36 protein-coding genes and 8 pseudogenes are annotated in these 41621 nt (G+C 39.0%); 19 read left to right on the top strand and 25 right to left on the bottom strand.

The window, feature by feature from the left end:
* From WDC_RS03430 to WDC_RS03420, 3 genes are all read left to right on the top strand, one after another.
* Positions 1-433: DNA adenine methylase (locus tag WDC_RS03430; protein WP_044010404.1), on the top strand; the 433-nt coding region annotated here is incomplete at its 5' end.
* Positions 434-467: 34 nt separating this feature from the next.
* A complete protein-coding gene (locus tag WDC_RS03425) occupies positions 468-944 on the top strand; it encodes an HNH endonuclease (RefSeq protein WP_191978638.1) in 477 nt (158 codons plus the stop codon).
* 221 nt (positions 945-1165) lie between these two features.
* Complete coding sequence (locus WDC_RS03420; RefSeq protein WP_044010395.1) at positions 1166-1678, top strand: phage terminase small subunit P27 family; 513 nt, start codon at positions 1166-1168, stop codon at positions 1676-1678.
* A gap of 562 nt (positions 1679-2240) precedes the next feature.
* Here the strand turns inward: WDC_RS03420 and WDC_RS03415 are convergent.
* The 3 genes from WDC_RS03415 to WDC_RS03405 all read right to left on the bottom strand — a co-directional run bounded on the left by WDC_RS03415 (position 2241) and on the right by WDC_RS03405 (position 5540).
* The gene (locus WDC_RS03415; RefSeq protein ID WP_044010394.1) at positions 2241-2597 is read right to left on the bottom strand and encodes a hypothetical protein; all 357 of its coding nucleotides are present in this window, start codon (positions 2595-2597) and stop codon (positions 2241-2243) included.
* Positions 2590-3429, bottom strand: a complete 840-nt coding sequence (locus WDC_RS03410) for a ParA family protein (protein ID WP_044010393.1) — start codon at positions 3427-3429, stop codon at positions 2590-2592. Before WDC_RS03410 ends, WDC_RS03415 begins: the two co-directional genes overlap by 8 nt.
* Before the next feature lie 1145 nt (positions 3430-4574).
* Complete coding sequence (locus tag WDC_RS03405; RefSeq protein WP_044010392.1) at positions 4575-5540, bottom strand: IS30 family transposase; 966 nt, start codon at positions 5538-5540, stop codon at positions 4575-4577.
* 104 nt (positions 5541-5644) lie between these two features.
* Here WDC_RS03405 and WDC_RS09485 point away from each other — a divergent pair.
* The 3 genes and pseudogenes from WDC_RS09485 to WDC_RS09720 form a co-directional block, all read left to right on the top strand.
* Positions 5645-5856 (top strand): annotated as a pseudogene (locus tag WDC_RS09485) (replication initiator protein A); the annotation flags it as partial.
* Positions 5857-6112: 256 nt separating this feature from the next.
* Positions 6113-6394: a type II toxin-antitoxin system RelB/DinJ family antitoxin gene (locus tag WDC_RS03400; RefSeq protein WP_014564139.1), complete on the top strand. Its 282-nt coding sequence runs from the start codon at positions 6113-6115 to the stop codon at positions 6392-6394.
* A complete protein-coding gene (locus tag WDC_RS09720) occupies positions 6384-6890 on the top strand; it encodes an mRNA interferase PemK (RefSeq protein WP_044010391.1) in 507 nt (168 codons plus the stop codon). Before WDC_RS03400 ends, WDC_RS09720 begins: the two co-directional genes overlap by 11 nt.
* Here the strand turns inward: WDC_RS09720 and WDC_RS03390 are convergent.
* Together WDC_RS03390 and WDC_RS03385 are read right to left on the bottom strand one after the other, a co-directional pair.
* Positions 6880-7158: a hypothetical protein gene (locus WDC_RS03390; protein ID WP_044010390.1), complete on the bottom strand. Its 279-nt coding sequence runs from the start codon at positions 7156-7158 to the stop codon at positions 6880-6882. The genes WDC_RS09720 and WDC_RS03390 overlap by 11 nt on opposite strands.
* Before the next feature lie 22 nt (positions 7159-7180).
* The gene (locus WDC_RS03385; RefSeq protein ID WP_068377375.1) at positions 7181-7408 is read right to left on the bottom strand and encodes a hypothetical protein; all 228 of its coding nucleotides are present in this window, start codon (positions 7406-7408) and stop codon (positions 7181-7183) included.
* A 251-nt stretch (positions 7409-7659) separates the two neighbouring features.
* Between WDC_RS03385 and mobQ the strand changes: the two are divergent.
* Positions 7660-9189, top strand: a pseudogene (gene mobQ, locus WDC_RS03380) (MobQ family relaxase); the annotation flags it as partial.
* A gap of 35 nt (positions 9190-9224) precedes the next feature.
* On the opposite strand, the gene WDC_RS03375 reads toward mobQ, so the two are convergent.
* A complete protein-coding gene (locus WDC_RS03375) occupies positions 9225-10763 on the bottom strand; it encodes a primase C-terminal domain-containing protein (RefSeq protein WP_052497781.1) in 1539 nt (512 codons plus the stop codon).
* A gap of 613 nt (positions 10764-11376) precedes the next feature.
* Between WDC_RS03375 and WDC_RS03370 the strand changes: the two genes are divergently transcribed.
* The gene (locus WDC_RS03370; RefSeq protein WP_082040906.1) at positions 11377-12261 is read left to right on the top strand and encodes a ParA family protein; all 885 of its coding nucleotides are present in this window, start codon (positions 11377-11379) and stop codon (positions 12259-12261) included.
* Positions 12261-12665 carry a hypothetical protein gene (locus WDC_RS03365; RefSeq protein ID WP_044010388.1) on the top strand — a complete coding sequence of 135 codons (405 nt, stop codon included), beginning with the start codon at positions 12261-12263 and terminating at the stop codon, positions 12663-12665. The genes WDC_RS03370 and WDC_RS03365 overlap by 1 nt, the downstream gene beginning before the upstream one ends.
* A 403-nt stretch (positions 12666-13068) precedes the next feature.
* On the opposite strand, the gene WDC_RS03360 is transcribed toward WDC_RS03365, so the two are convergent.
* From WDC_RS03360 to WDC_RS09810, 12 genes and pseudogenes are all read right to left on the bottom strand, one after another.
* Positions 13069-13920 carry a Fic family protein gene (locus WDC_RS03360; protein WP_225349611.1) on the bottom strand — a complete coding sequence of 284 codons (852 nt, stop codon included), beginning with the start codon at positions 13918-13920 and terminating at the stop codon, positions 13069-13071.
* 102 nt (positions 13921-14022) lie between these two features.
* Positions 14023-14655: a recombinase family protein gene (locus tag WDC_RS03355; RefSeq protein ID WP_044010387.1), complete on the bottom strand. Its 633-nt coding sequence runs from the start codon at positions 14653-14655 to the stop codon at positions 14023-14025.
* Between the two features lie 251 nt (positions 14656-14906).
* The gene (locus WDC_RS03350) at positions 14907-15167 is read right to left on the bottom strand and encodes a hypothetical protein (RefSeq protein WP_044010386.1); all 261 of its coding nucleotides are present in this window, start codon (positions 15165-15167) and stop codon (positions 14907-14909) included.
* Between the two features lie 248 nt (positions 15168-15415).
* The gene (locus tag WDC_RS03345) at positions 15416-16702 is read right to left on the bottom strand and encodes an NRAMP family divalent metal transporter (RefSeq protein WP_191978637.1); all 1287 of its coding nucleotides are present in this window, start codon (positions 16700-16702) and stop codon (positions 15416-15418) included.
* A 434-nt stretch (positions 16703-17136) separates the two neighbouring features.
* Positions 17137-18480 carry a Fe-S cluster assembly protein SufB gene (gene sufB / locus WDC_RS03340; protein WP_404819441.1) on the bottom strand — a complete coding sequence of 448 codons (1344 nt, stop codon included), beginning with the start codon at positions 18478-18480 and terminating at the stop codon, positions 17137-17139.
* A gap of 37 nt (positions 18481-18517) precedes the next feature.
* Positions 18518-18976 carry a Fe-S cluster assembly sulfur transfer protein SufU gene (gene sufU / locus WDC_RS03335; RefSeq protein ID WP_020090229.1) on the bottom strand — a complete coding sequence of 153 codons (459 nt, stop codon included), beginning with the start codon at positions 18974-18976 and terminating at the stop codon, positions 18518-18520.
* Positions 18973-20148 carry an aminotransferase class V-fold PLP-dependent enzyme gene (locus tag WDC_RS03330; RefSeq protein ID WP_044010384.1) on the bottom strand — a complete coding sequence of 392 codons (1176 nt, stop codon included), beginning with the start codon at positions 20146-20148 and terminating at the stop codon, positions 18973-18975. Before WDC_RS03330 ends, sufU begins: the two co-directional genes overlap by 4 nt.
* A complete protein-coding gene (locus WDC_RS03325; protein WP_044010383.1) occupies positions 20135-21280 on the bottom strand; it encodes a SufD family Fe-S cluster assembly protein in 1146 nt (381 codons plus the stop codon). The genes WDC_RS03330 and WDC_RS03325 overlap by 14 nt, the downstream gene beginning before the upstream one ends.
* 20 nt (positions 21281-21300) lie before the next feature.
* Complete coding sequence (gene sufC, locus WDC_RS03320) at positions 21301-22035, bottom strand: Fe-S cluster assembly ATPase SufC (protein ID WP_020090226.1); 735 nt, start codon at positions 22033-22035, stop codon at positions 21301-21303.
* A 16-nt stretch (positions 22036-22051) separates the two neighbouring features.
* Positions 22052-22639: an anaerobic ribonucleoside-triphosphate reductase activating protein gene (nrdG, locus tag WDC_RS03315; protein ID WP_020090225.1), complete on the bottom strand. Its 588-nt coding sequence runs from the start codon at positions 22637-22639 to the stop codon at positions 22052-22054.
* Positions 22626-24803, bottom strand: a complete 2178-nt coding sequence (gene nrdD, locus WDC_RS03310) for an anaerobic ribonucleoside-triphosphate reductase (RefSeq protein ID WP_020090224.1) — start codon at positions 24801-24803, stop codon at positions 22626-22628. The genes nrdG and nrdD overlap by 14 nt, the downstream gene beginning before the upstream one ends.
* A gap of 597 nt (positions 24804-25400) precedes the next feature.
* Positions 25401-26092 (bottom strand): annotated as a pseudogene (locus WDC_RS09810) (IS3 family transposase); the annotation flags it as partial.
* Positions 26093-26150: 58 nt separating this feature from the next.
* Between WDC_RS09810 and WDC_RS09715 the strand changes: the two are divergent.
* The 3 genes and pseudogenes from WDC_RS09715 to WDC_RS03295 form a co-directional block, all read left to right on the top strand.
* Positions 26151-26294: pseudogene (locus WDC_RS09715) on the top strand (IS30 family transposase); the annotation flags it as partial.
* Between the two features lie 72 nt (positions 26295-26366).
* Complete coding sequence (locus WDC_RS03300; protein WP_225349612.1) at positions 26367-26651, top strand: winged helix-turn-helix domain-containing protein; 285 nt, start codon at positions 26367-26369, stop codon at positions 26649-26651.
* A 165-nt stretch (positions 26652-26816) separates the two neighbouring features.
* Complete coding sequence (locus tag WDC_RS03295; protein WP_044010381.1) at positions 26817-28853, top strand: KUP/HAK/KT family potassium transporter; 2037 nt, start codon at positions 26817-26819, stop codon at positions 28851-28853.
* A 276-nt stretch (positions 28854-29129) separates the two neighbouring features.
* Here WDC_RS03295 and WDC_RS03290 read toward each other — a convergent pair.
* Positions 29130-30354, bottom strand: a pseudogene (locus tag WDC_RS03290) (ISL3 family transposase).
* Positions 30355-30543: 189 nt separating this feature from the next.
* Here WDC_RS03290 and WDC_RS03285 point away from each other — a divergent pair.
* Both WDC_RS03285 and WDC_RS03280 read left to right on the top strand, forming a co-directional pair.
* Positions 30544-31713 (top strand): metallophosphoesterase family protein, encoded by a 1170-nt coding sequence (locus WDC_RS03285; RefSeq protein WP_041095629.1) that lies wholly within the window; start codon positions 30544-30546, stop codon positions 31711-31713.
* A gap of 11 nt (positions 31714-31724) precedes the next feature.
* A pseudogene (locus WDC_RS03280) lies at positions 31725-32081 on the top strand (asparagine synthase (glutamine-hydrolyzing)); the annotation flags it as partial.
* 150 nt (positions 32082-32231) lie between these two features.
* Here the strand turns inward: WDC_RS03280 and WDC_RS03275 are convergent.
* Both WDC_RS03275 and WDC_RS03270 read right to left on the bottom strand, forming a co-directional pair.
* Positions 32232-33092, bottom strand: a complete 861-nt coding sequence (locus tag WDC_RS03275) for a DegV family protein (RefSeq protein ID WP_003679174.1) — start codon at positions 33090-33092, stop codon at positions 32232-32234.
* Positions 33085-33627: a DUF1836 domain-containing protein gene (locus WDC_RS03270; RefSeq protein ID WP_041095635.1), complete on the bottom strand. Its 543-nt coding sequence runs from the start codon at positions 33625-33627 to the stop codon at positions 33085-33087. The genes WDC_RS03275 and WDC_RS03270 overlap by 8 nt, the downstream gene beginning before the upstream one ends.
* A gap of 217 nt (positions 33628-33844) precedes the next feature.
* On the opposite strand from WDC_RS03270, the gene WDC_RS03265 reads away from it, so the two are divergent.
* The 4 genes and pseudogenes from WDC_RS03265 to WDC_RS03250 form a co-directional block, all read left to right on the top strand.
* On the top strand, positions 33845-34900 hold the full coding sequence (locus tag WDC_RS03265) for an oxidoreductase (RefSeq protein WP_044010380.1): 1056 nt from the start codon (positions 33845-33847) through the stop codon (positions 34898-34900).
* 96 nt (positions 34901-34996) lie between these two features.
* Positions 34997-35311 (top strand): annotated as a pseudogene (locus WDC_RS03260) (helix-turn-helix domain-containing protein); the annotation flags it as partial.
* 211 nt (positions 35312-35522) lie between these two features.
* Complete coding sequence (locus WDC_RS03255) at positions 35523-36794, top strand: ISL3 family transposase (protein ID WP_162260337.1); 1272 nt, start codon at positions 35523-35525, stop codon at positions 36792-36794.
* A gap of 51 nt (positions 36795-36845) precedes the next feature.
* Positions 36846-37478: pseudogene (locus tag WDC_RS03250) on the top strand (IS30 family transposase); the annotation flags it as partial.
* A gap of 46 nt (positions 37479-37524) precedes the next feature.
* Here WDC_RS03250 and WDC_RS03245 read toward each other — a convergent pair.
* Both WDC_RS03245 and WDC_RS03240 read right to left on the bottom strand, forming a co-directional pair.
* Positions 37525-37869, bottom strand: a complete 345-nt coding sequence (locus WDC_RS03245) for a DUF5388 domain-containing protein (RefSeq protein ID WP_041095641.1) — start codon at positions 37867-37869, stop codon at positions 37525-37527.
* Complete coding sequence (locus WDC_RS03240) at positions 37862-38671, bottom strand: ParA family protein (protein ID WP_041095643.1); 810 nt, start codon at positions 38669-38671, stop codon at positions 37862-37864. Before WDC_RS03240 ends, WDC_RS03245 begins: the two co-directional genes overlap by 8 nt.
* Before the next feature lie 931 nt (positions 38672-39602).
* Here WDC_RS03240 and WDC_RS03235 point away from each other — a divergent pair.
* On the top strand, positions 39603-39806 hold the full coding sequence (locus WDC_RS03235; RefSeq protein ID WP_044010379.1) for a hypothetical protein: 204 nt from the start codon (positions 39603-39605) through the stop codon (positions 39804-39806).
* 718 nt (positions 39807-40524) lie between these two features.
* On the opposite strand, the gene WDC_RS03230 is transcribed toward WDC_RS03235, so the two are convergent.
* Positions 40525-40854, bottom strand: coding sequence for a hypothetical protein (locus WDC_RS03230; protein ID WP_044010378.1), 330 nt, complete (start codon positions 40852-40854; stop codon positions 40525-40527).
* 77 nt (positions 40855-40931) lie between these two features.
* On the bottom strand, positions 40932-41201 hold the full coding sequence (locus tag WDC_RS03225) for a hypothetical protein (protein ID WP_044010377.1): 270 nt from the start codon (positions 41199-41201) through the stop codon (positions 40932-40934).
* Between the last annotated feature and the right edge of the window lie 420 nt (positions 41202-41621).

Genomic DNA, 41621 nt, shown 5'->3' with positions numbered 1-41621 from the left:
ATTATTCCATAAATGGCGACGAGAACAAATGAATATTAATTCTCGTTATGATTTGCTGCAACGACTGGAACAACTGGAACAACTGCAACAACTGGAACAACTGGAACGACCGCAACAACTGGAACGACTGCAACAACTGGAATATTCCGCAAAGGACTATCGAGAACTAGTCATCGATACTGATGACGTTGTTTACTGCGATCCACCATACGCTGGTACTTCATATGATTATGATGGATTCGGCCATAAAGCATTTGAGAATTGGTATCTACATGAATGCCCAGCAAAAGAAATTTATATTAGCGAATACACAAAGCTACCTTATACCGAGGTGGCTTTTAATTTTGGCAAAAAACAAAGCTTTTCTTCAACAGGAAAGCGTAGAGATGAGCTGCTACTAAGAGTAGTCCATGAGGATGATGAAGATGCCTAGAGTACGCAGGTGTCGTCAGCCAGGATGCCATCAGATGGTGGAACTACCAGATCACTATTGCAGTGAACACTACGAGCATGAAGCAGAATACTTGGCAAGTCGTGAGAAGTGGTCACGCGGTAATCAACGTGATAAGCATAAGACACACATTTATAATACTGTCACACGTAATCGTAGTGAGGTTAAGCAGGAACAATATAGTTTCTATCGTACTAGACAGTGGTCCCATCTGCGCCAACAAGTGTTAGACCGAGATCATTACTTATGTTGTTACTGTCAAGCCATTGGAAAGCTCACACCAAACAGTAAGACGGTTGATCATATTGTACCAGTGGAAGTTCAGCCAGTAAGCAAAGCAGACATTGATAACCTTGCTGTGATCTGCCGCAAGTGTCATCACAAAAAGACTGAATGGGAGCGCCAATACTATGGCACAGGTGATGGCAATGTGCTTACTAATGCAAAACCCGTCAATGATATTACCCAAATAAGTATGTTAATGAATAGCTAATGCCATGAGAGCTAATATAAGCCGTTTTGAGCGTGTTTAAAAATTAATGGTCAATTGTACTAAAGACAAATAAAAATTAACCCCGCCCCCCTTATGAAAGACGAGAAGAGCACACGCACATCAATGTGCTCGCGAGGCGCAACCAATTTTAAAATTTTTTAGGTAGGGGGGGTATTCACTGTAAAAAACATGCGTAATTTTTATAGAAAGGAGGCAAAAGTATGCCCAAAAAGCCGTTTTATCAACAAAATGACGGTCATTTATCATATGATCCACCGAAACATTTAGAATCGCTTGCCAAGGAGTGTTGGCGTAAAGTTGTGCCTTTTTTAGAGGAAACGAAACGAGTTAAGCGGATCGATTCGATGTTAGTTGAATCCTATTGCACCCAATATCAAGAGTACCGCGATGCGTATAAAACGTTGATAGACGAGGGCGCACAGCGAAAAGTATACCGTTCTTTACAAAATAGCGAAGGAAAAATAATTGGTAAGGATTTTACCGGTTGGAAGCAAAATCCAGCAGTTGGTCGGCTAAAAGAAGCCACCAAAAACATGAGTACATTAGGGATCCAGCTCGGATTATCGCCAAAGTCGCGTGAAGAATTGTTTAAAACAGTCCAAAGCTCCGAAAGCAAGAAATCGGCCACAGATAAGATGAAAGATTTCTTTGGTGGTGATAAAATCGTTGATTTCGACCGGTTTAAAAACAGCTTATCTGATAAGTTGATATAAGCTGAAATAAGGTGCTATACTAGCATTAATCAAGACCGTGAGATGGGTTCCATCGGAACGTCAAGTAGTCGCTTGCTTGAGACACGGCAGATGCAGGTTGTGTTGTTGGCGCACCGTAAAACGTCCGTTAGCCTAGTTGAGGGCGGTATCTCAACTCACTGCATGAATTAAGCCTCAGTCCTTAATTGGATTGGGGCTTTTTTATTTGCTATTATGCTAAATACATGTTAAGCTTACGAAGTTCGATTGAAACAGATATTGAACAATTCAGTGACCGGAACATCATTGGGTCGCTATTTAAAGAATTAACAGTGATTAATCTAATAGCAAATTAACGGCCTTCATCTTAATTGATGAGGGCTTTTTATTGTTTACATTAATCTTAACTTTAGTTATACTGCGTGTGCCCGAGATAATTATTAGTCACAATTATCGTACTCTCCAGAAATGGGGAGTTTTTTATTACTCTCAAACGCATTCTGTGGTGATTTTAAATTAAAAGATGTACAAGTATACGCAAACAGGTCCCTCAGTTAATCGCTGGGAGGCCTGCTTTTTCGGCCTATTTGGATTTCTGCCGTTTAGTGAACGCTTTAAGATACATATCAAACATAATCTTTTGCTCTGATGACATTTTTTGTTCCGCTTCGTTTAACAATGCAGATATTAGGTCATCTTGAGTTTCATATCCTAGAGTATTTTGAATAGAATTAATCCTATTTACGTTTTCTTTTTGCAACCTAACCGTGCCATAAGTTTTGTTTTTTCTAGGTCTTCCCAGTTTACTTGGCTCTTTTTCTTTAGTAGTTTGTGTTGCCTTAGAAATATCAAACGTTTCCTTGGGTTTGGATATTTTTGTTTCTTCAATAGGCTTAGGAGTTTTACTTCTATCTTGCTTGTTGAATGTCATCTTAGCCATTAGTACCACCAGTTCTTTCAATTATCTCTTCGGTAAGCCTACCATATAATCCGTGAAGTTTTATATCATGAAAATCATTTTTTTCAGTAAAACCATTTTCCGATATTCCAAGTCTGTCGTACCGTTTTAGCCTCTCCATATGACGAACAATAATATTAAACAGCATATTAGATCCAAATACATCTTTGGCGTCTTTAATTATTTGGTTGTCTATTCCAGAGTTGTTTTTAAGAAGCACAGGTAAGACTCCCGCTATATCAAAATCGATTGACTCATGGTTATTATAAAATTCTTGAAGATATTCCCAAAAGGCTTCTGCACCATCTAACGACCTTTGCTGGGTTTGAAGGACAATAATAACGAAATCAGTATCATACAGAGCAGTGTCTGTAAAAATAGACAATGTAGGTGGAACATCAAAAATAATATATTCAAATTGATTTTCAACAGATTTCAGTAGTTCTCCAAAATATGCCATTCGTTTTTCTTTAAAGTTTTCGGCATTCGGCATAAACTTCATTTCCAAAAAGTCTGGGTAGTTCACAAAGTCTTTGTATGAAGGAAGCAAATACAAGTTATCCATTATATTAACAATTGAATCTCTTATATTTTCTTCCTGTATAGCTACCATCATCGTACGATTTATTTCTAATTCATCATTATGTTGTAGCCCATAGGTTCTTCTCAATAGCTGAGTTGAATTTGATTGAGGGTCTAAATCACAAACGAGAGTTTTATGCCCTTTTCTAGCTAATTCATATGCAGTCATAACAGAATTAGTAGTTTTTCCTACTCCGCCTTTAAAATTACCGAACAGTATTTTTTTTGCCACGATAATCACTCCTTACTACAAAAAAGAATACCATATTTTTAGGAAAAAAAGTAAAAATAAAAACATTACTATTTTACTATTTGTATATTTTACTACTAGACTATTTGCATACTAATAGTGCAAAAGATTGATAGGCTAGTCAGTTGATATTATTGACTTTCATTTTTGTATATTTTACTAGTAGTATATTCTACTATTTGTATATTAGACTACTGTACTATTTTACTATTTGAATATTATACTATTTGTATACAAAAATAAAAAAACACTTTCATAAGTTCTGAAAGTGGTATATAATTTCCCTTGTAAAAAAGAATATAAAAAAAGCCACCCCCGACTGGCATCGGGCGCAACTAAACAGTTTATACGAATTAACTGTATTGTAGCACGCGTGGCGAATTTTGACAATGTAGAAGCCAACCTGCATGGATAAAGTCCAAACTAAATAGACACGTTTGCCAGTGCGACCGCAATAACGACTGGCTATATCACATAAGCAACGACCTCGTGTTGTGGGTGATGAATGGTGATGACCACCAATAAGGGTCAGGGCGGTTTACTGGTGCTTACGAGCACGGTGGCTGTATTCAATGCTTGCAGGGCAGTAATTGTAAGGGAATACGGTTTGTCGAAGAGACAGCAGCTACGAGGTTAACTAGAATACGTGAGACGGCCGATCGGTCAAGTAGCAGTTAAGTTGTACTCTAGTGCGACGCTTATTTTTAAAATTTGCTCGTAACTAGGGTACAACTTTGCCATTCACCGCTCAACCAACCTCTCAATCAAGCATGGGGTGGACCACTAAGTCAACTAAATTGAATAAATAAATATGAAATTTCACTAACTTTTCTAAAATTAGAATCCTATTAAATCAAGGTTTCAGGGTGTTACTTGACCTATACCAATTTTACTTCACAAAGTTGTAAAATAAAAAGCCCACAACCACACGGATTGAGCACTTTACTTTATATAATGCCAATTATGTTAACTAGTCTTATTAGGGGATATAAACTAGTCAACATCTTAAGCAAGTTATTGCGTAATTCATGAAAATGTATGTTATTATGTATTCGGATATGAATCAAGTGTACCGAAATAGCAATGTGCCCGCTAACACATGTGCTATTTTTTTGTGCCTTGAATTGTCAAATTAAGTGCAATTTTTGATTATGATAGATCTCATATGGTGTTTTCCAGTTTAAACATTTTCGTGGCCTTTTATTCAGCCGATCAACGAATTCTAAAATGACGGTATCCGAAATTGGATCCATATCTTGATTTCTAGGCAGGTACTCGCGGATTAAGCCATTTGTATTTTCATTTGACCCACGTTGCCACGGAGCATGAGGATTTGGAAAGTAAAACTCAATACCAAATTCTTCAGTTAGTTGATGATGTTTAGCGAATTCCTTGCCACGGTCGGGCGTAATCGTACCTAAGTGTTCTGGTGGCAGATCTTTTAGTAGTCTTCGAATAGTAGTGGTCACACTGGCTGAGTTTTTCTTAGCTGCTTTGTGCATTATTAAGTATCTTGAACAACGGTCAACCATTGTGACCACACAAGATCTGCCAGTTTTACCAGCTACAGTATCCAGCTCCCAGTGGCCAATCTGAGTCCGCTTATTGGCAGACTCAGGTCGTTCTTGGAGTGTATGCGATATAGGAATCTTCCCGCGACGTTCCTCATAACCTTTTTTATGGCGCGATTTACCATGATGTCTAAGCTTTCTGATCACCCCTCTGGTACCTCGTGATGAAAGCTTCTGATCAAATAAACCGGAGTAGATGCCACGATAAATCGTGGTGTAGCTGATCTGAAATGATGAGGTCTCTAATTTTAAGCGTGCAGCAATTTCTTCTGGTGACCATTGTAGATCCAAGAATAAATGCCGGATTAATTGAAGCAATTGGTGATCAGAAAGTAGCGACCGGCGTCCACAATGAGATTTTTGAGTTTCGTAGCGCTCTTGAGCAACAGAAGGTGAATATGCCGATCTATTTCGCGATAACTCACGGCTAACTGTCGACGTTGCTCGACCAATTGTTTGGGCAATTGAAGTCAGTGAAGCCTGATTATTATGCATCAGGAATATCGTTTCGCGTTCACTCATGGTAAGATGTTTTTATTGGATGTAAGCTGATTCCTGAGACAACTTTTAAGAGAGGGTATAATGAATAAATCATCTCTCAAAAGGAAGGAATCAGCTTACATCCAGATGAGGAACTGAAACCTTTAATGACTAAAGCCTTGAGACGCTACTTTAACGCCCTGAGAAGCACATCAAGAATGTTGAGAACTACTTATACGGCACCATGCAAAACCTATTTGGCGTTTGGTGGAATAAACAAGCGGCTAGAGAATATTCGGCCAAACACCCCGAAGAAGAAAAATCGGCCGACAACGATAACAGTGGGTTGTACTACTAGTCCTAAAAGGCTACAAAATCTTTTCTAAGCGATTTTAAGACTTACTAACCTATTACTTAAGTTAGATTTAAATGGCTTAAACATAAGAATAGGGACTTTTAAATGAGTGTCAGAGCTAACCAGGCTAACCAGCTCAAAAGTTTAGCCTTTAGATCAACGCCAAGCTCAAGTGATTTGAGGCCAAGGCTTTATCTATTGATAAGGTACTCAAAAGGTAGTATAATGGTAGTAGTAAAATAAAGGAGATGAGACAATCATGGCAGTTAAGGAAAAGAAACGGGTCCAAGTCAAGATTGATAAAGATTTGGCCGATGATACCGAAGCAATTTTAAGCGAATTGGGTTTAAATCCAACCACGGCCATTAACATGTTTTACAAGCGGATTGTTGCTAATGGTGCTTTACCTTTTAATGCGTCTTTAAGCGAAGAAGAAAGAGCTAATTTACGCTTTTTAAAGGCGACCGAAGGGACACCAGTCACCGAGTTCAAAGACGCTAAAGAGGTCGCTGATTGGCTCAACGATCCAGATGAGGACTAATGACTTAGTCAGCCTATACGTTAGTTTTGTAGAAACTAACGGTGGCAAGTCTCGGCCAGTTTTAATTCGTCGGGTATCAGAACAGACGGTCGAGGCTTTTAAAATTACTAGTCAGTATGAAAAGAAGTCGGCTTATATCAAGCAACAATATTATCCGATTCAAGATTGGCAATCCGCTGGGTTGAAGAAACCTTCCTGGGTCGATCTTGGTAATATTTATCGCTTTCCCAAAGCCGGTTTAAACTTTAAAGAAATCGGTCATTTAAGTAAGCTAGATCAAAATAAAATTTTAGATTTTACGCTTGACCTAAAATCAAAAAGAAGAGGTAAGGGTCAAAATATAATTCAACAGCGATCAAGTAAAAGGAAGCACAAAGAAAGTAAAGCAGAGCTTACACAAAGAATTCAAAAACAGTTAAAAGACTTTGCTAAACACAATCCAGAAATTAAGCCAAAAAACAATCCTGAAAATAAAAACGATCGGCCTAGTTATTAGGTTGATCGTTTTTTAATTTATCCGGTTTATGGGCGTTAACATAGTCAGCAAATGTTTTTAAAAGTTCTTCGGTTTCTTCGACCGATAGGTTATCAGCTTGAAAGTATTTTTCGAGCAAAGCCCCTTTTTGAATTAATCGGCGAGAACGGGCTTTGCGGGCTTGCCGATTTTCATAGTATTTAGATTGTCGTAATTTAAAATCTTCCCGCTCAATTTTTTGTTTTAAACGCGCTTGCTGCTCGACTAGTTTTTCATATTGATTAGACATGGAATTTCCCCATCTCGTATGGCTAATGATCTACGGACTTTACCTTTAAAAATTCAGAAAATTGCTTGGCTAAAAGCTTAATCTGATCGTTAGACAAATTAGCATAATCTAAATTGGCTTGACTGATGATTTGTTTACCTAGCCGTTGTTCAATCTTATTTTTTTCGTCCTTAATTTTTTGATTAAGGGCTTTTAATTTAGCTTCTTGTTTTTCTAAGTTACTTTGAGCCATAACGATCCCTCCAATCATATTAGAAATAATCACCGAAACTATATCATATAAGAAACGTTAAGTCAAAGTATAAAATTTGAAATAGCGAAGCGGAAGTCATACACTAAGTTAAAGTTAAGAGAATCAGAAGGCCGAGTGAAACGAGGTCAATGCGCACTTACACGTCATCTTTGATGACGTTGTGCTAAAACCATTAAAACCTGTATTAGAAGTCGCCGATGGCGACAACAAAGTCAAACCCATAAACCCAAAGAAAGGTGGTGACCGACATGGCAATTTTTCACATGAGCTTTAGTAATATTAGTGCTGGTAAAGGACGAAGTGCGATTGCCAGTGCCGCTTATCGAAGTGGTGAAAAGCTATTTGATGATAAGGAAGGTCGCCACTATTTTTATGCCCGCTCGGTTATGCCAGAAAGCTTTATTTTAACCCCCAAAAATGCACCAGAATGGGCCAGTGATCGAGAGCAGTTGTGGAATGAAGTTGAAAAGAAAGATCGTAAATCAAACTCACGGTATGCAAAAGAGTTTAACGTGGCTTTACCGGTAGAATTAAGTGAATCCGAACAGAAAGAATTACTGACAAAATATGTGCAAGAAAATTTTGTTGATGAGGGCATGGTAGCCGACGTGGCAATTCATCGCGACCACCCAGATAATCCGCACGCTCATGTGATGTTAACCAATCGCCCATTTAACCCCGATGGTACTTGGGGACAGAAAACAAAAACCGAATACATTTTAGATAGTCATGGTAATAAAACTAAGACCCCTGCAGGGAATGTGAGAAACCGAAAAATTTGGTTGGTTGATTGGGATAAAAAAGAAAAAATCAATCAATGGCGGCACAATTGGGCGGTTAGTGTAAATCAAGTTTTAGAGCAAAAAAATATTCCCGATAGGATCAGCGAAAAATCATTTATCGAGGAGGGAATAGATGATACACCAACTCAACATGAGGGAATCAATAGTAAGCGGCATGAAAGAAAAGAATTTAACCAACAAGTTAAGAACTATCGTAAGTCCAAAGCTGGCTATAAAAACAACCAAGAAAAAGTAATTAATAGAGGTCATTTAGATAGCCTAAGTAAACACTTCTCGTTTAATGAAAAACGGGTAGTTAAAGAGTTAAGCCATGAACTGAAAACTTATATCAGTTTGGAGAACTTAGATGATAAACGGCGCATGCTATTTAATTGGAAAAACAGCACCTTAATTAAACATGCGGTTGGTGAAGATGTGACTAAACAATTATTGACAATTAACCAACAAGAAATCTCACTCAAAAAAGCAGATGAACTCTTAAATAAAGTAGTTGATCGCACTATGAAAAAACTTTATCCAGAGCTTAATTTTGAACAGACCACGCAAGCTGAAAGACGAGAATTAATTAAGGAAACCGATAGCGAACAAACAGTTTTCAAGGGTAGTGAATTAAACGAACGTTTAATGAACATTCGTGATGATTTGTTGACCCAACAATTATTGACCTTTACTAAGCGGCCATACGTTGGGTTTAAGTTATTAATGCAACAAGAAAAGGAAGTCAAAATCGAGCTTAAATATACGCTGATGATTCATGATGATAGCTTAGAAAGTCTAGAACACGTTGATCAAGGTCTACTAGAAAAGTATTCACCAACCGAGCAGCAAAAGATTACTCGCGCAGTCAAAGATTTGCGAACAATCATGGCTGTTAAGCAAGTCATTAAAACGCAATACCATGAAGTATTGAAAAGGGCCTTTCCCAAAGGCGATTTAGATGAATTACCAATGACTAAACAGGAACAAGCCTATTCTAGATATATACCTATGGCAATTGATAGCAGCACTTTTCACCCCGTTCTTCTTCTCGTCTCCATTCCCCACGGTGGCTCTGAATCACCACTCACCGCTTGTATCTCAGTTAAAGTACCAACTGTTGGCTCATAAACATTTTTGCTTACAGTTGGCATTAGTGTCGTTAAATACCCTGTCCACGCTTGACTTTGAGCCTGACGGCTCACCATAGCCGACTTAAATAACATGGTCACCGTCGTCAATAAAGTTGGCTGGTTACCACGCTGCACCCGCTTCAATTGCGAAGTTGCTTGTAGTTGCTTCATAACCCGATTCAAACTCGCCGGAGAAATCCCTAATTCAGCTTGAATTTGACGCGTTGACATGGCAACCGAAGCGGCAGAACCACCCATTCGATTAATCAATGCAAGCACATCGTTACGCCATTCGTGGGCATGACTGTATTGTCGTTCGGCACGCGGCTTAGCAAATTTATGCCAGCCAATCCCAGCAACAACTTTACCTGAAAAATTAGGCACCCATTGATCCAATAGTCCTTGAACATAACTCAGTGCTGCCCCCCGATAGTTACCTGAATAGGCGTCTCTCACGCACTGTACAACTTCGCGATCAGCCAACGGATCATGTAGATTTGAATTGAAGACGTCAAGCACGTCTCTCGCACGTTGTTGCGAGATTTTTGACTGATACATCGCTAAAGCTAACGTCAAAACCGTGTTGTGACGGGCTAAACCTTGACCTGATTTGACTGTTGTCACTTTCAATAAGGCTTTAAACCAAGCTTGGTCAACCTGCCGACCTTCATCTGGGGCTAGAGAAATCACCTGTCGTTTATCCGGCTTCGTAACCGGAACTTGGGCAGCATAATATTGTGACCACTTCATCAGAGCGCTCACCTGGACCAACATATGTGCATCAAAAAAGACTAGATTGTCTTGCCGGGGAATTCGAAAAATTCCAAAGTTATTGCAGCCAACATCGACCCTGGCCACCCGTTTCTGAATCCACTGACGCACAAAACTCGACATTTTTTGCGCCGCTTTTAATACGGGAAACTGTCCCCGCTTTTTTCGTAGAAACATAGGGTGATCAAAAACGTAGTACACGTGATAACCCTTGGCTGTTCGCAAGATCATCGTAGGAATGAATAAGTCGGCAACAGTGACCGCACCCAAGACTTCCTGCTCTCGGGCATCTCGCTCTCGGGCATCTCGTTCTTGCGCATCAGCAAAATCAATGTCAACGACCAGGGTATTAATTTGCGCGAGGTTATCTTCCCGGTGTCCACGAACGTTCGCTCGATTTTGCGTATATCCAAGCCAGTTGAACGTATTGGGTGTCCAGTGAGTCATATGATCAGCAATAGCGCTAAGTGCTTCAAATGAGGTGACCACAACACCATGTGCTTTTTGCATCGAATCCTTACTGCTGAAGAGCGCAATGGCCCCCTTCTTTGTCGGGGTTTCCATCACTTGTCCGGCAATAGTAGAACCACTATTTTTAACTTTATATGTATGTAATGAATCGTGTAATATCAGCCTTTGTGCAGCCTGAACCGTCTTTAAATCGTACATGGTGAGCTCACCTCCTTTCAAAATAAACACCTAAGTTAGCTTAATAGAAATGACATAGAAACCGAAAAAGCGCAGACAAAAAAGCAACTCAGCGTTTAGCTAAGTTGCTTAAGGTGGAAGTAGTCCGACTACCCCCGAATAAACTTTTAAATTTTTTAAAATTACTGCCTACGGATCTAATTAAATAGATCCAGTGAATTTTCGTAGAAGTCGCTCACCACACGTGTCCCCTTATTTTTTACCCGGCAGCTTGTCCCCTACCGTTTTGAAATAACACCATTCTCGACATCTTACCATTTTGCTGGTATAATCTTCTTAGTTGAAAAAGATGTTGTCGAGTGCTGACCAATTCCCGTTGGTTGGCGCTTTTCTTATTTATAAGAGAAGTGTACCTCATTATTGCTTCAAGATAAAGGGTTTTCTTTTCTTACGTTTATAAATTCATACATTTATGAATAAAATAATGTATGAATTTATGTATGTATGATTAAATAGATTGCCTTTGTAAAGCAGTTACTGTCAATGACAATAGGAATCTTGACACAAACGAAAAACCAAGTTATACTTGTCTTGTTATAAATTCATACATTTATGAAAGCGTGGTGCTTATAAATTGACAAAAATAAATTTAAAAAGGCCTCTCACAATTACAGTTGCAAATCAAAAGGGAGGCGCCGGCAAGAGCACAATCACTCGTTACTTAGCCTACAGTCTATCTCTCCACGGTTATCATGTACTAGTTGTAGATGAAGATCCACAGTCCAATACCACAAAATCATTTGTAGTAACAAAAGAACATAACGAACCAGATTCAGTTTTTGTCTTAGACAAAACAATGATGGCTGGAATTCGAGACCATGATCTAACCAATTTGGTCGTCAACATACTCCCAAATTTAGATCTTATTCCGGCCCATTACGATTTAAAGAATCTGACAAATTACCTTAGCAAGCAGTATGGTGTCGCCGAAGAAGGGGACGCCAATTACCACGAAGTTAAATCGAAAAAGCTCTTCTTTTTAAGAAAATTACTTGAACCCCTAAAAAGTCGTGGAACCTATGACTTCATTTTTATTGACACACCACCAACCTCTTCCGATTATACTGACTCTGCTGTAGGAGCGAGCGATTACGTCCTTGTCGCTTTTCAAACCCAATCAGACTCTCTGGACGGGGCCCACAACTTCATATTCAATCCAGATGAGTTGCCAGAGAAGGTAAATGAGTTCGGCGTGCCAACTGACGTACTCGGTATTCTACCGAATCAAATGCAACGATCCGGAAGTATTGACGAAACTGTAATGCAAGACGCCGTTAATTTCTTTGGAAAAGAGAATATGTTTCAGACAATTGTTCCCTATAAACGTCGACTACAATCTGCACCACGAAACGGGCTACGAAATGATAGCTATTGGGACAAGGATATTTTTACTTCCTTCCTAGACGATCTGACGAATGAATTCATTGAACGCGTGAACTTAATGGAGAGTGACAAATAATGACCGAACAAAAAAGACCTGGCTTCTTCACAAAAGAAAGTTCTGATAAAACTACATCTAAGAATGGATCGGGATTACTCGATACATCATACAAACCCGATCCGCAACCAAAGACCCTTTACCGACCTGAACCAACTACCAAAGTTACTAATAGCTCTAGGTCCACTCAAGGATTCGGTAATAAGAGTGAAAGAAAATCTTTGGTTCTGCCGGCTGAGCAATATTATCAGTTTATGGCACTACTTGATCAATCGGCCTTTAGCTACACCTATGAGCTACTTGGAGATCAAATGCAGCCACAAATTGATAAGATGAGTCAGGTCGAAAGACAGATGTTTGATATGAAGGTAGCCCAACTACGAGAGAAAGATGAAAAGAAGAAAAGGACTCGAAAAAAATCATAAATTTATATATGTATGAATTTATGATTTTATAATTGAATCAGATATTACTACTCATTATCTTCACTATACTTCCTGACTATGTGCGTTATAGTCTTTATATCCTGATCCTGTATTGTAACATTCATATTTGTATACTTTCATAAATTCATACTTACATACAAATATGGATTTAAAAAAATAATCTTAAAAAACTTTGTCTCTCCGATCCTCACATCTTAAACATCAATAACACTTACTAGAACAATAGCATCATTGATAGCTACATGGCTATCAATGATGCTATTGTTTTTAAACACATCTTAGTTATTCGAAGATTAGATTGCAACTTATTGGACAGAGAGGATAGAGAGGATCACCACAAAAAGCGAACGTGTGCTCAGAATACACCTATTTAACGTCTAATTTATCGCTTCAGGCCTCGATCATGCCTTAACGGACTAAAGGGGGACTTTACCTGTTTCGATTCAATTTTAGGATTGGTGCTCTCTTTACTTTTTTTATTTTCAACATTTCTAAATTGCGGCTTAACTCGTGCCACTCGTGTTTTGCCCTGACTCTTATCACTAATGATCGGCCGATGTAGCTCCCTTTCACGATCACTTGGAAGTAAATCAACCATTTTATCCAGGTACTTTGCCTCATCAGTTGGATTTTTGGCATCGTAGTAACGCATCAATGAAATTGTAAACTCACCACGATCCAGGTCATTGAAAGGAAGTACTAAGTAGTTTTCCTTCTCAAATGTTCCATACGCAGCATTGGCAGCAATCAGTGCCGTCCGCTTATTACCGTCCTGAAACGGTTGTAGCTTAGATAAATCGGCAAAAACTTTCCAAGCATCTTTTTCTTTTTTAGGAGACTTCTTGTAATTATCCACAATTTTTTGTAAATCATCACGCCGAACAATCTCTGGTGGAAAGTAGGTCTCTTTTGCACTTTGATCAATTGTAATTCCAATGCGATCGTCTTCATTATAGTAGGCATTGCGTAAATGTCCCGGCCAGTTAGGCTGCTCATCGGAAGGTGAATCAAATGCTGAGTTGATCGCAATAATACCATCAACGCTGAATCCTTTTTCTTTAACGGCCGCGATTCCCTTCAATGTGTCTTCAAAAATGGCCACATCTTCGCCATGTTGATTAAGTGGTTGGCTTGATCTAAGGTCCAAAGCTTTTTTCGTTTGGGCAAGAGTACTCCCATACCCGTTCAAACTTCCAAGTGACGTAATGAATCGTGCTAAAGCCGTGTTATCCATTATACCGATCTCCTCCTTAGTTCGTATATTAGCCGCAATTAAAAATTTGCAAACTTTTAATGTTCAATATTCAGTTGAAATCAACAAAGCCTGGTTAACATTTTATTCGGGAATTTCTTCATTCAACCGATTCTTGATATTAATGACAGTCTGAACCGATACACCAGTTTCGGCCGCAATCGCACGATAGCTGATTTTAGCCCCGGTTGCTTTGTTTCTTAATTGATCAATGATACGATGGTAGATAAACCGTTTTTGTGGGTTAGGTGCGTCTGCGGCGTAAGCGGGCCGAGTCCCTCGATATTTCCCATTGGCTTTGGCAATCTCGATTCCTTGTCTTTGACGCTCGCGAATTTTCTTTCGCTCCGTCTGGGCCATATAAGCTAGCAGCTTAGTTAGCATATCGAACATAAATTTGTCCATATCTGAATCGCCAGTTTGCATTGAAAGAAATGGGGCGTCTAAGACTTCCATTTTAACTTGTTTATCTCTAATCTGTTTGATTATATCACTGGCATCGTCATAGTTTCGACTCAGCCGATCCAATGAAGCCACCACTAATGTATCTCCTTGCCGCACATAAGCAATCGCCGCCTGTAATTCTGGTCGGTTCTGGGTCGATTTGCCCGATTGTTTTTCTTCAAAGATTTTCTCACATCTGGCTACTTTCAAGGCTTTAATTTGGCGGGCCAAATTTTGATCAGTTGAGCTAACTCGTGCATAACCAACTTTCATCAATAACTCTCCTTTCAGAAGATCAGTCTCCCCCACCCTACTGCATTCTTTTTAGACACTCTAATTAGACAGTTTGACAAAAACAAAGAACTGCTTGTTATCCCAAGCAGAATTTAAGTTTTTATCCATAAACTGATTATACCTCTTTTTGTCTAATTAGGGTACACTCTAGCAGAACATCACTGGATCATTTTATCACCAACACAAAAGACATCAGCAAATTTGTTAAACACAATTACCAGTATCTTAAACTATTGAATAGTACGCCATAATAGCTTTAGTTCATGATAGGAACACCCTGAAAAATCGAAACCACCTGACCTGCCATCTGTAATCGTATATTCAGGCTTTCTTGCTAATTCATTTAATTTTATAGCTGAAAAGCTAAGGGAATTGGCTTTCTTCGTTATTTTTTTCTTCAGCCGCATTCTAGGTAACCCAAATAATAAATCTGGTACGGAAAAAGAAATTAACTCAATTAAGGCTCCCAAAACCAATTCAATAATATTCATACATACTCCCTAAACAATCGTAATTTTATCAATCGAAAAATAATCTAATATTCATTTACATCATACGTAAGCATAAACCACACCAAGAACCACTAACATAAGGAACAAGATCAATATTGAGTACCCAATAGGTTATACTAGACAAGAGAGCAACTCCTAAAAAGTGAGTTTGTGGTAAACACCATTTAAGGGAAGCTGATCTTTTTTGTCCGAACAGCGTTCGGATTAATTTTACAATCTACCATACTTTACCAAATTCCAAGAATCGGTCCTACCATATAGACACCAAATGCCATAACAAGAAGGCAAATAAGTGTTACAATGCATTTATATATACCGTGCATTTGATATTGTTGAGGCAACACCTTAGCCTCTAATACAAGTAAGAATCCCAGAACAATTGGCAATAAAAGTGCGTTCATAACTTCAACTGCAATTGCGATGTTGACTAAATCAAAATTAGCTAGTACCAAAATTGCTCCAATTACGTGTGCCAAAGTATATATGGCATAAAATCCAATATTTGTTCGATTTAAAGGTTCATTCAAACTATGTTTCCAATTTAAGACCTCAGTAATTCCCCAAGTACCAGCTAAAGCTACGACTAAAGCGGCTACTAGAGCACCACCTAAAATACTAGCACCAATCAGCAAGTTAGCAGCTGTTTCTCCAATAAAAGGGACTAATGAATTGGCCAAATCTCCAACCGTATTTAAAGATGTAGTATTTGTTTTATTACCAACCGTTGATGCAAAAGCAATCACAAAGATTAGCATAATTCCCTGTGTAATAAAAGTCCCTACCAAAGTGTCACGTCGCTCCTGTGGAATTTCGATGGTAATCAAATTCTTGTCAACTACTGCCCCTTGCTGGTAAAAAATCATCCAAGGCATGATTACAGCACCGATATTGGCAGCTAGTAAATATATGTAAGAAGAATGTCTCCATGGAATTGTCACTAATCCTTGGGCCATTTGACTGATATTTGGTCGGATCATTATCACGGCGATAAGAAATGCTAATTCAGCTAAGCCAATTGTAACCCCAATTTTCTCAACACGCCGATAACTACCACAAAAGGCGATCCCCACTAGCAGGATTGTTGCTAGTGGAACAGTAATCCATTTAGATATTCCAAAAAGTTCACCTACTCCTGCAACCCCCACAAATTCAGTTAGCAAAGCTCCAATTGCAGAAACTGCCAACGTACCTGCTGAAAGCCATGCCCAACCAGGTCCAAAATTTTCACGAATTAATTCACCATGTCCTTTGCGGGTAACAATTCCCAAACGAACCGTCATTTCTTGGACCATATATAGAATTGGGATTAACAGAAATTGTGGTAAGAGCATCGTGTACCCCCATTGTGTTCCTGATTGTGCTGCGGTGATTAAGCAACCTGCATCAGTATCTGCCAACATGACTATTAATCCTGGTCCCCAAATTTTTAACCAGTGATATTTAACATGCAGTTCCTTTTTTGAAGATGGTACTTGTGAGGACTCTTTGTTTCTATGAGTAATATTTGACTGCATTTCGATCAACTCCATTAATTGTCAGATCACAAATTCAATCTGAATTCTTTGCAAAATTATCCCTGTAGGGATTAAAGCATACTAATTCATTATTGCTGTTGCCTGGTTTAAATAATTGGTAATGATCACCTGCGGTAGCTTTATACCACAAAAGGCTGCAATTTTCACCCGCTCCAAAGTAGGTTATATTAGACAAAAGATCAGCTTCTTAAAAATGAATTTGTAGTAAACATTATTTTAAGGGAAGCTGGTCTTTTTTTGGTTCTAACTTCGTTCGGATTAACTTTTAAAATCCACCTTATATATTTTATTGGAACAGCTTTGTTACATCCTGTCTCTATACCATGAAAGTGATTGGAAGTATTCAGTTGAATACTCTGTCCTACATAAATTGGAGTTTTTGTACTAATGTTGATACAACGTGATGATCAAAGTTAGCCAATACTCCCACTCATTTGATATCTAATCAAGCGATTTAATTCAACCGCATACTCCATGGGTAATTGTTTTGTAAAGGGGTCTAGAAATCCCATGACAATTAATTGTGTGGCAGTAGATTCATCAATTCCACGACTTTCTAAATAATAAAGTTGTTCCTCAGAAATCTTGGAGACCCTTGCCTCATGCTCGATCGTCCCATTACTAGTTTCAATATCGTTCACTGGAAAGGTATCACTACCACTTTGATCATCCATTAAAATGGTGTCGCACTCCACGTGAGAATGAGCATTGTCTGCTTGTTGGATGTACTTAATCAGGCCCCGATAGTCAGCCCGACCACCATCATGACAAATAGATTTTGAAACAATGGTACTATGAGTGTCCGGAGCCATATGGATCATTTTGGCCCCAGTATCTTGGTGCATTTGACTTCCAGCAGCTGCAATTGACAACATTGAACCTGAGGCACCGTGGCCGGCTAAGTAAATACTTGGATATTTCATTGTAACTTTAGATCCCAAATTACCGTCAACCCATTCCATCGAACTATTTTCATCGGCCTGCGCACGCTTGGTTTCTAAACTATAAACATTTGTCGACCAATTTTGAATAGTTGTATACCGACAACGGCCGCCTTTCTTCACAAACACCTCAACCACAGCCGCATGGAGGCTATCTTCTGAATAATTTGGCGCAGTGCATCCTTCAACATAGTTGACAGATCCGCCTTCATCAACGATTATCAAAGTCCGTTCGAATTGACCAGTTCTTCCGGCATTAATCCGAAAATAGCTCTGAATTGGGACGTCTGCGTGCACACCCTTGGGCACGTATAAAAATGTTCCACCGGACCAAACCGCTGTGTTAAGTGCGGAAAATTTATTGTCCGATGCCGCTACCAGGGTTCCAAAGTATTGTCTAACCAGATTTGGGTGCTCGCGAAGTGCTGTATCAGTATCCATAAAAATGATTCCTTTTGCTTCAAGATCTTTTTTCAGATTACTATAAACAGCTTCAGATTCGTATTGGGCTGCCGACCCAGCCAAATATTTCCGCTCGGCTTCAGGGACCCCAATTCGCTCAAAAGTTTCCTTGATCGTATCGGGAACATCTTTCCACTTACGGGCAACATAATTGGTGGCACGTTGAAAATATTTGATGTGATCCAAATCAATCTGACTAAGATCTGGACCAAAGTGAGGTAATGGTTTTTCCAAATATATTTTGTAAGCCTTCAATCTGAGTGTCAGCATCCATTTCGGCTCTTTTTTGGCAATCGAAATGTTTTGAATGATCGATTCATTAATCCCGACTCCTGTTGAAAGGATTGGTCTAATTTTATCAACCTCTCCGCGCTCTTGGTTAAGTGCTTTTTTATTTGCTGAAGTTGATTTGTTGGCCACTTCTCTTCCCCCACTCCTCAATTACATCTGACACAGCATGCCATGCAAGGGCCCCACAACGGACCCGAGTTGGAAACTGTTTCAGTTTGCCAAATACGACACTGTCACCTAAATCGCCTGTCGTAATATGTTGCCCTAGCAATAATTTTTGAAATTCTTGAATCAATTGTGTTGCTTCGGCAACTGTCTTGTCAATTAATGTATCCGTCATAATACTGGCAGATGCTTGGCTAATAGCACACCCATCTCCAACGAAATTAAGTTCGTTAAAACAATCAGTATCAATTGAAACAAATACTGTGATTGTATCACCGCAATCCGGATTACGGCATGTTCTCACAAAGTCAGGACAAGCCAACTTCCCGTAGTGATGGGGATAATTGGCATGGTCAATAATGATTCGTTGATATAATTGTCGTATATCACTCATTTAAAAATCTCCCTTGCCTTTTGAATACCGACAACTAACTGATCAATTTCTTTTATAGTATTTTGAAAACTAACACTTGCCCGAACAACACTTTCTGTTCTCAAAAAATCCATGAGTGGATGTGCACAATGATGTCCCGCTCTGACGGCAACACCCACACTATCCAAAATTGTTGCAATGTCGTGGGCATGAATGCCTTCAACGTTGAAGCTGACCACAGCTTTATGATCATCTGCACTTGGTGATCCGTAAATAGTGACAAATTTAAGACCGTTTAATTCCGACATTAATCGTTCAACCAGAAGGTGATCAGTTCCCATAATGCTTGGATAACCGATACCATTAATATAATCAATTGCAGCACCAAGGCCAAGCACCCCGGCAATATTTGGAGTTCCTGCTTCAAACTTAAGTGGTGCCGGTTGAAACGTTGCTGATCGGCTAGTTACTTGATCAATCATCTCACCGCCAAACCGAACCGGGTTCATCTCCTCCAACAATTCTGACTTTCCATATAAGACACCCACTCCGGTGGGTCCAAACATTTTATGACCGGAGAATGCAACAAAGTCCACATTCATTTTTTGAACATCAATTGGCATATGGGCAACTGCTTGGGCTGCATCAACCACTAGTACTGCTCCAATCTCGTGCGCTTTTTGAGCAATGGGTCTCATATCCGTATACGTTCCAAGAACGTTGGATACCATAGCTAGAGAAACAACCTTGGTATGTCGATTGATCATCTTTGTTAGCTGTTTTTGATCCAAATGGCCTTTGCCGTCCACTTTAACTATTCGTAAGCGACCACCTGATTTCGCGGCCACCTGCTGCCAGGGGACTAAATTCGAGTGATGTTCTAGCACACTCACAATCATCTCGTCGTCCGGTTGAAGATGAGATAGAGCATAACCAAATGCAACCATATTTAAACTATCCGTTGTGCCACTGGTAAACACAATCTGGTTTTTGTCGTCAGCATTGATAAATTTTGCTACTTTTTGACGTACACCCTCATATTGTTGAGTAACCACATTGGCAAGTTTATACATTCCTCGATGAACATTGACCTTTTCACAATGATAATAGTGATCAATCACGTCAACAACGTGCTGCGGAACTGGCGTTGTTGACGCATTATCTAAATATGCTAAATGATTATAAATTGTCATTAAAACTTTCACCCGATCCCATTTCAATAGCAGCTGTTATAATTTTTTGGATACGCTTATCGAATTCTTGTATTACAGGTGAAATAAAGTCATATACTAAAATTTTTCTCGCCTGCATAATCGGAATTCCGCGACTCAGTAAATAGTAAAGCTCGTCTAAATCATATTGGCCAACACTGGCAGCATGCCCAGCATTAACATCATTTTCATCAATCAACAATACTGGATTCACGGTACCATGAGTCGTTTCTCCGACTGTCATCAATCGGCTTTCCTGTTGGGCATCAGAACCAGATGCCCCCTTGACAATGTTTCCAATGCTTGTGAAGTTCACTTTTGATTTACCAAACAGAACACCTCGCATATTAATCCGGCTTTTAGTGTGAGGTGCATAATGATTAACACTTGCCTGAAGCCCGCAATGATCAGAAACAGTCCCGGTCTTCAAAACGTTTAGCCTACCAAAACTACCTTGGCCATTGAGATTAATCGCAACATCTCCTAATAAACCACCATGAATGCCAGGTGTCAGTGACCAAACAGTCTGACAATCTCGAGCAGCGTCCAAATTTCCAAATAAAACGAGGTTTAAATTGGAATGATTCAAGATAGTGGTCGTCAATTTTAATTGACTGTTATCATTCTGACTTCCAATCATTATCAAACTAGCATTACTGGCTTGACCAGCAATTATAACCTGTTGGTTAATTGTTATACGACTATTAGTCCCCAAGTTCAGTAAAAGTGAATAGTTCGAGGAAAGTTGATTGAAAACATCAATGTTCAAGTTAAGTGGCTTCTGGATAATTGTATTTTCCGGAATAATCACTTCCAAACCACTAATTTGCTGAGAGAAATGTTGAATGACATAGTGATTTTTTTTGTGAGTATGGATAAAATTTAAAATTTCCTGTGTTTGGTGGGATTGGATTGTGCAAGCATCGATACGGCTTATTTGGCCGCCCTTCGCTTTAATCTCAGCGATTGCATTCTGATTTGCGTGCCATTTCCAATCACAGGTATTTTGATCACTATGAAAGTCAAAGTCTTCCGGTGTATAATGAATACCTAAATATTTTGGAAAATGTGGATGTTGAAATTCAGCGGTTTTGAGTACTTTTTTGATTGACACCAGTTTTTTACTCCCTCACCTTATATCAGCTTTTCATAACCGGTATTTTCAAGGTCCATTGCTAACTTCGGACCACCAGTTTTAACAATTCGACCATTCATCATAATGTGGACAACGTCGGGAACAACGTAATTTAACAATCGTTGATAGTGAGTAACCATCAAACAACTAAACTTCCGATCACGCATCGAATTAATTCCTTTAGCAACCACCTTGAGAGCATCGATGTCAAGCCCCGAATCAATTTCATCCAAAATAGCCAGTGTTGGTTTCAACATCATAAGCTGAAGAATCTCGTTACGTTTTTTCTCACCGCCGGAAAAGTCTTTATTGAGGCCACGGTCAGTGTATGCTGGATCAATATTAAGAATCTCCATATTCTGATGTAATTGATCTAGAAACTGTAATACCGGTACATTCTGGTTACCAGTACGTGCATTCATTGCTGAGTGGATAAAGTCTGCATTGGTAATCCCCGCTACTTCAACAGGGTATTGCATAGCCAAAAAGATCCCCGCACGAGCGCGTTCATCAATTTTCATCTTTGCAATATTCCGACCATCCATCAAAATTTTTCCGTCGGTAATCTTGTACCGGGGGTTGCCCATAATCGTTTCTGACAGAGTGGACTTTCCAGTTCCATTGGGACCCATCAGCGCATGAATTTCACCATCGTGAATATTCAGGTTAACGTCATCTAGAATCATTTTATCTTGAACTGCCACAGATAAATGTCTAATTACTAATTCAGCCACTTATATTTCCTCCAAATCATCTTATGAGTTTGTCCCATATAATTACTTTATTTGCAGCCAAAGATTTAGGAACATCGATAATCCGCTGATTGGAACTCCCCCTAAACTGAAGGGTCAGATCTTTTTGGGTTTCAAGAAAACGCCCATCCACCAAAATGTCGATCAACCTAAGCAGTTCAAGTTTGTCATATGATTCTTGCATCAATTCATCCCATGTATAACCCGTCCATGACCAGATGTCCTTAGTCTGACCAAATTCTTGTCGAACCCTGCGACATAATTTTAAACAAACCTGCGTATTTAAAAATGGTTCGCCCCCAAGCAAAGTCAATCCCTGGACATAGATTTCAGACATATCTGCAATGATCTGATCCTCTAGTTTTTTAGAATAAGGTTTACCATAATGAAAATTTTGAGCAGCCTTGTTATAACACCCTGGACAATTGAAAAGGCAACCAGAAACATAGAGACTGCAGCGAACGCCTTCACCGTCCACCATATTAAAAGGCTTGTAACTTGCCACATAGTGCTGACTGCGCTCAGAAGCTAACCACTGTTTTGGCAGTGGATTATTCGGTTCCCGAACCTGATTATTTCTTGTCATTTGACATTTCTCCCAGTCTCATATTCTTAACCCGTGAAGCAATTTCCTTATGACGACCATGAACCATAGGCCGAATCATGGGATTCCCCAGGTAACCACAGGTTCGCTTAACCACGTCACAGGTTTGGGGATCCCGATTACCACAATTGGGACACTCAAAGCCTTTGGCTGTTGGTTTAAAATCTCCGTCGAAGCCACACTTAAAGCAGTGGTCAATTGATGCATTGGTTCCCAAATACCCCACATGGTTATATGCCCAATCCCACACCGCTTCAAGAGCAGCCGGATTTTGTTTTAGGTTTGGGTATTCACAATAGTGAATAAACCCACCGGAAGCGTATTTAGGATATGCTTCTTCAAACGCTAATTTTTCAAATGGCGTCGGATTCTTGCGCACATCATAATGAAAACTATTGGTATAATAGTCCTTCGATGTAATATCAGGAATCCGGCCGAATCTTTTAATGTCGTCTTCACAAAAAGTATCCGTTAACGACTCAGCGGGTGTCGAATAGACACTGAAATGATAGCCATATTGTTTTTCCCACTTTGCACAATAGTCGTGGAGATATTTTACAATTAAAACTGTGAAGTCGTGTGCCTCACGATTATGTTCCCATCGTGGGCCATAAAATTCCGTACCAACTTCGTAGAGGCCAATATAGCCTAAAGAAATTGTTGACCGATTGTTCTTGAACAACTCGTCGACTGAGTCCGTTTTCTTCAAACGTTTTCCAAATGCACCATTTTCGTATAAAATGGGTGCATTTTCGGGCTTTGCCTGCTTACATCGGTTCAATCGACTCATTAATGCCCGTTTCGCCAGGTGAATCCGATCATCCATAATTTCCCAGAAAACAGCCTTATCGCCTTTAGACTCAATGGCAATTCTCGGTAGGTTGATTGTGATCACCCCTAAATTCATCCGACCACTGTTAACCTCTTTTCCATTCTCATCTTTCCATCCCTGCAAGAAGCTACGACACCCCATTGGACATTTAAAGTTGCCAGTTATTTCGACGATTTTGTCATACATCAAAATGTCAGGGTACATCCTCTTAGTTGCACACTCGACGGCCAGCTCCTTAACATCATAATTTGGATCTGTTTTCTTCAAGTTTAATCCACGTTTAAGTGTAAAAATTAATTTGGGAAAAATAGCTGTTCGGTGTTGTTTACCCAACCCTTTAATTCGAACGTTCAGGATTGCCTTCTGAATTTCTTTTTCAATCCAAGAAGTTCCCAGCCCAAAACCGACTGTCGTAAACGGTGTTTGCCCGTTAGAAGAAAACAGCGTGTTGACTTCATATTCGAGCCCCTGCATAGCATCATAAATGTCTTTTTTTGTTTTTTCCTTTGCAAAAGCGATCCGTTTATCGGGTGTCACCCAATCTTTAGCCTCCGCAAGATGCTTTCGGTAGTTAAGAGCTGCATATGGGGCCAATACTTCATCAGTGCGATCAGATGAACAGCCACCATACTGACTTGAAGCCACATTCGCAATAATCTGTGACATCTGGGCGGTTGCTGTCTGAATCGACTTAGGAGGTTCAACATCAGCATTTCCAATCTTGAACCCATTTGCAAGCATGTTTTTAAAGTCAATCAAACAACAATTTGTCATTGATGTTAACGGAGAATAGTCCAAATCATGATAATGAATATCTCCACGTAGATGTGCTTTGGCAACAGTTTGAGGCATCATTGTCAGTCCAAGTGATTTGCCGACCATCCCAGCGGTTAAATCTCGGCGAGTACTAAAAATCTTACTATCTTTATTAGCATTTTCGTGAACAACGGTCTCTTTTCCGTTAAAGAGTTGCCCCAGCTTTTTCTGGGGATTAATAGCTTCCAACCAATTCTTAACATCAGCAGCGCGATATTCATCATATTGATTGGCAAGCTTGGCCTCTCCAATCGAGATAAGCGTACCTGTAAACCATTTGCGAATTTCGAGAGAGGAAATGGTTTTGGGGGATTGGGTAACTCGTGAAAAGATACGGGCACGTACCTGGTCCTTAATATCATCCCTATTCGTTAATGCATCAAGAACTAGGGTAATTTTATAAGCATAAAACGGCACTATTTCACCATCGCTTTTCTTAACCCTTTTCTCCTTAAGTGCTCTCCATTTAATTGTTTGAACTGATTTTATATAATCCATTTGATTGATCCTTCCTGTATTTTCTTAAATGATTAGATTACCAATGTTTAGTAATTGGATCACCATATGTAAGCCAAAATGTTATAACTTAAGCATGGGTAATCGGTTGTCATGAAACGCTACGTTCCACGGATTATATTCCATATGGAAAAATCTTGATCTCCAGGTAAAACAAGACCAGATATCTTTAGTACTTAATTATTAGTTGCTGTAGTTTTCCATGAATTGCTGCTTATTGCTTATTTATGCCAGCTCCGATTAATATACTACCAATAAATTCTAACCGGGCTTCAGGAAAAAGTAAACTCCAATATGCACAATATGTAGTAGCACTATCATGAACATGTTCTATATATTGATAAGACTCTCATAACAAATAGGATCACTAATGAATTTGGTAGATTGTAAAATAATCACTGGTGCTGCTTTGCAATAGTGAATTTGTGTGTTTAGGAGTATGCCAAAAAAGCCGAGAAAAGATTATTTTTTTCTCAGCCCAACTTATAAGGGCTTGGTCGCTACGCGACTGACGAAATACGTTCTTGATTGTACCAGCGTATATAGCGATCAATACCAGCAATGGCTTCATGAACGTTAAAGCGGAATGTAAGTAATATCAGTTACAAGTACCCTTGTCTGATCAGCTAAGTCTCTAATTAGATTGGGCCGTTGAGGATACTCGGTATGGGTTTTCGGCTTACGGATCTTTCTGACCATCCACGATCGTATCTCTAATTCTTTCATCAAGCGGTAGACCAGCCATTGACTGACTTTTAAACCAAGTATTTGGTAGAGCGCTACAGTTAATCTAGGATAACCATACATGGGATATTTTAGCCAAAGTGACAGTAACTGTTGTTTGATGAATTGACGTCGGCAGGCAGTTTTACTGGGTTACCAATGATGATAACTGTAATAGGTGGAACGGGGAATCTTTAGCGTCCTCAAAATATGAGTAATGCGGTGCTTCGCTTGAAAATTAGCCTGGACAATTTCTAAAACAACTGATCGTCCTTTAACCATTAGTTTTTTGCCAACAGCACCGCCGCTCGTTTTAAAATATCAAGTTTCTCCTTAAGCCGGCGGTTTTCCTTGATTAGGGCTCGTTCATTGTCCAAAAGGACTTTGGCGTTACTGGGATTAGCCTGATTGATCCACTTAGTTACCGTGGAAACGCTGACGTTATATTCCTTAGATAAGGAGTTGGCCGAGCGGCCAGTTTTGTGTAGTGACACAATAGATGATTCAAATTCAGCTGAGTATCGATGGTTAGAAGATTTAGTGGGCATAACAAAAGACTCCTTTGAGATAATTATAGCGAACAAGTTGTCCGTAATTACATCATAAGAGCCAGATACGGTTGTTGGCCCCCGTGGACATAGTAAGGCAGTTTTATTAACTTTAATCGATCGCAAATCACGTTTCTTTTGGGCCTACCGATTAAAAAAACGGACAGCATCACTCGTCAATGAAGTACTGACTAAGTTTTTGGTAGATTGTAAAATTAATCCGAACGCTGTTCGGATTAATTTTACAATCTACCATAATTATTATAATGGAGAATTGACGATCAACTTTGATTCACAAACGGTCAAAGTAAACCAAAATGAAATCCATTTAACACCAACCGAATATAAGGTTTTGATTATTCTTGCTGAAAACACTTCCCGCGTGTTGACACATCGCTATCTGTTGAAAGAGGTCTGGGGGACAGAATCGGTTGAAGATACATCTTCTCTTCGAGTGACCATTGCAACTTTGCGAAAAAATATTGAAGTTAACACTCAGAATCAGTATATTAAAACACATATTGGAGTCGGTTATCAGATGGTTCAACTAGATAGTTAAGAATAGAATGCCCATAATTTATGGTTTCAATCAGTATATCGTAAATTATGAGCTTCTTTAAAGTGATTTCATTATGATGTATATGGCATAGTTGCTTTTCTTCGTGTTTAGGCTTACTATTTTGCAGTGCTATATTTCAATAATTAGCGTTGGGGGCAAGCAAATATGAATAAGCAACTAGAACGTGTTTCTTTTGCGGGGGCACTTGTTACTTTAGGAATTGTGTACGGTGATATTGGCACTTCACCATTGTATGTTATGAATGCATTGATTGGTGACGCCGGTAAAATGGGAAATATTTCTCCCAATTACGTGATTGGATCGATCTCGTTGATTTTTTGGACATTAATGATCATTACAACGTTGAAGTATGTTGTCATTGCAATGCAAGCCGATAATAAGCGTGAGGGCGGAATTTTTGCTTTATATGCATTGGTTCGAAAAAATTCAAAATGGTTAATTTGGCCAGCCTTGATTGGTGGGGCGGCCATTTTGGCCGATGGAACATTAACTCCTGCAGTAACTGTGACTTCAGCCATTGAGGGATTAAAAAAACAACACCTTGGCCCTGTGGTGTTTAGTAATTCTCAACATAACGTCTTGATTATCACAACAGTTGTTCTACTCGTATTATTTATGATTCAACGTTTTGGAACAGGTGTGATTGGGAAATCCTTTGGACCAGTGATGATTTTATGGTTTGGCTTTTTGGCTGTCTTTGGAATCGTTAATCTAATCAATTATCCAATGATATTGAAGGCTATTTCTCCTTATTATGCAATTAGGGTACTATTCAGTCCAGTTAACAAAGTGGGAATCTTTATACTTGGAAGTATCTTTTTGGCAACCACAGGAGCAGAGGCTTTATATTCCGATATGGGTCACGTTGGCAAGCAGAATATTTATGTAACATGGCCACTAGTATATAGTACCCTATTTTTAAATTACTTAGGTCAGGGTGCTTGGATAATTAGACATGCAGGTGATACTGCTTACAGGAACTTATCGAACTTAAATCCCTTTTATGAAATGCTCCCCGGAACTTGGCGCCTAGTTGGCATTTTGCTAGCCACACTCGCTGCAATTATTGCCTCTCAAGCGTTGATTACGGGTTCTTACACTTTAGTCGATGAAGCAATTGGCTTAAAATTTTTACCTAGAATGGTTATTAGACATCCAAGTAATATAAAAAATCAAATTTATATTGCAACTGTTAACTGGATGCTATGTATAATAACAATTAGTGTAGTCTGGTTCTTTGGTAGTTCACAAAAAATGGAGGCCGCGTATGGTTTAGCGATCACTATTACCATGCTTATGACTACTGTGCTTTTGCATGAATTCTTAAAGAAACACCTGGCTAAGGGAACAGCACTTATAATTGCCTTGTTTTTTGGTTTTATTGAGTTAATCTTTCTAATTTCAAGTTTGGTTAAGTTTATTCATGGCGGTTATGTTACGTTAACAATCATGTTGGGCATTCTTTATATTATGTGGCTTTGGTACTTTGGAAATAAACGAAGAGACCATTATGAGAAAGAAAGCGAGTATGTTTCACTTCTTGACTATCGTGATCAACTCTCTAAATTAAGCGCAGACAATACAGTACCTTTGTTCACGACTAACTTAGTGTATATGACTAAAATTAAGGGTGATTACCAAATTAAGCGTAGTACCATGTATTCTATTCTCGACAGACAACCTAAAAGAGCTAAAGTTTATTGGTTTGTTACAGTCAATGAAACCAATGCACCTTATGAAAGTAATTATACAGTTGATTTACTTGAGACGCATAATGTTGTTAACGTTCAATTTTACTTAGGGTTTAGGAAATCTCAATCCGTTAGTGTCTATTTACATCAAGTTGTAAATCATCTAGTGGAACAAGGTATTTTAGAACCACAAATACCCACGTATTCAACAGAGCGACAACGGAAAGTCGGCGACTTTAAGTTTGTTATTATAAAGGAACAACCAGCAGATTTAATTGTCAATGATAAGTTAAGCTCGTTAGATAGAAGATTGATTGGCGGGCGCATCTATTTGCAGAAAATTACGGCCTCACCTATTTCATGGTATGGTTTGGAGTTTAGCAATGTCATAGAAGAAAGTTCTCCGTTATTTATTACTCAAGATCAGGATCAATACTTAATCCAAAAGAAAATTTATCATCGAGGCAGATTAAGTAAGACTGAAAAATGAGTATGCAGTAGTTTAAGTGCAACAACTAAGTTAGAAAAATTATATTTAGTTTTAATTAATGGTCTGATCTCAGTAAAGTACTGAGATCAGACCATTTTATGGAAGTTTGTCAAATGGTGTTGAAGGATAGTTTCTATCCTTTGGAGATCTCCTCGTGTGGGAGATCTTTTTTGTTGTTTTATTAGTTGCGGCGTTTAATCTGGTGTGTTGTCTGAATATCGTACTTGAAGGCATAACAAATAAGCCTACCATCGTGACGTTATTGTGGTAGATAATCTAGGCAATCAGCTGGTAGACGCGTGTGAACATATTGGCCTGATTGGAGAAGCCATAACAAGCACGTTTGAGCTCCTTGATCTTACGGTTGATGCCCTCTATCGGTCCGTTAGAGTAGGACGATTTGGCGGCGTTAATTACTCCATTAAGATTCTTTCGTAGGGTATGCATGGCCGTATCTAGGGGCGTGCCGTTAGGCTGATAGTTAGTGATGATATTCTTGAGTTCATCAGCGTGACGCCCCATTAAAGCATCGTGGAGATCGATGTAGGTTTCATAAGCTGTTTTGAAGGCCGGAAACGTATCGGTTCCAATATCAATAGCGTTCTGTTCGGTCGAGTACTCATTCAGGCCGAAGAGGTAGCGGCTCTTTTGGGCGTCAGGGTTGGCCTTGTGGAATAGGCGCCATAGTGATTTCAGTACTTTATATTCCCACGAATGCTTGTCGAGTTGCTTTAAACATTGAGTGCGAATGGTATCCATCGTCCGGCCCATTAATTGAATAATGTGGAACCGATCAATAATGAGTTCGGCGTTAGGGAATAGTTCGTGCACGAATGCCTGATAGGAGGCGTTCATGTCCATGATGACGCGTTGAACCGCGGCCCGTTCGACTAAGAAAGAACTGTTTGATGGTTCTATTAAGGCGGTCGCTAAGTACTTTAACTGATTTGTGAGTGTCGGCGTCAATGCAAATAAACGACATGGAGCCGTGCGTGGAACGGAATTCATCAAAGCATAGATTAATCGGTAACCGGCGGCTCGCGTGTGTATGAATATTAGCCGTCAAAATACGCTGAACTGAGTTTGTCGAAATACCGGTGAGACTGGCGATAGTCTTAGCCGGGAGTGATTTACTGGCTAGCTTCAGCACATGAGTCGCTAGTCCGTGACCGATGGCGTGGTTGGTTGATACCACTGGAGTGGTGGCCGTACAAGCGCTATGGCAGTTACTACAACGCCAGCGTTGCTTGTTTAGCTCTAGAATTACGGGCCGGTCCATGGGTCCTGCAATGTGGACATGAGTGAGCTTGTGTCCGTTAGGGTGCAACGTATTGTATCCACAGCTGGGACAGCGCCTGAGTGTGTAGGTAAGCTCTGCCTGGATGACCAAATACTTTTTGCGACCCGAGCCCCGACCATGAAATTCATCACGAGTACCGAACACCTGAATGTTTGTGTCTGTAATTCCCAGTAATTTAAGTGTATTATCTAGTTGAGACATCTATTCCTACCCCGCTTATCTTGAGTTTCGTCGCTTAAAGCATAGCACTAGGGAGGCTTAGATGCCTTTTTTTGTTATCAAAAAGGGCCTAGTACTTTTGGAATGGAAATACTTTCCAACACCAAAAATTCTAGACCCTGTCGGAGTCTAAAACATGATAAGATTTAGTCAATTAGGAGAATAAAAATCGTGAAAATCAAATTTCTTACTAAAAAATTTTTTAGACCGAGACTATCTGAATTTATCTCTGTTCAAACTGATAACTTTTTGAGAAAATTAAAGCCGAGACCGTTTTTTACAAAATATATCGAGCAAGTTTTCAGAAAGAACGTTGAACCTAACGTTAGCCAAAATTGCTTGACTTTATCGGTTCTAACGGACACTCATGAAAAAGCTGTTGCCAGTTCATCGTACTATGGTCTCAACGGTGTAAGGCATATTATTGAAGCCAATAAGGCTTGCGATTCATTGCCAGTGGATTACAATATTCATTTAGGCGATTTGATCGACGGTAGTGATAAGCCAGAGATCAGTCGAGGATTGTTACAATTCACGATGGAAAATTACCAAAATAGCCAGCGTCCTTTTTATGTGCTGGAAGGTAATCACGATGAAAATGATAAGTATGATGAACACAAATTTATTACTTCAGCCTCATTTAGACGTGACGACTACTATAATTTGGTAACGAAACATGATTTCGAACAACCTGAGATCAAACGCTTGAGTCTTGGTTCCAAAGTTGCTTGGATCGATAAAGGGGATATTCGAGTAATTTTCTTGAATACGAGCGATATTCCCTATATCCTAAATGGCGGGACCAAGAAGTACGACTTCAAAAAAGTCCGTGGTATCCGCGAGCAACAGATCGAAGATTTAATATCTATTTTAGAAAAGACAATTGATAAGCATGTCGTAGTTTTTGGCCATGCTAATTTGATCAGTCAAAGTGGTCGTTCAGCTTTGAACTTCAACGGTGACTTAGTTCAGAAGATTTTTACTAGCTTTAATAATAAGGATTCTGGACAACTTAAAAATGAATTATCCGGTGATTTTGGAGTTAATGTTCGCTATAACTTTACTGATACCGGTATTTCGACCATATCGAATTATATTTGTGGACACATGCATTATGAAAAGCACTACAAAGTTAATGGGATTAATCATATAATATTAAATTGTTCGGCCTTAATGGGTAAAAAACATGGCGTAACGACTGATTATAATAAAAAATGGGATCGCCGATATAATGAGATTTCCGAATTAGCTGGATATTTCATTAATATCAATCCCGACAAAATGTTGCTCCAAATATTTGGATATGGTGCAGCAACCAGATTCGTAAGTTTTGAAATTTAAGGAGAATTAATATGTGCGGTATCGTCGGTTTCGTAGACAAGAAGATTGCTGACAAAAAGCCAGTTATAGAAGCTATGATGGATACGATCAAACATCGTGGTCCAAATAGTTCGGGGGAATTAGTTAATGAGGATACGGCGCTAGGATTTCGTCGATTGAGTATCATTGATATCAACAGTGGTATGCAACCTATTTACAATGAAGATAAATCAAAAGCAGTAATTTTTAACGGAGAAATTTATAACTACCAAGGTATTAGAGAAGAATTGATCAACAAGGGTCATACTTTTACTACCGAAACAGATACAGAAGTATTGTTACATGGTTTTGAAGAGTGGGGAATGGAAGAATTACTTAAGAAAATTCGGAAGTTGGTCGTTGCGACCAATGGGATTCCTGAGGCAATTTTAGCCGCAGTGGTGGCACCACTGATCTGTACACCACTATTGCGGTTCCGCAAACAGCGCTAAATAAAAGACGTAACATTGGATGTAATTTCCAGTGTTGCGTCTTTTTAGTTAGGCTAGAACCTGGACACCCAGTCCAATCAACCCGGGGCCAGTGTGCACACCAAGTGCCGGTGAAACATTACCGGTAAAAATATGTTCAGCTTGCGGATAAAGCTCGTGTAATTCCGCGGTCAGTTGTGCGGCAATCTCGTGATTAGCACCATCGGCGACTGCCAAATTAAAGCGTTGCGCGTTGCCGATAGTTTCGGCTAGTAGCTTCTTCATTTTCAACAATGTTTTTTTCTCACCACGAACTTTGGCAACGGGGTAGTAAATGCCGTCATCGTCGCAAGAAATAATTGGTTTGATGTTTAACAGCGTGCCGGCCATGCCAGCAACACGACCGATACGGCCACCTTTTTGTAAATAGGTTAGCGTTGGCACGTAGAAGAAAACTTTGGTGTGTTTGGCAACTGTCCGGATTCGTGCCTCAATCTCGACCTTGTGCAGGCCTTCTTCGCTGAGTTGGGCTGCGAGGATCGCAGTTAAGCCGCTAGCGATACCGATGTTTTTTGTATCGATCACACTGACGTCTAGGCCGGAAACACGTGCAGCAATTTCAACTTGCTGAAATGTACCAGATAAGCCGCTAGAAATACAAACAGCGATAACTTCCTTAAAGCCGTCCGCTTTGATGTCGGCAAAGGCTTTAGCAATCAGGTCACCAGTTGGTGAAGCAGTTTTCGGCACTTCTTTATCTAGATTAGCGTAAACCGTGTCCGGATCGATGGTGACTTTATCCAAAAAAATTTCATCGTGATAAGCAATCGTCATTGGGACCATGTAAAGATGATGTTCAGCAATAAAGTCTGCTGGAACGTCAGAACAAGAATCAACAAGAATAGCAACGTGCGGGTTAATTTTAGTCATGGGCAATAGCTCCTTTTTCAATTTGTGGTGCGTGCAGCATTAGCCGTTTGCTGATCAATTGGTAAATGATCGTGGTGGCGGCAGTCTGTTGAATGGCTTCATCCCATTCAAAATTTTTGGTAAAAGGTAATGGCGTACTTTGCGCCAGATCAAGGGTCTGTAATTGGGTCGTAAAATTAGCGGCAAAGCAATCGTAGGCTGCTTGTGCCGATAAGACGTTTAATTCACCATTAAAGCCGCTACGGATCATATCTAATGGAAATACGGTTTTGAGCAGGGTCAGCGTAATGACCGCAGCGAGATGTTCGCGCTGATAGCGTTTCTTAACGGGTTTAAACATGACCTTGTGTTTAACGTAATTATTGATCATTGCCGGAGTTACTGGATCAAGTTCTAATGGGGCTAGGTACTGGTTGACCAAATTGATCAGTTGTTCCATATAAATATCAAAATCAGGAAAATCGTCCCATTGCGGTAATTTTAGGGCCTGGATTTTTGTGAGCCATGCTTGAAAGTCATTTTCTTGGGTGGACATAAATTGACTCCTTTCACCAAGTAGGTTATTGATAGTATAAACTTGTAATCTAGTTTTGTAAACTAGATTACAAAGTTGATTCGATCATTATATGTGAGAGCAGAGTCAATATTGAACAATGAATGCCGAAACTTGTATCTATCTAGTCAAGCTTTTAAAATAAAGTTAAGATTTGAAATGAGCCATGTTTCAACATTGTGGAAGCGGAGGAAATAACATGACAGAAAAATTAACGATGGCGGTGATTGGCTTTGGTAAAAGTGCCACACGCTATCATTTGCCGTATTTGATGTTACGCGACAATATTCAAGTAAAATGGGTTTATGCGCGCCATTTAAATAAACGGCCAGCGGAACAAGAATTTTACAAGCAGCATCACGTTCAGTTCACTGATAACGTGACTGAAGTATTATCTGACCCAGCGGTTAAATTAGTGACGATCTGCTTGCCGCCAGCGTTGCGTTTTGCCTTTGCCAAGCGCTGTTTAGAAGCTGGCAAAAATGTGCTGGTCGAGAAACCATTTACTAGCACGGTTGCGGAAGCTAAAGCCTTATTTGATCTAGCCGCTGAGCATAACTTATTAGTGATGCCGTATCAAAATCGTCGCTTTGATGGTGAGTTTTTAGCTTTACAACAGGTTCTGCAAGTTGGGTACTTAGGTGAGCCGCTGGAACTAGAATCACATTTTGATCATTTTCGGCCTGATCCGGAAGTTAAACAAGGAGCACCGGAAGATGGCGCCTTTTATGGCTTAGGTAGCCATTTAGTTGATCAAGTAGTGGCATTATTTGGTCGGCCCCAACAGGTCAGTTACGATATTCGAGCGCAACAGAATCCGGCTAGTACGGTTGACGATTATTATGATGTCAGTTTGTTTTATCCTAATTTCAAAGCTACGGTCAAAAGTAGCTCGCTAGTGGCGCAACCCTATCCGCGCTTTATTTTGCATGGCACTCAAGGTAGTTTCATTAAATATGGTATTGACCAACAGGAGAATGACTTAAAAGCTGGATTAACACCGGCTGCGGCGGGGTTCGGGGAAGATAGTCCGAAATTCTTTGGTGAGCTAAATTATCAAAACGCTAATGGTGATTGGATCAATAAACAGCTTCCAACGCCGCGAGGGGACTACGGTCGGGTTTACGATGGTCTGTATGAAAGTATTATCCACGGTGCCGCACCACTGGTCAGTGCTGATGAAGCAATTACTGATTTGGCAATTTTTGCTGCTGGCTTTAGTCAATTGAGCCCAAGCATTTATCAACTATGGTAGATTGTAAAATTTAAGTTGAACATATTAGTGGACAGAAAAACCCATAAAGGTCTTTAATGGTGTCACCACAACATTCCATTAGAAAGAAGGACCTTTATGGGCACCACTATTTTATCATTTGAAGACCGCGTTGTCATCGAAACACTTCATCATGAAAAGCACTCACTTCAATATATTGCCGATTATTTAGGCTTTAGTAAAACCACTATCTTTAATGAGGTTCATCGCTTAGCTGGTGAGTATCACGCAGTTAAGGCTCAAACTGACCATGAAGTTAAACTTAGTCATCGTGGTCGTAAAACCATCTTAACGACTAACCTAAAGCGATTGATTGAAGAAAAAATCAAGATCCAAAAATGGTCAATTGAACAAGTGGCTCATGTAGTTAGAATTGGGTTCTACAATATTTGGTACTGATAGAGATTCACTTTGTGAATTTCTACTGGTGCCATTTTCTATTATCAAGTAAAATTGTACAAAAATAGAAGATAGCCTGACCCCTATCTAACGAAAGGAACTATCTCCCACGGATAATAATACCAGATTAGCTCTCAATATCACAGATACTCGTTTAGAATTTGATCCCGACCCTAAATATAAATATCAACCTATGTCTCGAGAAATGACTGACAAAGGTGAGGCTAACGTGTGGCACTGCGTGCTCACATACGAAATGACTTGTCCTAAATGTTCAACCGTCATGAGTCGAAACGGGTACAAAAGTGTCATGTATCAATCTGCCCAAAATGGTACAAGTCTGATTTTCTTTAAAATTAAAAAGCAAAAATACATTTGTAAATGCTGTAAAAATACTGAGCTTGCTGAATTGAGTGATGTAAGAAAAGGAGACCATCTTTTTCGTGACGTAAAACAAATTATCGCTATGCAAATTGAAGAAAACATGAGTATGACTACAATTGCGAAAATCAATAACGTCTCCTCAAATACTGTTATCCGGTCAATTCTAGGATTAGCTTGTTATATCAAACCATCTTTTCATTATTTATCGCGAAACATTGCTTTCGATGATTTCAAATCGGGAAAGTTTGCTAAAAGCGGATACTTCCTTTTACTTATGAATATTGAAACACATCAACCAATAGATGTAATTTCTGACAGAGGTGATCACTCCCTTGAAAAGTACTTTTTAAGATATTCTCCGGCGGCTCGTGCTGCTGTTCGAACGGTTACGGTCGACTTATTTTCCCCTTATCGAAGTACTATTCAAAAAGTTTTCCCGAATGCAATTATCATTGCTGACCATTTTCATGTGGTAGTCCAGGCCTTTAAAGGCCTCAATCAGCTTAGAATAAAAGTAATGAAATCATTTAAGTACGGGTCACCCGAATATCGCCAACTTAACAGATTTTGGAAACTAATTATGAAATCAGAAAGCGACTTAAATCGCTCTGATCGATATAAACGTCGTAATTTCAAAAATTTACAATTGACTGACGACGAAGTCGTTAATCGTTTACTATCGCTTTCCGAAGAATTGCGTGCTGCTTATAACTTCTACCAAGATCTCATTTTCATAATTCATAATCAAAGTTCAGAACGGCTGAAAACCTTATTGTGGCCAGAAGATGATAAAAATTCGGCAATTCTCCCACAGGAAATGGATGCTGCCATCAAGACTCTACGAAAACATTTCGAAGAGATTATAAACAGTTTTAAAACAAAATACTGTCATTTCTCAACAGGTCCTGTAGAAGGATGTAACAACAAAATTAAAGTAATAAAGCGTACTGCGTACGGGTTTAGAAACTTCTATCATTTCAAGATTCGAATTCTAATTGCATTTAAAAATAGTTTCTATTCTAAAAATTTCATATCTCTCACAAAACAACAAAAAACTGCTAATTCCCCGACAACGGAGAAACTAGCAGCTTGATGTTAAAGATTGTGAAATTCTAGGTCATCAGTACTTCTTGACAAAGAACCTAGAATTGCCTACAAAACCATCTATAACTGGATTGATCAGGGACTACTGGATATTAATGTGACTGATTTACCTGACCATGGTATTCGTCGCAAACGATCTAAAGAAACCCGTGGTAGTTTTAGTCATGGACGTTCCATCGAAGATCGTCCAGCTGAAATTTCTGATCGTAATACTTCAGGTCACTTCGAAGCTGATACAGTTTTATCTGGAAAACGTAAAGGTCAAGCAGTAGCTACGTTTGTCGAGCGTAAGAGTCGGCTTACCATCGTTAAACGGCTTAATGGACGAGATAGTAATTCAATGACCAAGGCTATTTTAGAATTGGCTAACCAGTTAGGAGATAATCTCAAGACCCTTACTGTTGACCATGGGAAAGAATTCGCCAACTACAATTTGATTGAAGAACAGACCGGTGTTCCGCTGTACTTTGCGCACGCTTATTCGCCACATGAACGAGGCAGTAATGAAAATCGCAACCGAGTACTACGCCGCTTCATTCCCAAAGGTCAACCGATTGATGAGATTACCGATGATGAATTGATTCAAATTAACTGGTATTTGAATTCCCGACCACTCAAATGTTTAAATTGGCGAACACCGATTGAGATCTTTTTGCGTGATCTGCGTTACTAAATTTGTTCAAGTTATTTCTTGCAATCTGCCTTATAATAAAGAGTGATTATTTTTTGCTTTTCATTTTTACATCGCGTGATTCCAAAGTGGAAACTTGCAAATCAAATTCTTTTTGTTCGTTAATAGATAACTGCTCGTAGAAAGAATGTATGGCCGTTTCGACAGACAAACGTTGATTTTCTGCATATCCAATCATTGACATTGCTTGAAGTTTATTTCTAGTATGGTTGCTAATTTTAAGATTGGTGTTGAACGTTACGGAACTAATTTCTTTATTAGTTGGGTTATCTTTTGCGGGATTCACGAAATCTGATGCTTTAGCTTGCTTTTCAGGCTTGGGAATACTACTTTCTGTATTATTTCTATTGGATCTAATTAATGAATTAGCCATGCTCAATCACCTCAATTCTTGATAGCAATTCATCAGTTACGTTTTTGTATACATCAAAAACCCTCTTGTCGAATTTGGAACCGAATGTAATTCCAGTAATTCCATACCGTTTGAGCCTTTGCATTGAATGAATTTTATTTTTAAATATGTTATCTTCACCAAATTCTGAAATAGCATTAGAAACTGTAGCTTCATCAACAGGTGCGCCTGCTTGGAGTAATACGGCTAATATGCCCACCAACTCCAGCCTAGGTGCTTTGTATTCATTAACTATTTCATCTTGAATATATTTAATAAACGCTTCTGCACCCTCAAAACTATGTTCATGAGTTTGCATAATAATTAAGCAATAATCAGATGCATACAGTGCACTATCAGTAATGAGACTTATTGTAGGTGGAATATCAATGATAATATAATCATATTTTTCCTTTAAAGGATTAAGCAATGTGTTAAAGGCTGTAACCCTATCTAAATATTCATGGTGTTTTTCCATATATCGCGGATATAATGCAAAATCAGGTGCAGACGCCAGCAAATCTAGATGCTCTTTAATATTAATTAATGAATTTGATAAGTCACCGTCTTCTATGCTGGCCATCAATGTTTTTTTAAAATACCCTACTTCATTGCTGATATTTAGCTTAGTTTTTAGGTATAAGTTTGTGGCATTTCCTTGAGGGTCAAGGTCTACTAATAACGTTTGATAGCCGCGATTGCTTAATTCAAGGGCTACCATAGTCGAATTACTAGTTTTACCTACGCCACCTTTGAAATTGCCAAAGGTTATTACTTGGGTCATATGTTATGCACCTCCGTTTTTTTAATAGTAGCACTATGTAGTTCCTACTGTCAATAAGTCTAGTGCAATAGTTCTGTAGTGCAATAGTGCTAGCACTATCTAGTTCTAGTACTACGGAACTAAGTAGTTCAATAGTGCAATAGTTCTGTAGTTCTAGCAATTAGATAGTAAATTGGTTGGAAAAGCTGATATATCAACGCACTACAGAACTAGATAGTGCAGTAGTGCAATAGTGCTGTAGCCGTTGCGCTATTGCACTACGAAACTATTGCACTATCTAGTTCTAGCACTACAGGACTATGGCACTACGTAGTGCTATTTAAAAAAAATGTTGACATTATAGCAATAAAACAATTATAATTACATTAAACAAAAAAGCACCTCACAAATTGTGAGATGCAATCAAAATTGAATATAAAAAAAGCCACCCCCGATTGCAGTCGGGCGTAACTAAACAGTTTATACGAATTAACTGTATTGTAGCATGTGTGGCGAATTTTGACAATGTAGAAGCCAACCTGCATGGATAAAGTCCAAACTAAATAGACACGTTTGCCAGTGCGACCGCAATAACAACTGGCTATATCACATAAGCAACGGCCTCGTGTTGTGGGTGATGAATGGTGGTGACCACCAATAAGGGTCAGGGCGGTTTACTGGTGCTTACGAGCACGGTAACTAATCACAACGCTATTAGGGCAGTAATTAATAGGGTGGTTAGTTTGTCGAAAGACAACAGCTACGAGGTTAACTAAATACGTGAGACGGCCGATCGGTCAAGTAAGTAGTTGAGTTGTACTCTAGTGCGACGCTTATTTTTTTATTTAAAATTTGCTCGTGACTAGGGTCCAACTTTGCCATTCACCGCTCAACCAACCTCTCAATCAAGCATGGGTGAACCACTAAGTCAATAAAAAGGGAGTGCTTAGTTATGGAAATTAGAGGATTAACTTACAATTATTTAAAGATGTTTTGCCAAGAATACTTCGGTGCTGAGTTTCCATGGGAAGTTGATTTAGGGTTGCTGGAAGAAGCCAAAGATCAATACATATTAATATTATTATGGTCAGAATTTACACATCATGTGTCAAGTTGTCCTAGAGTACCCGAAGAATTAATGTATATATTTCACTAACTTTTGAGAAATAAGAATCCCGTTAAATCAATGTTTCGGAGTGTTACCTAAACTATACCAATTTAGGTTCACAAAGTTGGTAAATAAAAAGCCCATAACCGAAAGGGGTAATGATCTTACTTGATATAATGCCAGTTATGTCAACTAACCATATTTAAGCAAACAGAATGGGTATGTTAAACTAACATTAGACTGTTTTAGCGGGTTAGCTACTTTGCTATTCAGTTTAGTGTGGTAGTAGTGATCTGCTGGCACCATTCCACCAATAAACAACACACGGTGGTGATTGGCTTGATCTATTTACTTCGGTGTAGTGATATTTGGAGGTTATCTTGGTTTATGCCTGGATAATTTTAGTTATATCAGTTGCAATGTCTGAATTTTGCTAAAGCTATAAGCACTCTAGCTAAAGCACTGGATATGTTAATTGAAACACTAAAAAAGACCAGTCACAAAGACTAGTCTTACTAAAGAATATCACTCAACACACGGTTTGGGTAAGCAGTATGGCAGTACTGGTTGCCCTTTTTCTATGCCCTATTCTAGCATGTTCTCAATTATATAGCAATGCAGATAACTTAGCTTGATCCCAATATACATGTAACCCCTATAATCAATTCTAAGGGGTCTAACACCCCATTTGATCCACTTTAATAGTATTAAAGCATAATTTTACCCATATAAGTATATTCTAGCTTAAAATGGAATATATAGAGTATTATGCTACTTTACCCATTGGAATAGCTGGTTCATATTCATCCTGCTTAGCAGCATACACATCAGCAATATGCTGGCTAGTCTTGTCCCATTCGAGCTGATAAGAGTTCTCGATGTTGAAGCTATTTCCAGACACTTGCCCTTCAACTTTTACATGCAAACCTAAGATTGGCTCGCCTTTTCTCGATCGGTCACGCACCCAGTCCACTTGCGCCTGCTTATTAAGCCATAAGGAATCATACTGATTATGTTTTATCTTCATTTCACCGTTTTCATTCTTGAAAAATGAGTCAGATTCACCGAATATTATTTTTTCGCCGTCCTCATCCATTAGATACAGCACGAATGCTGATCGATGGTGGTCTACTCGTATGACTTTAATGTTGTAAACATAACCTTCGAATATAGTTAACTTAGCTGCTTAGACTTAATATATGATGAATGGTTACGTGCATTATACTGTGGTTCTATGCTAGCTAGATGCACATTGTACAAGTTATTTCGGGGAACTAGCTTTGTGGAGTCCTCTGGATCAATTACTTTTTTATTCTCTGGTGTATAGCCTTCATCAGCTAGAGCTGACTTAACATCTTTTAGTTTGTAAGTTTCGCCAGTGATTTTACTAATCTCATCCTTAATATATGTTGCTGTACTATACCCAGTATATTTTTCTTCCATATATATATTCTTCTTTCAGTTAGTTTAGTTTATTTCATTTTCCTTACACTTATAATATAAGTAAAACTTGCTATTTACTTTATATGTATTTTCGATTATAATTAGATTATTAATAATCTAATTATAATTATATTGTAACACAACTTTAATATTTATCAATTAATAGTGAAGTTTAGCTTATTAGTTAATGGTATAAACTATTTGCATATTAAATTCTAATGGGTTAAATTTGGGTTTACTGTCATTTGAACTTTACATGGCATCAGCAAGTTACGGTTAGCTTGAATATATACAAATAACTCTGTTGGTGTTGGTTGATAGTATCTATTGGGGCCAGATGGCCCATATTCTATACTATTTAAACTATTTAATTAACCCTAAATACTACTTGAATTAAGTTCTTGAATTAAGTTAAAATTA

The sequence above is a fragment of the Paucilactobacillus wasatchensis genome, assembly GCF_000876205.1.
GTDB classification, from domain to species: Bacteria; Bacillota; Bacilli; order Lactobacillales; family Lactobacillaceae; genus Paucilactobacillus; species Paucilactobacillus wasatchensis.
The sequence above is the reverse complement of the archived record's forward strand: the minus strand, read 5'-3'. Positions and strand labels throughout refer to the sequence as shown.

Coding starts and splice junctions, on each gene's coding strand:
- nrdG (WP_020090225.1), bottom strand. CDS start 22,639: ATGACAAGAAATAATCAGGTTCGGGAACCGAATAATCCACTGCCAAAA.
- WDC_RS03265 (WP_044010380.1), top strand. CDS start 33,845: ATGACAGAAAAATTAACGATGGCGGTGATTGGCTTTGGTAAAAGTGCC.
- WDC_RS03230 (WP_044010378.1), bottom strand. CDS start 40,854: ATGGATGAGGACGGCGAAAAAATAATATTCGGTGAATCTGACTCATTT.
- WDC_RS03270 (WP_041095635.1), bottom strand. CDS start 33,627: ATGTCCACCCAAGAAAATGACTTTCAAGCATGGCTCACAAAAATCCAG.
- WDC_RS03350 (WP_044010386.1), bottom strand. CDS start 15,167: ATGAATATTATTGAATTGGTTTTGGGAGCCTTAATTGAGTTAATTTCT.
- sufU (WP_020090229.1), bottom strand. CDS start 18,976: ATGAGTGATATACGACAATTATATCAACGAATCATTATTGACCATGCC.
- WDC_RS03225 (WP_044010377.1), bottom strand. CDS start 41,201: ATGGAAGAAAAATATACTGGGTATAGTACAGCAACATATATTAAGGAT.
- WDC_RS03360 (WP_225349611.1), bottom strand. CDS start 13,920: ATGGATAACACGGCTTTAGCACGATTCATTACGTCACTTGGAAGTTTG.
- WDC_RS03275 (WP_003679174.1), bottom strand. CDS start 33,092: ATGACTAAAATTAACCCGCACGTTGCTATTCTTGTTGATTCTTGTTCT.
- nrdD (WP_020090224.1), bottom strand. CDS start 24,803: ATGGATTATATAAAATCAGTTCAAACAATTAAATGGAGAGCACTTAAG.
- WDC_RS03415 (WP_044010394.1), bottom strand. CDS start 2,597: ATGGCTAAGATGACATTCAACAAGCAAGATAGAAGTAAAACTCCTAAG.
- WDC_RS03255 (WP_162260337.1), top strand. CDS start 35,523: ATGACTGACAAAGGTGAGGCTAACGTGTGGCACTGCGTGCTCACATAC.
- WDC_RS03345 (WP_191978637.1), bottom strand. CDS start 16,702: ATGCAGTCAAATATTACTCATAGAAACAAAGAGTCCTCACAAGTACCA.
- WDC_RS03375 (WP_052497781.1), bottom strand. CDS start 10,763: ATGTACGATTTAAAGACGGTTCAGGCTGCACAAAGGCTGATATTACAC.
- WDC_RS03365 (WP_044010388.1), top strand. CDS start 12,261: ATGACCGAACAAAAAAGACCTGGCTTCTTCACAAAAGAAAGTTCTGAT.
- WDC_RS03355 (WP_044010387.1), bottom strand. CDS start 14,655: ATGAAAGTTGGTTATGCACGAGTTAGCTCAACTGATCAAAATTTGGCC.
- WDC_RS03400 (WP_014564139.1), top strand. CDS start 6,113: ATGGCAGTTAAGGAAAAGAAACGGGTCCAAGTCAAGATTGATAAAGAT.
- WDC_RS03240 (WP_041095643.1), bottom strand. CDS start 38,671: ATGACCCAAGTAATAACCTTTGGCAATTTCAAAGGTGGCGTAGGTAAA.
- WDC_RS03295 (WP_044010381.1), top strand. CDS start 26,817: ATGAATAAGCAACTAGAACGTGTTTCTTTTGCGGGGGCACTTGTTACT.
- WDC_RS03245 (WP_041095641.1), bottom strand. CDS start 37,869: ATGGCTAATTCATTAATTAGATCCAATAGAAATAATACAGAAAGTAGT.
- WDC_RS09720 (WP_044010391.1), top strand. CDS start 6,384: ATGAGGACTAATGACTTAGTCAGCCTATACGTTAGTTTTGTAGAAACT.
- WDC_RS03330 (WP_044010384.1), bottom strand. CDS start 20,148: ATGACAATTTATAATCATTTAGCATATTTAGATAATGCGTCAACAACG.
- WDC_RS03235 (WP_044010379.1), top strand. CDS start 39,603: ATGGAAATTAGAGGATTAACTTACAATTATTTAAAGATGTTTTGCCAA.
- WDC_RS03425 (WP_191978638.1), top strand. CDS start 468: ATGGTGGAACTACCAGATCACTATTGCAGTGAACACTACGAGCATGAA.
- WDC_RS03420 (WP_044010395.1), top strand. CDS start 1,166: ATGCCCAAAAAGCCGTTTTATCAACAAAATGACGGTCATTTATCATAT.
- WDC_RS03405 (WP_044010392.1), bottom strand. CDS start 5,540: ATGAGTGAACGCGAAACGATATTCCTGATGCATAATAATCAGGCTTCA.
- WDC_RS03390 (WP_044010390.1), bottom strand. CDS start 7,158: ATGTCTAATCAATATGAAAAACTAGTCGAGCAGCAAGCGCGTTTAAAA.
- WDC_RS03385 (WP_068377375.1), bottom strand. CDS start 7,408: ATGATTGGAGGGATCGTTATGGCTCAAAGTAACTTAGAAAAACAAGAA.